The organism is Dyadobacter sp. Leaf189, from assembly GCF_001424405.1.
Classification (GTDB): domain Bacteria; phylum Bacteroidota; class Bacteroidia; order Cytophagales; family Spirosomataceae; genus Dyadobacter.
The window spans coordinates 925,243-982,913 of the sequence record NZ_LMPS01000001.1; the positions used below are offsets into that span (position 1 = coordinate 925,243).

General features: G+C 45.4%; 38 protein-coding genes and 3 tRNA genes (2 of these 41 only partly in view). 15 read left to right on the top strand and 26 right to left on the bottom strand.

What is annotated here, in order from left to right:
• On the top strand, window positions 1-96 hold the end of the coding sequence (locus ASG33_RS04000) for a helix-turn-helix domain-containing protein (RefSeq protein WP_056280613.1). Its footprint begins 282 nt before the window's first position; the window shows 96 of its 378 coding nt (coding positions 283-378); the start codon falls outside the window, past its left edge; its stop codon occupies window positions 94-96.
• Window positions 97-159: 63 nt separating this feature from the next.
• Here ASG33_RS04000 and tig read toward each other — a convergent pair whose 3' ends face one another.
• Window positions 160-1,509, bottom strand: a complete 1,350-nt coding sequence (tig, locus tag ASG33_RS04005; protein WP_056280616.1) for a trigger factor — start codon at window positions 1,507-1,509, stop codon at window positions 160-162.
• A gap of 162 nt (window positions 1,510-1,671) precedes the next feature.
• Window positions 1,672-1,753, bottom strand: a tRNA-Leu gene (locus tag ASG33_RS04010).
• Between the two features lie 184 nt (window positions 1,754-1,937).
• Between ASG33_RS04010 and ASG33_RS04015 the strand changes: the two genes are divergently transcribed.
• The 3 genes from ASG33_RS04015 to ASG33_RS04025 all read left to right on the top strand — a co-directional run bounded on the left by ASG33_RS04015 (window position 1,938) and on the right by ASG33_RS04025 (window position 6,231).
• Entirely contained in the window at window positions 1,938-4,229 is a 2,292-nt protein-coding gene (locus ASG33_RS04015; RefSeq protein ID WP_056280620.1) for a bifunctional (p)ppGpp synthetase/guanosine-3',5'-bis(diphosphate) 3'-pyrophosphohydrolase, read from the top strand.
• A 123-nt stretch (window positions 4,230-4,352) separates the two neighbouring features.
• Complete coding sequence (locus ASG33_RS04020) at window positions 4,353-4,856, top strand: Fur family transcriptional regulator (protein WP_031526345.1); 504 nt, start codon at window positions 4,353-4,355, stop codon at window positions 4,854-4,856.
• 79 nt (window positions 4,857-4,935) lie between these two features.
• Entirely contained in the window at window positions 4,936-6,231 is a 1,296-nt protein-coding gene (locus ASG33_RS04025) for an adenylosuccinate synthase (RefSeq protein WP_056280623.1), read from the top strand.
• A 148-nt stretch (window positions 6,232-6,379) separates the two neighbouring features.
• Here ASG33_RS04025 and ASG33_RS04030 read toward each other — a convergent pair whose 3' ends face one another.
• The 5 genes from ASG33_RS04030 to nirB form a co-directional block, all read right to left on the bottom strand.
• Complete coding sequence (locus ASG33_RS04030) at window positions 6,380-9,322, bottom strand: DEAD/DEAH box helicase (RefSeq protein ID WP_056280626.1); 2,943 nt, start codon at window positions 9,320-9,322, stop codon at window positions 6,380-6,382.
• Window positions 9,323-9,568: 246 nt separating this feature from the next.
• On the bottom strand, window positions 9,569-10,237 hold the full coding sequence (locus ASG33_RS04035) for a response regulator transcription factor (protein ID WP_056280629.1): 669 nt from the start codon (window positions 10,235-10,237) through the stop codon (window positions 9,569-9,571).
• Between the two features lie 24 nt (window positions 10,238-10,261).
• The gene (locus ASG33_RS04040; RefSeq protein ID WP_056280632.1) at window positions 10,262-11,689 is read right to left on the bottom strand and encodes an ATP-binding protein; all 1,428 of its coding nucleotides are present in this window, start codon (window positions 11,687-11,689) and stop codon (window positions 10,262-10,264) included.
• 4 nt (window positions 11,690-11,693) lie between these two features.
• Window positions 11,694-12,035, bottom strand: coding sequence for a nitrite reductase small subunit NirD (gene nirD, locus ASG33_RS04045; RefSeq protein WP_056280635.1), 342 nt, complete (start codon window positions 12,033-12,035; stop codon window positions 11,694-11,696).
• 150 nt (window positions 12,036-12,185) lie between these two features.
• The gene (gene nirB / locus ASG33_RS04050; RefSeq protein ID WP_056280638.1) at window positions 12,186-14,702 is read right to left on the bottom strand and encodes a nitrite reductase large subunit NirB; all 2,517 of its coding nucleotides are present in this window, start codon (window positions 14,700-14,702) and stop codon (window positions 12,186-12,188) included.
• Window positions 14,703-14,979: 277 nt separating this feature from the next.
• On the opposite strand from nirB, the gene cobA reads away from it, so the two are divergent.
• The 5 genes from cobA (at window position 14,980) to ASG33_RS04075 (ending at window position 23,674) form a co-directional block, all read left to right on the top strand.
• The gene (cobA, locus tag ASG33_RS04055; RefSeq protein ID WP_056280642.1) at window positions 14,980-15,738 is read left to right on the top strand and encodes a uroporphyrinogen-III C-methyltransferase; all 759 of its coding nucleotides are present in this window, start codon (window positions 14,980-14,982) and stop codon (window positions 15,736-15,738) included.
• 25 nt (window positions 15,739-15,763) lie between these two features.
• On the top strand, window positions 15,764-17,122 hold the full coding sequence (locus tag ASG33_RS04060; protein ID WP_056280647.1) for an alginate export family protein: 1,359 nt from the start codon (window positions 15,764-15,766) through the stop codon (window positions 17,120-17,122).
• Between the two features lie 39 nt (window positions 17,123-17,161).
• Window positions 17,162-18,475 (top strand): NarK family nitrate/nitrite MFS transporter, encoded by a 1,314-nt coding sequence (locus ASG33_RS04065; RefSeq protein WP_056280650.1) that lies wholly within the window; start codon window positions 17,162-17,164, stop codon window positions 18,473-18,475.
• A gap of 182 nt (window positions 18,476-18,657) precedes the next feature.
• Window positions 18,658-22,191 carry a nitrate reductase gene (locus ASG33_RS04070; RefSeq protein WP_056280653.1) on the top strand — a complete coding sequence of 1,178 codons (3,534 nt, stop codon included), beginning with the start codon at window positions 18,658-18,660 and terminating at the stop codon, window positions 22,189-22,191.
• 28 nt (window positions 22,192-22,219) lie between these two features.
• Complete coding sequence (locus tag ASG33_RS04075) at window positions 22,220-23,674, top strand: rubredoxin (RefSeq protein ID WP_056280658.1); 1,455 nt, start codon at window positions 22,220-22,222, stop codon at window positions 23,672-23,674.
• A gap of 46 nt (window positions 23,675-23,720) precedes the next feature.
• Here the strand turns inward: ASG33_RS04075 and ASG33_RS04080 are convergent.
• Both ASG33_RS04080 and ASG33_RS04085 read right to left on the bottom strand, forming a co-directional pair.
• A tRNA-Leu gene (locus ASG33_RS04080) sits at window positions 23,721-23,809 on the bottom strand.
• Window positions 23,810-23,875: 66 nt separating this feature from the next.
• Window positions 23,876-23,948, bottom strand: a tRNA-Gly gene (locus ASG33_RS04085).
• Between the two features lie 349 nt (window positions 23,949-24,297).
• Between ASG33_RS04085 and ASG33_RS04090 the strand changes: the two genes are divergently transcribed.
• Together ASG33_RS04090 and ASG33_RS04095 are read left to right on the top strand one after the other, a co-directional pair.
• The gene (locus ASG33_RS04090; protein WP_056280662.1) at window positions 24,298-25,377 is read left to right on the top strand and encodes a TerC/Alx family metal homeostasis membrane protein; all 1,080 of its coding nucleotides are present in this window, start codon (window positions 24,298-24,300) and stop codon (window positions 25,375-25,377) included.
• Window positions 25,378-25,400: 23 nt separating this feature from the next.
• The gene (locus tag ASG33_RS04095) at window positions 25,401-29,396 is read left to right on the top strand and encodes an AAA domain-containing protein (RefSeq protein WP_056280664.1); all 3,996 of its coding nucleotides are present in this window, start codon (window positions 25,401-25,403) and stop codon (window positions 29,394-29,396) included.
• Here the strand turns inward: ASG33_RS04095 and ASG33_RS04100 are convergent.
• A complete protein-coding gene (locus ASG33_RS04100) occupies window positions 29,391-30,101 on the bottom strand; it encodes a DUF1080 domain-containing protein (protein WP_056280667.1) in 711 nt (236 codons plus the stop codon). The genes ASG33_RS04095 and ASG33_RS04100 overlap by 6 nt on opposite strands.
• A 123-nt stretch (window positions 30,102-30,224) precedes the next feature.
• Here ASG33_RS04100 and ASG33_RS04105 point away from each other — a divergent pair, with 123 nt between their 5' ends.
• Window positions 30,225-30,614: an HIT family protein gene (locus ASG33_RS04105; protein WP_056280672.1), complete on the top strand. Its 390-nt coding sequence runs from the start codon at window positions 30,225-30,227 to the stop codon at window positions 30,612-30,614.
• Window positions 30,615-30,621: 7 nt separating this feature from the next.
• Here the strand turns inward: ASG33_RS04105 and ASG33_RS04110 are convergent, their stop codons facing one another.
• The 9 genes from ASG33_RS04110 to ASG33_RS04150 all read right to left on the bottom strand — a co-directional run bounded on the left by ASG33_RS04110 (window position 30,622) and on the right by ASG33_RS04150 (window position 43,739).
• Window positions 30,622-32,094: a capsule assembly Wzi family protein gene (locus tag ASG33_RS04110; protein ID WP_229238552.1), complete on the bottom strand. Its 1,473-nt coding sequence runs from the start codon at window positions 32,092-32,094 to the stop codon at window positions 30,622-30,624.
• Window positions 32,095-32,198: 104 nt separating this feature from the next.
• Window positions 32,199-33,641 (bottom strand): capsule assembly Wzi family protein, encoded by a 1,443-nt coding sequence (locus ASG33_RS04115; RefSeq protein WP_056280676.1) that lies wholly within the window; start codon window positions 33,639-33,641, stop codon window positions 32,199-32,201.
• Between the two features lie 51 nt (window positions 33,642-33,692).
• Window positions 33,693-34,982: a capsule assembly Wzi family protein gene (locus tag ASG33_RS04120; RefSeq protein ID WP_229238553.1), complete on the bottom strand. Its 1,290-nt coding sequence runs from the start codon at window positions 34,980-34,982 to the stop codon at window positions 33,693-33,695.
• A gap of 171 nt (window positions 34,983-35,153) precedes the next feature.
• Entirely contained in the window at window positions 35,154-36,155 is a 1,002-nt protein-coding gene (locus ASG33_RS04125) for a sugar transferase (RefSeq protein ID WP_056280684.1), read from the bottom strand.
• Between the two features lie 290 nt (window positions 36,156-36,445).
• On the bottom strand, window positions 36,446-37,465 hold the full coding sequence (locus ASG33_RS04130; RefSeq protein WP_056280687.1) for an NAD-dependent epimerase/dehydratase family protein: 1,020 nt from the start codon (window positions 37,463-37,465) through the stop codon (window positions 36,446-36,448).
• Window positions 37,462-38,583, bottom strand: coding sequence for a glycosyltransferase family 4 protein (locus ASG33_RS04135; protein ID WP_056280690.1), 1,122 nt, complete (start codon window positions 38,581-38,583; stop codon window positions 37,462-37,464). Before ASG33_RS04135 ends, ASG33_RS04130 begins: the two co-directional genes overlap by 4 nt.
• 281 nt (window positions 38,584-38,864) lie before the next feature.
• The gene (locus ASG33_RS04140; protein WP_056280692.1) at window positions 38,865-41,057 is read right to left on the bottom strand and encodes a hypothetical protein; all 2,193 of its coding nucleotides are present in this window, start codon (window positions 41,055-41,057) and stop codon (window positions 38,865-38,867) included.
• Window positions 41,058-41,417: 360 nt separating this feature from the next.
• On the bottom strand, window positions 41,418-42,491 hold the full coding sequence (locus tag ASG33_RS04145; RefSeq protein ID WP_056280696.1) for a glycosyltransferase family 4 protein: 1,074 nt from the start codon (window positions 42,489-42,491) through the stop codon (window positions 41,418-41,420).
• 39 nt (window positions 42,492-42,530) lie between these two features.
• Window positions 42,531-43,739, bottom strand: coding sequence for a hypothetical protein (locus ASG33_RS04150; protein WP_056280699.1), 1,209 nt, complete (start codon window positions 43,737-43,739; stop codon window positions 42,531-42,533).
• Between the two features lie 151 nt (window positions 43,740-43,890).
• On the opposite strand from ASG33_RS04150, the gene ASG33_RS04155 reads away from it, so the two are divergent.
• Window positions 43,891-45,024: a glycosyltransferase family 4 protein gene (locus tag ASG33_RS04155; protein WP_056280702.1), complete on the top strand. Its 1,134-nt coding sequence runs from the start codon at window positions 43,891-43,893 to the stop codon at window positions 45,022-45,024.
• Window positions 45,025-45,092: 68 nt separating this feature from the next.
• Here the strand turns inward: ASG33_RS04155 and ASG33_RS04160 are convergent, their stop codons facing one another.
• The 7 genes from ASG33_RS04160 to aspS form a co-directional block, all read right to left on the bottom strand.
• Window positions 45,093-46,241, bottom strand: coding sequence for a hypothetical protein (locus ASG33_RS04160; RefSeq protein WP_056280704.1), 1,149 nt, complete (start codon window positions 46,239-46,241; stop codon window positions 45,093-45,095).
• On the bottom strand, window positions 46,238-47,317 hold the full coding sequence (locus tag ASG33_RS04165; RefSeq protein ID WP_056280706.1) for an EpsG family protein: 1,080 nt from the start codon (window positions 47,315-47,317) through the stop codon (window positions 46,238-46,240). Before ASG33_RS04165 ends, ASG33_RS04160 begins: the two co-directional genes overlap by 4 nt.
• 43 nt (window positions 47,318-47,360) lie before the next feature.
• Window positions 47,361-48,167 carry a glycosyltransferase family 2 protein gene (locus ASG33_RS04170; RefSeq protein WP_056280708.1) on the bottom strand — a complete coding sequence of 269 codons (807 nt, stop codon included), beginning with the start codon at window positions 48,165-48,167 and terminating at the stop codon, window positions 47,361-47,363.
• Window positions 48,168-49,337 (bottom strand): glycosyltransferase family 4 protein, encoded by a 1,170-nt coding sequence (locus ASG33_RS04175; protein WP_056280709.1) that lies wholly within the window; start codon window positions 49,335-49,337, stop codon window positions 48,168-48,170.
• A 365-nt stretch (window positions 49,338-49,702) separates the two neighbouring features.
• Entirely contained in the window at window positions 49,703-50,755 is a 1,053-nt protein-coding gene (locus tag ASG33_RS04180) for a Wzz/FepE/Etk N-terminal domain-containing protein (protein WP_056280712.1), read from the bottom strand.
• Window positions 50,755-53,148, bottom strand: a complete 2,394-nt coding sequence (locus tag ASG33_RS04185; protein WP_056280715.1) for an SLBB domain-containing protein — start codon at window positions 53,146-53,148, stop codon at window positions 50,755-50,757. The genes ASG33_RS04180 and ASG33_RS04185 overlap by 1 nt, the downstream gene beginning before the upstream one ends.
• A 133-nt stretch (window positions 53,149-53,281) precedes the next feature.
• On the bottom strand, window positions 53,282-55,039 hold the full coding sequence (gene aspS, locus ASG33_RS04190) for an aspartate--tRNA ligase (RefSeq protein ID WP_056280717.1): 1,758 nt from the start codon (window positions 55,037-55,039) through the stop codon (window positions 53,282-53,284).
• A 92-nt stretch (window positions 55,040-55,131) separates the two neighbouring features.
• Here aspS and ASG33_RS04195 point away from each other — a divergent pair, with 92 nt between their 5' ends.
• Window positions 55,132-56,049 carry a hypothetical protein gene (locus ASG33_RS04195; protein WP_056280720.1) on the top strand — a complete coding sequence of 306 codons (918 nt, stop codon included), beginning with the start codon at window positions 55,132-55,134 and terminating at the stop codon, window positions 56,047-56,049.
• A gap of 11 nt (window positions 56,050-56,060) precedes the next feature.
• Window positions 56,061-57,671, top strand: the 5' portion of a protein-coding gene (locus ASG33_RS04200; RefSeq protein ID WP_056280722.1) for a CocE/NonD family hydrolase. It continues 276 nt past the right edge of the window; only the first 1,611 of its 1,887 coding nucleotides appear in the window; the start codon lies at window positions 56,061-56,063; the stop codon falls past the right edge of the window.

A 57,671-nucleotide genomic window follows, 5' to 3' on the forward strand; every position in this document is an offset into this window, starting at 1 on the left:
AATGAGCTGGACCAATGGAAGTTGAAATTCAGGCAGTGGTTTGGTGAAGGGATCGTGCGCGAGCTGGGGCAGCAGCGTGAGCGTATTGGTTTTTAGTAAAACAAAAAACACCGCCCCGGTAACCGGAGCGGTGTCTGATGTATAAAGCTAGTTAGCTGATTAAGCTGCTACTTCTTCGCCTTTCGCCATTTTCTCGAATTCGCTTACTTCAATGGTTTGTTCGTCGGTAGAAACTTGTCCGCGAATGATATCCATTACTTTGTTGTCGAAAACCTGATTGAAAATGCTCGTGTAGTTGTCACGCTCTTTGTCAGCAAGGTAACCCTGTGCAACGCGGTCGATTGTTTCCTTCATATTATCGTCATCGCCGTAGATACCGAACTGACCTTTTACCATGTTACGGGTAAATTCAAGGATCTCGGGATATTCTACTTTCACGTTTTCGCGGTCAGCGATCTTGTTTTTGATCAGGCTCAGTTTCAACGATTTTTTGAAATCTTCAAACTGCTCTTCGATCTGCTCGCGGGTAAATTTACCTTCGTTGGTACGTTCCAGCCATTCTTTCAGGAACTCTTCGGGAAGATCGATGGAAATGTTTTCCAGCAATGCATTTTCGATATCGCGACGAAGCAACGCTTCGGTTTCGCGCTCATAGTTTCCTTTGATGATTTCAAGAACTTTCTCGTTGTACTGCTCTTCGCTTTCAACCTGTCCGGCTCCCAGTACCTTATCAAAAAACTCCTGGTTCAATTCCGCAGGTGCTGAGCGGGTGATATCTTCTACGGTCAAAACGAAATCGCCTGAAAGTGAACCGATATCTTCTTTTTTCTTGCCGGTCACATGAGCGATCGCCGACTCGTCGGTGAATGTATCCTGGATATCAAATGTGATAACATCATCTTTTTTGACACCAATGAACTTTGCAAGTGCTTCTTCTTTAAGCTGCTTGGTAGGGATTGCAGTGCGTGTTGTGAATTCGGTTGACTCTTGTTTAAGCTCTCCGAAGATCATATCGCCAGCCTCACTTACTTCAGGGTGAATGCTGTCTGCAAAACGCTCGCGCAGGCTGTCATTTGTCTTACCAAGCTCCGCATCGTCTACATTGATAGTGTAACGTTTTACTGCAGGCAGTTCTGAAAAATTCACTTCAAAGTCGCTCGCCATTCCCAGGTCGTAGCTGAACTCAAATTGGCTTGGATTATCCCAGTTCACTTCGGCAGCTTTGTCACGATCAGGGATCGGGTCACCCACTACCTGTAATTTGTTTTCCCGGATGTAGTTACTCACTGCATTGCTCAGCAGGTTGTTCACCTCGTCAACCAGAATGCTTTTTCCATACATTCTCTGAATTACATGCGAAGGCACTTTTCCAGGGCGAAAACCTTTCAGGTTTACACGTTTTGAATAATCCTTTATGGTTTTATCAATTTTCGGCTGGTAATCTTCTTTGGTCAGCGTCACTTTAAGTGAAGCCATTGTAGGCGAGCTTTTTTCTAACAGAACTTCCATGTTTCGCTTATGCTAATGGTAATACCTTGGGTAAAACAGAAAAGAAAAATAAAAATGCCCTCAAAACGAAGTCCTGAGGGCATTTGACGGGTCTTACTACGGAGCAGCACATTTTTCTATATGGGATAGGAATCTGATGCCCCGTCATTCCCTTGTAATTTGTACGGGCGGAGGGAATCGAACCCCCACGCCTTGCGGCACTAGATCCTAAGTCTAGCACGTCTACCAGTTCCGCCACGCCCGCTCACTTTTTCCGTCTTCAATCGCAGTTACTATCGTCGCCTGTTCTCGAATTGGGAGTGCAAAGGTATTTCTATTTTTTAGATAGATGCAAGCTTTTTTCAAAATTTTATCTTTTGGTAATCCTTTATTGAAAAATGTCGCCGGAATTTGTTATTTTGGTGAAGCATACCAATTAGAAAACATCAGTGGAGCAACTCGTCGAGGCCCTCAATATTGACCTGGAGCAGGAGCGGAAGGATATCCTCAAAAAGTACAGGAGACTATTACGTACAGCCAAGCCATTTTTGAAGGATAATGATGCCAAATTAATCAAAAAGGCTTTTTATACTTCCGTCGACGCCCATAAAGATATGCGGCGCCGGTCGGGAGAACCTTATATTTACCACCCGCTCGCAGTAGCCCAGATCGTGGTGGAAGAGATCGGGCTCGGTACCACGGGCATTGTTGCTGCTTTGCTGCATGATGTGGTGGAAGATACCGATATGCGGATCGAGGATATTGAAAGACTTTTTGGAAAAAAAGTTGCCAAGATCATCGACGGGCTTACCAAAATATCCGGGCGCTTCGAATATGGTTCTTCACAGCAGGCTGAGAATTTTCGCAAAATGCTGCTCACGTTGTCCGACGATGTGCGTGTGATCCTCGTGAAGCTCGCCGACAGGCTGCACAATATGCGCACACTTGACAGTATGCCGCGTGATAAACAGCTTAAAATCGCTTCCGAGACTATTTTTATCTACGCGCCGCTGGCGCACCGGCTCGGACTCTATAGCATTAAATCCGAACTGGAAGAGCTTTACCTGAAATATACCGAACCTCAGGAATACCGCGCCATTGCCAGGAAACTGAGAGAGACGAAAGGGATCCGTGACCGGTTTATCGCCAAGTTCATGGAACCGATTGCACAAGATCTCGAATCGGCGGGATTGAATTTTATCCTCAAAGGCAGACCCAAATCGATCTATTCGATCTGGAATAAAATGCGGAAGCAGAACAAGCCTTTTGAGGAGATATATGACCTTTTTGCAATTCGCATTGTACTGGAATCTTCGGCTGAAAATGATCGTGAAAAAGCGATCTGCTGGCAGGCGTACTCCATTGTTACTGATCATTATAAGCCTAACCCGGATCGGCTAAAAGACTTTTTGAGCACACCGCGTGCAAATGGGTACCAGTCGCTGCACTCAACAGTAATGAGCAAGAGCGGACAGTGGGTAGAAGTCCAGATACGCACGACGCGAATGGATGAAATCGCAGAAAAAGGCTACGCAGCGCACTGGAAGTACAAAGGCAACGATACCAAAGTCCGCGGTAATATCGAGCAATGGATTACGCAGGTCCGCGAAACGCTTGAAAATGGCTTTGGGGATAAAACTGCCGCGATCGAGTTTCTTGATGAATTCAGAAGTAACCTGTTCAACGAAGAGGTTTTTGTATTTACACCAAAAGGTGAATTGAAGGTATTGCAAAGCGGCGCAACAGCGCTGGATTTCGCATTTGATATCCACTCCGAAGTGGGCGCGCATTGTATGGCTGCCAAAGTAGGGGGTATCCTGGTTCCGATCAGCTACGTGCTCAACAATGGGGATCAGATCGAAATCATAACTTCCAATAAGCAGAAACCCAATGAAGACTGGCTGCGGATCGTAGTTACCTCGAAAGCCCGGGCCAGGATCAAGGATTTTCTGAAAGAAGATAATCGCCGGTACGAAACTGACGGCCGGCAGATGGTTGAGAAAAAACTTAAAACACTTGGTATTGAACTTACTGCCGAGGTTGTCAACCAACTGAGGGCATTTTTCGAATGTAAAACAGCGCCCGACTTTTTCTACCGAATAGGAAAGGGATATATTCAGCTTGATGAGCTGAAAAGGTTCAAGAAGGATAAAGAAATAAAAGAGCGGAAAGCCGATTCCGCCCATGCAGCAAATGCGGTTCCCGGGCCGGTTGGCAGCGATGGTAAGACACTTACCAAGTTTTTAAAACAAATCCACGGCGACCGGGCAGACAGTGATACACTGTTGATCGGCGACGATATGGACAAAATCGATTACAAGCTTGCCGCCTGCTGCAATCCGATTGCTGGCGACGACGTTTTTGGTTTTGTTACGATTAACGAAGGCATTAAAATACACCGGACTACCTGTCCGAATGCGGCCGAACTGATGTCCAAACATGGTAACCGTATTATCAAGGCCAAATGGGAATCTAACAAGGATGAAGCCTTCCTCGCAGGGCTCTATTTGTCTGGAACAGACCGCGTGGGACTGGTGAATGACGTGACGCGTATCATTTCAAATGAGCTGCATATCAACATGCGCGGACTGACAATTGATACCAAAGACGGCGTGTTTAATGGGGATATCAAGCTCTATGTACAGGATACGCGGCATTTGGATATCCTGATTAATAAGCTGGAACAGGTAGAGGGAGTTTACAACGTACAGCGCTTTGACACGAACCTGAGCCACACCTGATTGGGTGAACGATTATCGTCAGGCAGTGTTATTAAATTGTGTCGACCCTGGTATTGTTAAATTACCAGATTGACTGTGATTTAGTATAAAAAAGCGTATTTTCGCGCAAGAATAGTCAGAGATATGCCACAAGCCAGCAAACCAAATTTCGAAGCCGCCAAGAAAATCCTGACGGCTTACCTGGAAAATAAAGGACTTCGCAAAACGCCTGAACGCTTTGCGATATTGGAAGAGATCTACACCAGGGAAGATCATTTTGACGTAGATGAGCTTTACATCAGCATGAAAAACAAACGGTACCGGGTTAGCCGCGCAACCGTTTACAACACGCTGGATGTTTTGGTAGATTGTGACCTTGTGACCAAACACCAGTTTGGGAAAAACCTGGCGCAATTTGAAAAGTCTTACGGTAACAAACAACACGATCACCTGATCTGCACGGATTGCCATAAAGTAATGGAGTTCTGCGATCCAAGGATCCAGTCTATACAGAATATGGTAGGCGAAATGCTGAATTTCAGCGTGATGCACCATTCACTTATCTTCTACGGTAACTGTACCAAGGAAAATTGCCAGAACCGCAACGACGTACCGAGGGAAACTTCGGCTGCATACGAAGACAGATAGTATCTGATATCCTTTAAGGCAGGGGCTTGCTCCTGCCTATCTTATTCTTACACATATAGTTTCAGTAATCAAAAATTGAATGAAAGTTGACGTACTACTTGGGCTCCAATGGGGAGACGAGGGAAAAGGTAAAATCGTGGACGTTTTGGCGCCGCGTTACCAGGTTGTAGCCCGTTTTCAGGGTGGCCCGAATGCGGGGCACACGCTTGAATTTGATGGTATCAAACACGTTTTGCACCAAATTCCTTCCGGTATCTTCCGCAGTGATATCCAGAATATTATAGGAAACGGCGTGGTTCTAGACCCGATCGTTTTCAGAAGAGAGATTGAAAATCTCGGCAAATACAACCTTGACCTTGTGAGCAACCTTGTTGTTTCCAAGAAAGCGTCTATTATCGTTCCTACACATTCATTGCTCGATGCAGCTTACGAGCGTTCGAAGGGCGATTCCAAAATCGGTTCTACACTGAGAGGAATTGGCCCCGCTTACCAGGATAAAACTGCAAGGCTCGGATTGCGCGTAGGAGATGTGCTATCCCCGAATTTTGCACAGAAATACAAGAAACTGGTTGATGCCCACAAGGTGATCCTTGATTTCTATCAATATGATTACGCAGAAGCTTTACCAAAAGCTGAGGAAAACTTCTTCGCTGCGGTGGAATTCATGAAGCAGTTCACATTGGTTAACAGCGAGTATGTTGTTAACGATGCATTGGCCAACAACAAAACGGTTCTGGCAGAAGGAGCGCAGGGATCTTTGCTGGACATTGACTTTGGTTCATACCCGTTTGTAACCAGCTCAACTACCATGGCTGCCGGTGCCTGTACCGGTCTTGGTATTGCACCAAAGCAGGTAGGAGAGGTTTTCGGAATTTTCAAAGCGTACTGCACGCGCGTAGGCAGCGGTCCATTTCCAACTGAGCTACTGGAAGAAACCGGTGAGAAAATGCGTCAGGAAGGCCGTGAATTTGGTGCTACCACGGGTCGCCCTCGCCGGTGCGGCTGGCTCGATCTGCCTGCATTGAAGTACGCGATCATGATCAATGGAGTTACCCAGCTGATTATGATGAAGGTAGATGTACTTACCGTTTTTGATTCAATCAAGGTTTGTACAAACTATAAGCTTGCAGACGGAACGCTGACAGAACAGCTTCCTTACGATCTATGTGATGAGTCTGTTGAGCCGGTCTATAAAGAATTCAAAGGCTGGCAAACTTCCCTCGACGGTATCCACGATTTTGATGCCATTCCGGAAGAGCTGGTAGCTTATGTAAAATTCCTGGAAGAGGAATTGAAGTTGCCAATTACATTCATTTCCACCGGTCCTGACCGTGAGGCATTGATCAGCCGCGAAGCGTCTGCATTGTCGGTTTAGGTAAGAAGAAGGAGTTGTTTACCTTGTCACCCTGAGCGGAGTCGAAGGGCGGGCACTATGCCCCTTCGACCGCCCGGCGGCCCGGTCCGCTCAGGGTGACAAAATTATAGGGTACAAGTGATAAAGTAAGTGCCTTAGGTACCAGCGGCTATGCCAGCAAATTCAACACATCTTCCCGGCTGAGCGATTTTATAAAACCTTCTTCGTTTGAAATCAGGTCGTCAGCGAGCTGTTTCTTTGATTTCTGCAATGCAAGAATCTTCTCCTCTACCGAGTTTTTAGTTATAAACTTATAAGTAAAAACGGTTCTGTGCTGGCCAATGCGGTGTGCGCGGTCTACTGCCTGTGCTTCAATGGCCGGGTTCCACCAGGGATCTAGAATGAAAACGTAGTCGGCGGCGGTGAGGTTAAGCCCGAGGCCGCCTGCTTTTAGCGAGATCAGAAATATCTTGATACCCGCTTGCTCCTGAAACGTTTCCACCTGCTCCTGCCGGTCCTTTGTTGAGCCGTCGAGATACGCGTATCTGATATTCCGTTCGTCGAGATAATGCCTGAAAAGGTCAAGGTGTTTGATGTACTGGCTGAAAACCAGGATTTTGTGATCCTCAGTCATAACCGTCTGCATCTTGTGCAGCACATCCTCGAATTTGCCCGAACCGTGACTATATCTCGGATCAACCATCAACGGGTGGTTTGCGAGTTGCCGGAGCTTTGTAAGGCCCTGCAATACAACCAGCTGCGACTTGGAAATGCCTTCTTTATCAATGCTTTGAAGAATCAGATTCCGATAGTAGGCTTTTGCTTCCTCGTAAGCTTTTTCCTGCTCTTCCACCATATCACAGTACTGGATACTCTCGACTTTTTCAGGAAGATCAGTCGCTACCTGCGATTTCAGCCTTCGTAAAATGAACGGTTTGATCAGGTTATAAAGTCGCTTCGATTTATCTTCATCACCTTTCTTCTCAATCGGAATCTGAAATTCGTCCCTGAAAAATGACTGACTACCCAGCAAACCCGGGTTTACAAAGGTCATTTGTGACCACAGATCAAGTGTGTTATTTTCAATCGGCGTACCCGTCAACACGAGCCGGTGGGAAGAATTAAGCTTTCGTACAGCCTTCGTGATAATGGAAGTCGGGTTTTTAATGGCCTGCGACTCATCAAGAATAATGTAATTGAACCGGTAAGCTTCGATAATATCAATATCCAGCCTCACAATCCCGTATGAGGTTAAAATCAGGTCGTACTGATCAAATTGCGCTGTATCCTTTTCCCGGTTAGTGCCGGTATAAAGGAGAACTTTCAGGTCGGGTGTAAATTTCTTCGCTTCCAGTTGCCAGTTGTACAGCAGTGAAGTAGGCATGATCAGCATGGAAGGATTAGATGCGCCATTCTCCTTCTCGGATTGCAGCAATGCCAGTGTCTGGACCGTTTTCCCTAAACCCATATCATCGGCCAGGCAACCTCCAAGCCGGTATTGTTTGAGAAATTGAAGCCAGTCGTAACCTGTTTTTTGGTAAGGCCGTAAAGTGCCTTTGAAATTCACAGGAGGATCGACAGGCTCAATTTGCTGGAAATTCCGAAGGTTTTCGAGCTTTCTGCTGATTACGGTTGTGGCGAGGTTTTCCTCCTGCAGTTCCTGTACCAATGCCAAATGGTGCATCCGGAGCCGGAGCTGATCGTCGTCTTCGGCGTGCTCGGTGAACGAAAAGAATTCAGAGTATTTGGTAAACCACCATTCGGGGATCACTGCGGTTTCTCCATTTGGTAGTAAAAATTCTTTCTTACGGTTCAGAATGTAGCTTCTCAGCTGTATAAACGGGATCTCAAACTCTCCAAACTTCACTTTTGCATTGATATCGAACCAGTCACGGCCTTCCTGAACCGAGATGTCCAGGGAAGAGTACCCCAGGAAATAACGTTTGCTGTCGCTGGTATTCTGCCTTACGCTGATGCCATTTTCAGATAACGTTATCGCATTGCCTTGCAACCAGCCAAAAGCTTGTGACTTTGGCATTTGCAGCTTTCCATTGCGCATATTCAGCCCCCATTCCTTCAAAAGTCGCACATTCTTGCTTTCCCCATCGATATCACGCCTTACCTTGTTGAAAAAGTAATCATTCCCTTTCTTCTCCATGTGTACACTCGACGGATGCGCGAAGCTGTCGTAATGAAAGGAAAAACCTGCATATTGGAACGAAAGATCAAAAGTGACGTCGCTATCTTCCTCTTCGATCACCTCCACATCTTCTGAATCCTGGAAAAGCACCGGCGTCTTTTTAGGCGCTGTTGTAAATTCGGAGATGGTCAGCACCGTTTTTGGCTGCGACGAGACATTCCTGATCTCAAATCCTTTGGCCGCCACATCGTAAGAAGCAATAAGCGGAGCAACAAAGCGCCCGTAATACTGCTCCTCCACCTGACCCGGAATGGCAATGAATTTTTTGTTCAGAAATGGCTTGATCTTCTTCCCGTCCACATTTCCTTCGAAGCTGTAAAGATGTCCGTCGACAATGAGCCAGGCAGGATCTTCGCAGATCAGAAATGCATTTTTATATTGAAAATCAAGCTTTTGGTATTTGTGGCGGATCGTTGGGAAGTAATGTGTGTTATCTTCATTCCTTACAAAATGAAAGCGTATCGTCGCTTTTTCAGGCTCGGTGACGACAGGTTTCCAGAGCGGGTTACCGTCGCTTCCCATGATGAAAATGTCCTTTCCATTCAGCTTTTCCAAGATCCGGGCTTTGCTATTTTCGAGGTAGCTTGCGATGGCTTCCTGAATTGCCTTATCGCCTTTTTGTGCGTCGTAAACTTTAAGGAAGAAGTCGACCGCATTGAGCTTTTTGGTGTTAAACTTCCGGACTACCAGATCTTGCTGAATATCGTCGATCAGTTTTACCAGCTCAAAATCCCCGGCGTCAAGCCCGCTTCTGAACTCCTTGACGTTTTTGGAAGATATATTCTGGATCTGAAACGTAAAATCGCCTTGTGCATTCAGCTGTACGGCGAAAGCTTCAAAAATATACCCCAAATATTCATGGTTCAAAATTGAATAAACAATCTTAAATGGCTCGGACGGAGATACTTTCATTATCCGGTTTCTACAAGTAATAAGTGTTGACGAAATGCTTCCCAAAGAGTAGGAGACGACCTCTTTTAAGAATTGGGAAACTTCAAATATAGGTTAAATCATACCTAAATGAAAGTCCGCACACGCAGCAGTAAGCAATATTTGTAGAAAAAATTGAGACAGGTTTCCAAACAATTCGATAGGGGTTGCTGCTATCGGAATGCGCGCAATGGTGAGCATTGCCTGGGGGATGTAACCATGCTTTTGTTAATGTTTTTTAAGCGCGAGGCTTACCAGTTCTGCCGTGTTTTTTACATTCGTTTTCTTCATAATGCTGGCACGTTGGTTGGCCACCGTATTGGAGCTGATCTCGAATTTTTCGGCTATATCCTTGCTGCTCATTCCCTCAATGAGGCATTTCAGGATCTGCTGCTCGCGCGGGGTGAGCAGGTTCCATACCGATTTTCCTTCCAGCTCTTCCTGCGCCGGGGCGGGTTCGGGTGCCACGAGCAACTGTTTCATCAGTTTTTTGATGATAATGGAAGAGGCATAAGGTGGAAAATACAGCTCACCTTTTGCAATGGCGCGGATCGCCAGAAGCATTTCGTCGCGGCTCGCGTCTTTTTGCAGGTAGCCCGATGCGCCGCTTAATGCAGATGCTACAATATAATCTGCATTGTTGTGCATGCTGAAAACCAGTATTTTAACATTCGGGAATGCGGGTACGATCTGTTTGATCACGTCCAGGCCGGGTACGCGCGGCATGGTCAGGTCAAGCAAAATCACGTCCGGATTCACTTTTTCCACCATATCCCACACTTCGTCACCGTCGGCTGCTTCGCCTGCAATCAGCAGGTCTTCTTCATCTTCGAGCAGGGTGATAATTCCCTGCCTGACAACCGAGTGGTCGTCGACAACCAAAATCCGTATACGCATTCTGCTTTAAAAAGGAGTGACAGTTCATAGTTCGACTTCCAGGACGAGCCTGGTGCCACCGTCGATTTTGGAGGAGATATTCAATCTGGCATTGAGCAGCTGGCTCCTTGTGCGGATATTTTCCATTCCATTGCCGGAAGTCGAAAACCCGCCCTCTGTTTTCAGCTGATCCATTTCAAAACCCTTCCCATCGTCGGCGATCTCCAAAATAATACGATTACTGCTCTGTTCCAATTTAATCTTAATGCGATCAGCCCCGGCGTGCTTGATCGCATTGTTAAGTGCTTCCTGTGCGATCCGGTACAGGCTCGTTTCCATAATGCCGCTTATAGCGATTCTTGAACTGGTATCTCCTTCAAAATCAACCCGCACACCGGCAATTTCGGCTGTCTGGTCACAAAGCAGTTTCAATGCGGCAGCAAGTCCGAAATCATTCAGTACCGAAGGCATCAGATTGAAAGATACCTGTCGCGTAGTCTGGATAATGTCCTGCACGAGCGCCACAAGCTTTTCGAACTGCCGCTTGTGTTTTTCATCATGAAACTGCACCGATTTGAGCTTTTCAGCATGCAATTTGAGCCCGGTCAGCATTTGCCCAATCCCGTCGTGCAGTTCCAGTGCAAACCGTTTACGTTCTTCTTCCTGTCCTTCAATCAGCGAAGCTGCTCTGATCTGGTTTTCTGCCAGTTTCATCTGGTACTTCTCTTCTTCGACGCGCAACAACTCATTTTGTGCTTCCAAGAGCTGTAAATTGGCTTGTTTCAGTTTTTGGTTAGAAAGCTGCAATGCATTCTCAGACTCGGTCAGCATTCTTACAACACGCCGGGTTGTATTTACCACCGGCCTGAAAATCAGCAATCCCTCAGCCAGCAGTACCAGAATGGTCATGATATCCAGGATCCATTCTATCCTTTCCAGGTTTTCCAGCCGCTCGAAACTTTCGCGGTCAAACTGGAAAACGATCTTGTCCATTTTGGCAAGAAAGCGGGGTTCATTCTCTAAAATGGTTTGTAATCCCTGCTCGCTGGCCTGGGTCGAGGTATCACGCTCAATGATTAGAAACTGCGTGTACATTTCGTCAAATACCGGTTCGAGCTCGGTGAACATCTGATCCAGTAGCGGACTTTTCCAGGTTACAAACCCGTCCTCGACGGCCAGTCTCCGGTTTGCAAGATTTTCGTGACTTGTTTTCCAGAGATCCAGCAGTTCCGAAAAACGGGCCGAGTCCCTGTGCGCTGTACCGCTGATTTTGAGCAATGCAAGCTTCGTCAGGCGCTGGCTTAACATCCGCTGGCGCCCCGCCACATTTACTACCCGACTGTCGTGGTTGAGGTTACTAATTGTTTTTCTGATCAGGAATAAGCCGCTGAGCGTCAGTAATGCAACTACGCATAATGCGACCACATAAAACCTTGTCAGACTACCTGCTACCCGTTTGTCGAGTCTATCCATTTGCTCATATTCCGATATATACCAGGTTTTCTTTCACCATCACCGGAAAGGTTTTGATTTGATAAGCATCGTCATTGAGGCAATGCCCGGTTTGCAATGAAAAGGTTTTTTTGTGAAAAGGACAAGCCACTTTCGGTTCACCATCCTGGCTCCCGATCATCCCGCGCGCCACGGCCATTTGCTGCCGGTGCGGACATTCATTATCTGTGGCGTACCATTCGCCTCTTCTTGCGAAATTAAATATAGCGATTTGTTTCCCGTCAATCAGCGCACAACCGCCGCCATCTTCCGGTATATCGCTCACTTGACAGGCTACATGCCAGGTTACTGTTGTTTCAGTTTCCATGAAATGAATGTTTTTGATTGTTAGAATATTTGGGGCCTAGAAGCTATTGGCTGTTAGCTGTTAGCTTTCAGGTTTTTCTGATTTAATTAAAAGGTCTCTCAATACCAGCAGGCAGTCGCCAATAGCTAACAGCTAACAGCTAAAAGCTCCCTAAACCCACTCCTTCGCTCTTTTCTGTTCCCTCATTTCTTCAAACTGAACCGATGGATCTTTTGCCGGGGTGTTTACGAAGTGGGAGAAACGTTTGCGTAGTTCGGGGCTTTCTACTACTTCTTTCCATTCGCATTGATATACGTCGATCAGTTGCTGGAGTTCGCTTTCAAGTTCAGCGGCAATGCTAAGTACGTCGTCGACTACCACTGCTTTGAGGTATGACAATCCGCCCTCCATTTTGTTTAGCCAGGTCGCAGTGCGGGTAAGTGGGTCGGCGGTTTTGATATAAAACATTAAAAAGCGATCAATCAGGCGCAGGCAGGTTTCTTTGTCTACATCGGTAGCGAGCAGCTGTGCGTGCTGCGGTTTTGATCCTCCATTGCCGCATACGTACAAATTCCAGCCTTTTTCAGTTGCTATGATCCCAAAATCTTTACTCTGCGCCTCGGCACATTCCCGGATGCAGCCCGAGACTGCCGATTTGAGTTTATGCGGCGATCGCAGCCCTTTATATCTATTTTCTACTTCAATGGCGAAACTCACAGAATCCTGAACTCCAAACCGGCACCAGGTTGAACCCACACAGCTTTTTACGGTTCGCAGCGATTTTCCGTAAGCGTGACCGCTCTCAAAACCTGCCCCGATGAGCTCTTCCCAGATCAGCGGCAGGTCGCCTAGGTGCGCGCCGAACATATCAATGCGCTGGCCGCCGGTGATTTTGGTATACATACCATATTTCTGAGCTACCTGGCCGATCACGATCAGTTTCTCCGGCGTTATCTCGCCGCCTGGAATCCGCGGTACAACCGAGTAAGTTCCTCCTTTTTGAATGTTGGCTAAAAAGCGGTCGTTTGAATCCTGGATAGGTGCGCGGTCTTTTTGAAGGATATTTTCATTCCATAAACTAGCGAGCAGGGAAGCGACCAGCGGCTTGCAGGTTTCGCAGCCGTCACCTTTTCCGAAGGTATCCAGAACTGTATTGTAGGTTTTCAGCCCATTCATCTTGACAAGATCAAGCAACTCCTGTCTTGAATAATCAAAATGCTCGCAAACTACATTCCGGATGTAAACGCCATTTAGCTTCAATGTGCCTGCGATAATATCCTTGACCATCGGAATACAGCCGCCACAGCCGGTACCCGCTTTGCAGGATTTTTTTATTGCTTCTATATTCCGGTGGCCTTTTTCATTAACCTCCTGGCAGATCATCCCTTTCGTCACAGCCTCGCAGGAGCAAATCAATGCATCGTCGGGGAAGCTCATCACGCCCGCGCCTGTTTCTTCTCCGCCTCTTGATCCTAAAATCAGATCTTCGGAATCGGGAGGTAGTATTGTTTTGTTTTTACAGGTTTGCAAAAGCATATTGTACTGCTCCGCATCACCGACGAGAATCCCTCCAAGCAGCGATTTTCCGTCTAGACTTACATTGATTCGCTTGTAAATGCCTTTTGCCTTGTTTTCATAACGCACGGTAGTACAAGCGGGCTCTTCTATAAACGGATCGCCGAAACTGGCAACGTCTGTGCCGATCAGTTTGAGCTTCGTGGACATATCGAATGGAAGAAACTCCTTTTCTCCGCCTGTAATCTGCGTCGCAACCACATCAGCCATTTCATATCCCGGCGCGATCAATCCGTAAATCATGTGATGTGCCAGCGCGCATTCGCCGATTGCAAAAATGAATGGATCGGAAGTTTGCAGTTGGTTGTTCACCACGATCCCGCCTCTCGGATGTGTTTCCAGCCCTGCTATTTTAGCCAGTTCGTCGCGCGGCCTGATTCCCGCGGAAATCACCAGCATATCAACTTCCAGAAAAGACTGATCGGCAAACTGCATTCCTTCAATGCAATCACCGCCTTTGATCTCCTGCGTGTTTTTCGATAAATGTATATGTAACCCAAGCGATTCGAGCTGGTTTTGCAACATCCGCGAGCCAGCATCGTCGATCTGCCTCGGCATAAGGCGTGACGCAAATTCCACTACATGCGCTTCCTGCAAACCCAGGTCAAGCAAAGCTTTGGCAGCTTCAAGTCCCAGTAACCCGCCTCCAATCACGGCGCCTCTTTTTGCTTTGCGCGCATAGGTCTGGATCAGTTCGAGGTCTTCAATGGTACGGTATACAAAAACGCCATCTTTCTCGACCCCCGGAATAGTGGGTACAAATGCGCCGGAGCCGGTCGCCATAACCAGGTAGTCATAATGCACTACATGTCCATGGTGTGAACGCACGAGCTTACTATCTCTGTCGATATCCACTACCGGGTCGGACAGATACAGTGTAATTCCATTGTCAGTATACCATTCTTCTTTGGCGAGGGTAAGGTCATCGGCAGACTTACCGGCAAATAATTCACTTAAATGTACGCGATCGTAGGCAACGCGAGGCTCTTCTCCGAATACTGTGAGCGCAATGTTCTGCCCTTCTTTCCGCTTCGACAATAGTTTTTCACAAAACTTAAAACCAACCATTCCGTTGCCGATTACTACAATTCTGATCTCCAATTCTTGTTTCATAGTAAATAGTAACTATCAATTTGTGAACCAATAAGTATTTTGTTGTACTATTTCAATTCCTTTGTAAAGTGTACTGGTATAAGTGCTTCCAAAATTAAATGGCTAATAGTCAATTTCCTAATTTTATATTTGCAATTATAGTCAAATACAAATATAAATTTTGGTCAAATGCTTGTTTTGTAAAATCTAGCTTCTAATTTTGATGCACCAATAACTATGATAAGTAACTACTACGCATAGTACATTTTTAATATTCACTCCTATGATACCAGCGAAAATGGAAGCAAAACTCACATTGGTAGGAGCCGGCCCGGGCGACGGAGAGCTGATCACCCTAAAAGGGGTCAGAGCACTTGAAAAGGCAGATGTAGTATTGTATGACGAGCTCGCCTGCAATACGCTGCTCGATTTTGCGCCAGCACACGCCATGAAAATTTACGTAGGCAAAAAAGTGGGAGAAACATCGTTCACCCAGGATGAGATCAACGGTTTGATCGTTCGTCTCGCCCGAAAGAAAGGTCACGTTGTTCGTTTAAAAGGTGGCGACCCATTTGTGTTCGGTCGTGGCCACGAAGAAATGCAGTATGCACGTGACTACGGAATTGCGGTCGAAGTGATCCCAGGTGTGTCCAGCAGCATTGCGGTACCTGCTTCCATGGAAATACCGGTAACCCGCCGGGGCGTGAGCGAGAGCTTCTGGGTGATTACGGGAACTACACAGGACGGGACTTTGTCCGACGACCTGCGCCTGGCAGTACAATCGAAAGCGACGGTGGTGGTTTTAATGGGATTGAACAAACTGAATGAGATCTGTGAGCTGTATAAACATTTCGGTCGTGGACACTTACCAATGGCGGTAATCCAGAATGGTACCCGGCCAGATGAAAAAAGTGTAATCGGGCAGGTTTGGGAAATGCCTGAGCTGGTGCGCGAGCACGGAATAGGCACGCCCGCGATTATGATGATGGGTGAAGTAGTCGCGCTACACCCCTCTTATGCATACGAATACCTGCAACACGCCGGGATATCCTGTTAACAACCACCTCCAACCTTTCACCGGGATGAAAAGAACTTTATTCCTATTCATTGCAGGATTATCAGCCTGCGGTTTACTGATATGCGCCAATGCGAATGCACAGTTCACATTATCGGGCCAGTTCCGTACGCGCACCGAGCTGCTGCACGGACAGGGAAGTCCATTGTCCAAAAACGACAAAGCCGCTTTCTTTACATCCCAGCGCACGCGCCTGAATGCAGGTTATACGGGGTACCGCATGCAATTTTTCACCGCAGTTCAGGATGTGCGGGTCTGGGGACAGGATGCTTCTACCAATAACCGCATTACCAATCAGGCTGCAAACGGATTAATGCTCCACGAAGCCTGGGCACAGATTAGCTTGCTGGATACCGGACAGGCAAATGCGGGTAAAATGCTGGCGATCAAGATTGGGCGGCAGGAATTGCTGTACGACGACAGCCGGCTGCTCGGTAATCTCGACTGGCTGCAGCAAGCCAGGCGCCACGATGCGGTTTTGCTCAAATATGAAAACAAGAATTGGACAGCGCACATCGGGGTTGCGTATAACCAAAACCGTGAGGTTAAAAGCGGCACTTTGTACGATGGTGTTCCGGTGGGTTATCCGGCCGGTACCAATGCAATCGGGACGATGTATAAGTCAATGCAGTTTGTATATTTTGGTAAAAAGACAAAGAATGGAAAAGCTTCATTCCTGATTTTTAAAGACGATTTTCAGAAATATTCAAAGGATTCTACCGGAAAGAAAGAGCTGAGAAACGGTACCTGGAACCGCATTACAATCGGACCGTATTTTGAGACCAAGTTGGGTAAATACTGGAATCTAACCGCAAGCGCGCATTACCAGACAGGGAAAGACAAAGATGGGCTGTCGCTCGACGCATGGCTTTATTCGGTACGCGGCTTGTACAATGCAAACAGCCGTTTTGCAGTGGGCCCGGGCTTTGATTATACCTCGGGAAGTCAGGCAGGATCAGCCAAAAACCACACATTCGACCCGCTTTACGGAACGCCGCACAAGTTTTGGGGACAAATGGACTATTTCTATGCAGCCAATGGATTTGGCCGGGGCGGACTGAAAGACTTTTACATTAATACTTTAATTAAACCTGCTCCAAAGTGGCTGATACAGGCTGACCTGCACCAGTTTTCAAGCGCCGCGCCTATTCGGAATGCAGAGAACCAGAAGCTGTCGGCCAACTTCGGGAGCGAGCTGGATGTGATTGCCACTTACAGCCTGACCAATGCGATCAGCTTTCAGGCGGGTTACTGCACTTTTTTGCCGAGCAGCAGTTTGGCGGTTGTCAAGAACATTCCCAATCCTCAGAACATGGCCAACTGGGCTTATCTGATGATCAATATCAAACCGGAGTTTATCAAATAATTCCCCAAGTCAAATCTTCACCTTTCAACTCTTATTACGATGGAAACAACTCAGAAACCGCTCGAGAAGCTGAATGTATTTAGTTTCAAGGGTGTACAAATGCGTACTTTTCACCTGACCTGGATGGCGTTTTTTCTCTGCTTTTTCGGTTGGTTCGGTCTCGCACCTTTGATGCCGATTATCAAAAAAGACCTGGGTTTAAGTAAAGAAGAAATCGGAAACATCATCATCGCATCAGTAGCCGCGACAGTAGTTGCCCGCATTCTGATCGGGAAATTGTGTGATTCGTGGGGGCCGCGAAAAACCTATGCGGCTTTGATGGGCATCTGCTCCATTCCCGTGATGACAGTCGGGCTGGTGCATTCTTATGAATCGTTTTTGCTTTTCAGGCTGGCTATCGGGGTGATCGGCGCGTCGTTTGTGATCACGCAATACCATACTTCGGTGATGTTTGACAAGAAGATAGTAGGTACTGCCAATGCGGTGGCCGGAGGCTGGGGGAATCTAGGCGGTGGTATCACCAATATGGCAATGCCGCTTGTTTTCGGTTTTTTTATAAGTCTGGGTTACCTGCCTGAATCTGCCTGGCGCGTGGCGATGATCATTCCCGGCGCGGCTCTTTTCATTTTTGCATTCGTTTACTACTTCTTTACAAAAGATACTCCTGCGGGAAATTTCGAGGATCTGAATGTAACGGATACCAAGGCTGTGAAAGTAAAAGGTACTTTGGCAAAAGCAGCGAAAGACCCGCGCACCTGGGCGCTTTTTCTTGCGTACGGTGCCTGTTTTGGAATTGAGATCACCTTCGACAATGTAGCTGCACTTTATTTCTCCGAAAACTTCGACGCGTCGCTGGCTACTGCCGGGCTGCTCGCAGGTGCTTTCGGTTTTATGAACATTTTCGCCCGCGCTATCGGCGGGATTGTGGCTGATAAGGTTGGGAACAAGTACGGAATGCTTGGAAAAGGCAGGTTACTGGCTGCATTGTTGTGTCTCGAAGGCATCGGGATTGCGCTTTTTGCCCAGAGTAACAGTCTGACCGTAGCAGTAATTACCATGCTCGGCTTCGCGATGTTTCTCAAAATGGCCAATGGAGCTACCTATGCGATTGTTCCGTTTATCAACCGGAGAGCGATGGGGGCAGTGAGCGGGATCGTGGGTGCTGGTGGTAATGTAGGGGCGGTGCTTGCAGGTTTTCTTTTCAAATCCAGTTCTATTTCCTACTCGGATGCATTCATGTACATCGGCGGCGCTATCGCCTGTGTGGCCGCAGTAGTCGCGCTGGTCAATTTTGAAAAAACAGAATCCATCATATCAGAAAGCCTATCTCCATCCCCCTCTTCCGTTGGCTGAAGCCGACGGAAATGGATTGGGGCGATTGGCCTGGCGCTCGCTGCGCTGCGTTTGCAGGATGCGTTTGCGGGATGCTTGCCGCTCGCTGCGCTGCGGGAGTTCTATTCACCCGTTCCCCGTTGGCTAATTCACTAATTCATTCATTCATCGCACCGGCGACCCGGTCATTCACTCATTAAAAATTGAAACTAACATCCTACAAATCCACCTGCTGTTACTGTGGCGTTGGCTGCGGGGTGGTGGTTACCAAAGAAGCAAATGGCCGGCTTTCGCTGGAAGGGGACAAAACGCACCCTTCCAATAAAGGTATGCTCTGCTCCAAGGGAATGAACCTGCATTATACGGTAATGGACCAGTCGGACAGGCTGCTTTACCCGCAAATGCGGATGAACCGTTCGATGCCGATGCAGCGCGTGAGCTGGGACAATGCATTGGAGCGGACTGCGGCTGTTTTCAAAACATTTATCAAGAAATTCGGTCCGGATTCAGTCGCATTTTATGTTTCGGGTCAATGCTTGACAGAAGAATATTACCTGGTCAACAAGCTGATCAAAGGCTTTATAGGCTCCAATAACATCGATACCAATTCGCGGCTTTGCATGAGTTCGGCTGTCGTAGGTTATAAAATGTCGCTCGGGGAAGATAGTGTTCCTGTTTGCTACGACGATATTGAAGCGGCGGATGTGATGTACGTCACCGGCGCAAACCCGGCCTGGTGCCACCCGATTATCTGGCGGCGCGTGGAGGCGCACAAAGCTGCGAATCCTGGTGTAAGGCTCATTTGTGTTGATCCCCGAAAAACCGATACCGCCCGCTCTTCGGACCTGCATTTGCAGATCATACCGGGTACCGACATTGTTTTAAACCACGCAATTGGAAGGTTGCTGATCGAAAATGGCTATACTGATGATGATTTTATAACAAACCATACCGATGGTTTTGAAGCTTACCGCCAGAAGGTAATGCAGCGCACGCTCGCCGAATCTGCCGAGTTATGCGGGGTAGCCACGGAAGATATTGCACTCGCAGCCAAATGGATCGGAGAGTCTCAAGGGTTTCTTTCTTTCTGGACAATGGGGCTGAACCAGTCTGTGATTGGTGTTAATAAAAATCTTTCACTGATCAACCTGCATTTGATAACAGGCCGGATTGGGAAGGCGGGTAATGGACCATTTTCACTCACTGGTCAGCCGAATGCAATGGGCGGACGGGAGACGGGCGGTTTGGCGAACATTTTGCCCGGCCACCGGGAAGTGACCAACGCAGCTCACCGGCAGGAACTGGAAGATTTCTGGCAAACTCCGGTACAAATCGGCGCCAAACCCGGGTTGACCGCGACCGAAATGTTTGAGGCACTGGAAAACGATCAGCTGAAAGCGATCTGGATCATCAATACCAATCCGCTTGTGAGTATGCCGGATATGAATGCGGTGGAGAGCGCATTGAAAAAGGCGCGGTTTGTGGTGGTTCAGGATGTATCCAATCGTGCAGATACCGTGCAGTTTGCGGATGTGGTTTTGCCCGCTTCGGCCTGGCTTGAAAAAGAAGGCACAATGACGAATGCCGAAAGGCGCATTACCCACTTACCCAAGGTGGTCGACTCGCCGGGCGAAGCTTTGCCTGATGCTGAGATTATTTGGCGCTTTGCTGAAAAAATGGGTTTTGGCAGTTCTTTCAACTATGCCAATGCAGCTGAGGTTTACGATGAATACGTGAAAATCACAGCCGGGACGCATATCGACGTGACCGGGGTAAGCCACGATTTTTTACAAAAAAACAGAAGTGTACAGTGGCCGTTTTCATTGCAAACGCAGGAAAGTAATATAACTGCGGGCCAGCAGCGGCTTTTTAGTGATCATCAATTCTATACTCCAAACAAAAGAGCTCAGATCCACGCGGTAGACGATGAAAATGCATCAGAACCCATTGATGCGGATTTTCCATTGATATTGACCACCGGCCGGATCCGCGACCAGTGGCATACATTGACTAAAACGGGGAAGGTAGCGCGGCTTAACAAGCACATTCCCCAGCCATTTTTACAAATAAACCCGGCAGACGCGACACTGAGGAATATCGCGGAGGGACAACTGGTAATCGTGAAAGGCAGGAGAGGAGAGGTGCGCGTGAAAGCGCAGCTGACCGGCGATGTGCGACCCGGACTTTGTTTTCTGCCCATGCATTGGGGGAAGATTTTAGGAAGTAATGCAGTCAGGGCCAATAACCTGACCAATGCATTGGTAGATCCAAAATCGAAAGAGCCGGATTTTAAATTCTCGGCGGTTGAGGTCTCATTATACCAAAAACCTGTTGAAAAGATTATCATTATTGGAGCAGGTTCCGCCGGGCTGGGCTTTATCAATGCGTACCGAAAGTTGAATCAGGAAGATGAAATCCATGTTTTTTCAAAGGAAATTAATCCATTTTATAACCGGGTCATGTTGCCCGACTACATCAGCGGCGCGCAGCAGTGGCAACAGCTGGTCAGGTTGCGTGAGGATGAATTTGACTGTCAGCGCATTGTTGTCCACAAAGGAACCGGCATTGTTCACATTGATCGTAAAAACAAGACGATTATTGATGATAAAGGGCAGGAACATACTTACGATAAATTGATCCTTGGAACCGGCAGTCGCGCTTTTATGCCGAAAAGTGTGCCCAAGCTGCGCGGTATTTTTAATATGCGATCGCGCCCGGACGCAGATGCTTTGCTGCCGTTTTTAACACAGCCGGAGCCGCACGCGGTGATTGTTGGCGGAGGTATTCTGGGTTTGGAACTGGCTGCTTCTTTTCGCGAAATGAATGTAAAAGTGACCGTAATCCAGCGTAGCGGCCGTTTTATGGAGCGCCAACTCGATTCACTTGCAAGTGAGCTGCTCTATCAGGAGTTGCTTGACAGGGGAGTTGAAGTGTTTTTTAATGATGAAGTAGCCACATTTTCTGGCACTGAAAAAGTAGAAGGTATCCGGCTGAAATCGGGACGAAAGCTGGACTGTCAGGTGGTGGTGATGACAATGGGAACTGTGCCCAATATCGAGCTCGCTCAGGAAGCCGGCCTGGAATGCAAGCGTGGGGTGGTCGTAACTGATTATATGCAAACTTCCGATGCGGACATTTATGCCGCCGGTGAAATTGCGGAATGGAACGGAAGAATGTGGGGGATCACATTGGCTGCCGAAGAACAGGCCGGGGTAATTGCCGGTTTCCTGGCAGGAGATATTACGCAGCCTTACAAAGGAAGTATTTCGATGAATATCCTGAAAATGGAAGGCTTGCATTTGTGCAGCATCGGGCTCACGGAAGTGCCGCCAAATGATCCCGCTTATGAGCAAATTGTATTTACGGATCAATCCAAAAGGTATTACAAGAAATGCATTGTGTACCGTGACAAGCTGGTAGGCGCGATCATGATCGGGGATAAAAATGAGTTTGCCGAATTCCGTGACCTGATTGCAAGTGGTACGGAGCTTTCGGAAAAGCGTTTGCAGTTGCTCAGGGCGAGTAAGCCGGCCGATCCGCTGGTAGGAAAAGTGGTTTGCTCCTGCAACAATGTAGGTGAAGGAAATCTTGAAAACACCATTGTAAATGGTTGTGACGATTTTCAGGATTTATGTAAAAAGACCGGTGCTGGTACTGGCTGCGGCTCGTGCCGGCCCGAAGTGCGTGCTATCCTCGAAAGGGTAATGGAGCGCTCGCTGGTTGTTGCGCAGGAATGATCATGTTTACAATGAACGCGGTGAAAAGATGAGAGATTATTATCATGTAAAGATCAACCTGCCGGGCGGGATTGCCTCTCCGGGCTTTTTAAAGGAGGTTTTGCTGGCTGCCCGAGAAGCCAATGTACATAAAGTGCGTTTTGGCGCACGGCAGCAACTGCTGATGACTGTGCATTACGAAGAAATGCGTTTTTTGGAAAAAAACCTGAAAAATGCATCTGTCCGCTACGAGATAAATACCGATCGCAATCCGAACATCGTGAGCTCCTATTGCGGGGAGGATGTTTTCCGGACCGGGCAGTGGCTGCTTGCAAATGAATACCATTCGGTACTGGATTGTTTTGATTATCAGCCTGCATTGAAAGTCAATATCTCCGATTCAAACCAGAGTTTTACGCCATTTTTTACAGGTAACCTTAACTTCATTTCTTCGCCCGAGCCGCATTTTTGGTACTTATATGTACGTCCGAAACAGAGCAATGTGGTTTTCAGGTGGCGGGAGCTGGTTTATACGAATGAGATTGGAAAGGTTGCCAATGCAGTGGAAACCTGTTTGCTGGAAGAGGAGTTTGTAGATGAAGAAACTTTGTTCGCGTCCGTCAATGCGCGCATTCAATATATATCCCAGCCAGCGACAAATGAGGTTGAGCTGCCCTCATTTTCACTTCCTTACTACGAAGGTTTTAACCGCTACAAATCGCGGACTTGGCTGGGTTTATACCGGCGCGATGAATTGTTTTCTGTCGATTTTTTACTGGATGTTTGTGCGCTTTGCATGAAAACGAAGATCGGCGAAATATGCATTACGCCATGGAAGTCGCTGATTATAAAAGGGATTGAAGACCAGTACAGGGGCGATTGGAGCAGTATACTGGGTAAACACAATATCAATGTAAGGCACGCTGCTAACGAACTGGCGTGGCAAACGGAAGACCATCACGAAGAAGGTTCTGTACTCAAAAAGGAGCTGATCCAGTATTTCGACAAACACGATACACGCACTTTCGGACTTTGTTTCGGCATTCAAACGCGACCGAAATCAGAAGTATTTGGCTCGATATTGATAAAAAAACGTCCATTGCTACGAATCGGTCAGCTGGCGGTTTTCAGTCTGTACGACATTTATTATACCGAAAACTTCAACCCGAACAGTCGCCGACTCGTGGCTTTTGAAAAAGGTTTATACAGAATGCAGCTGGCTGTGCAGCTCGAAAAGCTCTGTCGCAGGTTTAGTAATCAACGCTCAAAACTCGGAATGCATCTCGCCTTTACTGCGGACGAAGAATTGCAGCAACAACCAGAGCAGGGTAAGGTACTTCACCAATGCCCGGACTGTTTCACAGTCTACGATCCGCAGTATGGCGACGAGCAGCAAAACATTGCACCAGATACACCTTTCGAGTCCCTTCCCGAAAGCTACTGTTGTGGGGTATGCGGAAGTGGGAAGGAGGAAATGGTGGAGGTTGTTTTGGAACTCAGCTAAAAATGAGAAGCGGCTTTGAAAATTGTTCAAAGCCGCTTCTCATTTTTGGTACCGGGGACGGGAATCGAACCCGTACGAGCGTTTCGGCTCACAGGATTTTAAGTCCTGCGTGTCTACCAGTTCCACCACCCCGGCCAGTGCCATAATTTTGTGATGGTACCTAAGAGAAAAAAAGCACCGTTTCCGGTGCTTTGCTCTCTGAGCGAAAGACGGGGTTCGAACCCGCGACCTCGACCTTGGCAAGGTCGCGCTCTACCAGCTGAGCTACTTTCGCGTAACCGATTCGGTTATCGTGGTGCAAATGTATGTACACGCACTATTTGACGCAAGTTTTTACAACAAATATTTAACAAAAAATCTGAGCAGACTAATTAACAAATTGTAAATCACGTACTATAACCCGTAAACTTTTTTTACTTACCTGAAATCTCTTCCATAAAGCTGGCGCGGTTTTATCAGGAAAAACTTTCAGATCGGCTTGTGGTTTTTGCCGTCCGTCCGTTTTCGACGATCCATTTCATATTTTGATTACCTTTATCCTTCTGAGTAGGCAATGCAGGCTGTGAAGGCCATTTTCAGTCGGATGTTGTCTCTAAGTCCAAAATACATAACAGCGTTTTTTCATGTTACTTTCCAACGAAGTATTGTTTTTCGCAGGTTTTATACTGGTTATTACCATTATGCTTCTTCTTGACCTGGGTGTTTTTTTCAACAGAAAAGACCATATAGTCAAGTTCAAGGAGGCTGCTGCGTGGACGATCGTGTGGATTGCCCTGGCAATGGGCTTTTACCTGATCATAAGAACGCACGGTGATCTCATTCATGGCGTAGACAACTACGCTCAGCTGGAAAGCATCAAAGATAAATACGCGCCTCACCTGACGCTGATTCCAGGCAATTTCGAGGCTAGTGTTGAAGTATACCGTAAAAACATGTCGCTGGAATTTATTACCGGCTACTTGCTCGAATATGCATTGTCTGTTGATAATATCTTCGTCATCATCCTGATCTTCGCGTCATTTGGTGTGCGGCCGAAGTACTATAAGAAAGTACTTTTGTGGGGTGTACTCGGCGCGATAGGAATGCGGTTCGTGTTTATTTTTGTGGGTTCCGCATTGATGCAGCGCTTTGAATGGATCATCCTTGTTTTTGGTGCATTGCTCGTTTATCAGGGTGGTAAGATATTTTTTGAGGGTGGAGAAGAAGAAAAGATCGATCCGGCCAAGCACCCTGTTGTAAAGTTTGCTTCCAAATACCTGCCTGTTTTTCCAAGATACGTAAGAGAGCATTTTTTTGTGAAGAAGAAGGGCAAATGGATGCTTACGCCACTGTTCGTTGTGGTACTGATCATTGAATTTACAGATTTGATATTTGCGGTCGATTCCGTTCCGGCGGTTTTCTCCGTTACAAAAGATCCATACGTCGTTTTCTTCTCCAACATTTTCGCAATCATGGGATTGCGTTCCATGTTCTTCTTCCTCAGCAACATTATGGGCCTGTTCCGATTCCTGAAATATGGTCTGGGCGTTCTGCTTGTATTTATTGGAGGGAAAATGCTGGCTCACAGCTACCTGGAATCGGTTGGCTTCGAAACGATCTATTCACTTTACGTGATCATCGGAATCCTTGCAATCAGTATCCTGGCTTCCGTTGTATTTCCGAAAAAGGACACGAACGAAGAGAAAGTACTTTCAAATAGCTAGCGTGCAGGATCGTTGAAGTATGTATGAAGCGGATTCTGAAAGCCTATTTAAAACGACTGACAAATTTAAGTACTAGGAATAAGTCACTGCTCCTCACGCATCTGGCAGCGGAGCAGTTTATTGATCTTCATGATACGGACTTTGTTCTTGAAAAACCTTCCATTGATCTGGTCAGACAGCTTGTGCAGCAAAAGGCTCGCATTGCTGTCTGCGACGTGGCCGATCCGCGTTACGAGAAGGTAAATCAAATCAGCAAACGGCTACGGAAGATCAGCAGGACCGAGCAGTTTATAGCCGAGGAACGGGGTTCACAGGATTTGTTTGTCGGCTATCCTTTTGTAAAGGGCAAGCTGTCAGACGGTACTTCCATTCACGCTCCGCTGTTGTTCTTTCCTGTTACGCTGAAAATGGACCGGGAACAATGGTGTTTGCAGTTGCGGGAAGAAGGCAATGTAGTCTTAAATCAAAGCTTCGCACTCGCTTACGCGCATTTCAACGAGACTTCCCTACCTGACGAAATTCTTGAAAAATCGTTTGAGGACTTTCCCAAAGATTTCCTGGAATTCAGGACCCAGCTTTACGAGTGGCTGAAAACAACGCCATTCCGTATCAACTTCAATCAGGAATTATTTGACGAAAAGCTCGTTGCATTCTCGGCGGAGAAAGCGTCGGAGCTGGATAACACTTGCCGGAACGGAGAGTTAAAGCTATACCCAGAGGCTGTTTTGGGTATTTTCCCGCAAGCGGGTTCTTACCTTGTGCCTGACTACAATGCGCTGATTACCGCTTTTGACGAGCAGCCGTTTTCTGTTCCATTGATTAATGCGGAAGAGGAAGGCTACACGGAAGATCAGGAAAATAACTTGTCTCTGGCGGCACAATCAAATGTGTCAAAAGTGAGGGAGGAAGAAATTCTGACGCCATTTCCGGTTGACGAAGCGCAGGAGGATATCATTTTACAGGTAAAAACGGGCAAATCGGTCGTGGTGCAGGGACCGCCGGGAAGTGGCAAGTCTCAGCTGATATGTAACCTGATGTCGGACTTCGCTTCCAGGGGAAAGCGGGTGCTGCTGGTTTGTCAGAAACGGGCTGCACTGGATGTGGTGCACCAGCGGCTCAAAACAATTGGAATGGACAGGTTTGTCGCATTGATCCATGATTTCAAAAATGACAGGGCGGCATTATACCGGCAAATCGCGGCGCAGATCGAGGACGTAGATGCATACCGGAAGGAGAATTATAGTCTCGATGCCGTTTTTCTTGAAAGACAGTTTACGCAGGAGAGCCGGGCTATCGACAAGACTGTCGCTGACCTGAATGCGTTTCGGGAAGCTTTGTTTGATGAGACTGAATGCGGTGTAAGTATCAAGGAACTATATCTTACCAGCGACCAGCGCGCGCCGCATACCGACTTGCTTGCGCATTACAGACATTTCAGAATTGACCAATGGGACGATTTCCGGAGGCGCTTAAAAACATATTTCGACTATACCATTCACATTACTGCCGCCCACGACTGGGCTGAGCGCAGGGATTTCGCGGGATTTGGGCTTGCGGAGTTAAGGAGAATGGAACAAATGCTGGATGAAATCCCGGCTGTTTTTTTGAGACAGAAAGACAAATTTCAGCAGCTTACCAGTGCGCATTTTTCAATTGATTTTTGTCAAAACCGTACTGAGGCGCTTGGTCGGCTTCGGGATATTACTGCGTTGATCCACAATAACGAAAGCTGGTCTTTATTAAAGCAGTACCTTTCATCAGCACACAATGCACATGAGCGGCTCGCTTTCGTAAGGCAGACTGCCGATGCACTTGACGGATTTTTGCAGGAAGAGGGCATTGAATTTTCGCTGAATAAAACGGAGCTCGTTACTTTTTCTCAATCTCTGAACAAGGCATTGGAATCCAAGGGGTCGGCATTGACCGGCTTTTTCTGGGGAATATTCAGCAAAGAAAAAAAGGAAATCGAGAGGGTTGCCACTGCCAATGGACTTTCACTTGAAATTGCAGACCTGAGAAAGTTGCAGGTGCAGATTAGGAACAGACAGGAAGTGGAGGGGTGGTTGTCGCAGGCAAGTCTGCATTACAAAGAAAGCTCTGATACCCGAATGCAGCCGGATATCGCATTAACCCAATTTTTTAGAAATGCGGAGTCAGCTGCCGATGCTGTTGTGCGTTGTTCATTTCAGCCTTGGCAGGCGGTTTTGCATGCTATTATTACGAATGTAAATGACAAAAGCGAGTTCGACGCCATTCTCAAAGGATTGATCCAGTGGCTCGAAACCTGGGACAAAATGGAGCGTGAAATGCTGCCCTTTTTACTGCCCTCACAAATTGGCAAATTGATCAGTGAGCCAGCGTATGCAATTCGCCTACGTGCTTCTCTAACCAGAGACTTTGACTCGCTGGTTGATATGGACCGGCTTTTTAAGGAAATGACAAGCTCCGAGCAGTCCGTAGCCAAAAGCGTGCGTGTCGAAAGCAGCAAATCCGGATTAGCAAATACGGAAGCGATGATGGGCCTGTTTGAAAATAGCATCAAACTTGCCTGGATTGAACATATTGAGTCAAAATACCCGCAGCTGCGGGCTGTTACTTCGCTGAAAATGGCGCAATGGGAGGATCAGCTTCAAGCCAGTATTCAACGCAAACAAAAGCTGAGCGTAGCTATCAATAGTATCAAGCTGCGTGAAGGTACTTACGAAGATATTGCGAAAAACCGGCTGGGAAATACGGTTACCTATCGCGAACTGGCGCATCAGGTAACCAAAAAACGCAAGATTTGGCCTATCCGAAAGGTGTTGGAAAGTTATTCGGAGGAGGTTTTCTCGCTGGTACCTTGCTGGCTCGCCTCGCCGGAGTCTGTATCTGCCATTTTCCCGATGCAGCAGGCGCTTTTTGACCTGGTTATATTTGATGAAGCTTCACAATGCTACGCCGAATATGGTCTCCCGGCGGCATTCAGAGGGAAGCAGCTGGTTGTAACGGGTGACGATAAACAGCTGTCGCCAAGTGACTTGTATAAGGTCAGGTATGAGGATAGGGGAGAGGAAGATGATGAATATGTTGCTGCCCGAGAGATCGAATCGTTGCTGGATCTGGCAGCACAGTCGCTGGAACAGTATCAGCTTACCGGGCATTACCGCAGCCAGTCACTTGATCTGATCGACTTTTCTAACCGCCAATTTTATAAAAACAGCCTTCGGCTGCTGCCCGATTTCAGTCACATCAATGCAGGTAGAGCCGGGATCCAGTACATTAAAACCGAAGGTATCTGGAAACAGAATACGAATGCAGTTGAGGTGGAAAGAGTGGTGGAGTTGGTCAAAGAGCTGATTCCCGAAGGCAAAAGCATTGGTATCGTTACATTCAATTTCTACCAGCAAGCGGCGATCCAGGATAGTCTGGAAAAGGAAAGTATGCTGCCACCCGATCTTTTTGTAAAGAATATAGAAAACGTACAGGGCGACGAAAGGGACATTATCATTTTCTCCATGGGCTATGCGCCTGATGAAAGAGGCAGGCTCTCCATGCAATTCGGAAGCCTGAATATGCAGGGAGGCGAAAATAGGCTGAATGTGGCAGTTACCCGTGCCCGGGAGCGTATTTATTTTGTAACAAGCTTGTGGCCGGCCCAAATGCAGACGGACCATACTGCAAATGCAGGCCCCAAAATGTTAAAAGCATACCTGGAATATGCGCTGGAAGTATCACAGGGTAAATTCCAGCCCGTTCCCGTGAGTGCAAAGCAATTCAGGACAGACTGGCTGCTGAAAGAACGTTTAACGAGACTGCGGCCAGACTATAGAAAAGAACTTCCGTTCGGCGATGTGACAATAAAAGAAGAAGGGGTTTATAAGGGCTTGATCCTGACTGACGACGATCTCTATCATGAGAGCAAATCGTCAAAGGAACCGCACGCTTACTTACCCCTCCTTTTGCGGCAGAAAAACTGGCCATTCAGGCGCATTTATAGCCGAGAGTACTGGTCTGGCAATTTGCCGGCAGACATATTATAGTTCTCTGATGCGGATGTTTCTGTAAGAAACCTGATCTCCGTGATCCTGCAAAGCAATTTTTCCTTTTGAAGCAGCACCAAATCCTTCCCAGGTTTTGAATTTGCTGTTTGCAACAAGCTTTTCCCATTCAGCGCCTTGTGTCGGAAAATCAACTACTTTCTTGCCATTTAACCAGCTTTCACCGCGACCACCTTTGATCACGATTTTCGCCTTGTTCCATTGTCCCGCAGGCTTTACAGCTTTGAAGTCGTTTGCAGGAAGCATATCATAAAGTGAACCGGATTTGTGGTTGCCTTCTTTGCCCGCTTTTGCATCAGGGTGTTTTACATCATCCAATACCTGGATTTCAGGGCCGGTAGAGTAGGGGCAGCAGTACTTCTTATCTTCGATCACGTGGTAAATAATACCGCTGTTGCCGCCTTCTGCAATTTTCCATTCGAGTTCAAGTTCAAAATCGCCGTATTCCTTGTCGGTAACGAGGTCTTTTCCGCCTTTTTCCGTCAGCACGATTGCATTGTCTTGTATTTTCCATTGCGGCAGCACTTCGTCTGACTGCCAGCTGTGCCAGCCTTTCAGTGATTTACCGTCAAACAGGGTTTCCCATTTGCCTTTATTTTGCGCTTCTGCATGGTTAGTAGTAGAAGCGAAAGCGATCAATGCGATCAGGGATGCTCTGCTGAAAGCTTTCCAATTCTTGCTTGTCATGTTTTCTCTGTTAAAATTTAGATCGCAATATTAAGTACTTTTCGGTTTTTAAATACTTATTTCAAACGAAAGTTCGGCTGCCAAAGTAGGTATCCTGACCTGATTTTTTTTAAACTGATAACGATGGCTTCTATATTTTCAAGAATAGTTAACGGAGAAATCCCGGCTCACAAAATTGCGGAAAATGATGATTTTCTGGCCTTCCTTGATGCATTCCCGATTGCAAAGGGGCACACTTTGGTGATACCTAAAAAAGAAATTGATTACCTGTTTGATCTGGATGATGCTACGTATACGGGTTTGCTGCTGTTTGCAAAGAACATCGCGCCTGCATTGGAGAAAGCAGTCCCCTGTCTCCGCATTGGTGTGAGCGTAATCGGCCTTGAAGTGCCGCACGTACATATCCACCTGATTCCGCTGAACAGTATGTCAGACGCTGATTTCTCTAAAAAAATCAGCATTTCACAGGAAGAGCTGGCGAGCCTGGCTTCGCAGATCCGCGAAAAGCTTTAAAGAACGATCAGTAAAAGGAGAAGTTTTTCCGCAAGCCCAGGGTAAAACCGTGCGTTTTGCGATACAAATCCCCTATATCCGTCGCGTATGCTCCTTTGACCGTGAGCCCGCCAAGTACATCAAGCTGCGTTTGCAGTGCAATGTACCCGGAGAATTGTTTGGGGATATCCAGGAAACGCCAACCGTACGTGCCGTAATTGTGAGAGTACGAGAACTTGGTCTGCCATTCTACTTTACGGAACAATGTCCCACGCAGGCCGAGGTGATAAAGTAATACCCTGTTATTGCTTGTGAAATTATCTGCGTACTGTGGATACTTCCAGATCGTCTGGGAAGTAGGGGGAATAAAGGGGGTCCCGATTGTTCGGTCATAGTAGGACCAACCGTCGCGGACTTGCTGGTTATTGAAATAATCGTCGTGCCCCCGCTGCTTGCCGTCGCCCAGAACAAATACATCGCCTCCCTGGCTCTTGGTATAAAGCATTTCCAATACTCCCTCGGTAATTTCGAAATTAGCGCCGTAGGTGTTCTTCTTGCGCAACCTGATTCCGTATAAACCGTCATTCAGCGTAGTGAGATAGAATAGGGAGCCGTCTTCAAATACGAATTGTCGGTAGAGAAATATGCTCATTCCATAAGTCTCGATCTCCATTGCGGCATCAATGGAGCCCAGGTGGTTACCAACGCGATTGGTACTGTCAAAATGGGTGACATCATCGCCGGAGCCTCCGATCGAGCCTGTTACCGCACGAATGTAATTGGCAAATCCATCGGGGAGCTTGCCGTTTTCAGCTGTTAAATGTTTTGATCTGCCTCCCCACTGCACCTGATGATTGAATCCTCCGTACAGCTTTAAAGTAGAATGTGGTTTTCCAATCCGGAGGTAAAATGATTTTTGATGCAGCTTCAAACCGCTGGTAACCGGCCTGCCTTTCTCAAACAGACCGTCCGCATAAAATGCCTGGAAGGAGATCCACTTCTTCGTAAAAGGGATCGGGACAAAGCGCGAGGTACCCAGGATGATTTTCGGGATCGGCATTGCATTGCCTGACCATGAATAGGAGCCGGAGCCAATCGTGGTGTCAGCCAGGCCGATCCACTGCTTTTTTCGACCGACAGATAATTCCCAGTTCTTGAATTTCAGTGTAGCATGGAGTTGCGGGAGAAGTACTTTCGAATTTTCGCCTACGTTTGCTACTCCTTCTATTCCGCCGCCTACTCGCCAGACATTCCTGCCAGTGTTCTCGGAAAGCGGCCAGTATGTTTCAATTCCAAACCTGGCGGTACCTGCCGGGCCGGTCACCGGTACGGTTCCAAACTGGTTTGCATGCATCCAGAAAGGAGTATGTCCATTGTTACTTCCCATTCCCGACACTTCTAGGTAGTTGATTGTCGAGTCTGTATATATTTCAGGTTGTTTGTCGTACTGCGAAAATCCGATCGAAGGTATAAGCAGCAAAAGAAAATAGTAGTATTTCATATGTATACCCTCACACGCTCCGGAATGTGTATAATGCTTCCTTGGTCATAAAAATAAGTATAACTTTCAGGTTTTCATATTGCACTTCCGCAGGATGGCGTCTTCTAATCCAAAAAGCCGCTCTTGCGAAAGCCAATCATCAACCCGGTCGAATGCGCGTACAGGTCGCCGTAATCAGAGGCAACACTTGTAAAAACGCTGCTTCCGTTTAATACTTTCAGTCTTTTTTCAACACTTAACATGACTGATCCCTGCTGCTTAACGGATTCAAATGGGCTGATAAAAGAGCCGGAATTCCGTGAATATGTTCCTTTAAACGACCATTCCAAAGCAAGCCAGCTCGCAGTCACTCCGGTATGAAACGCCCACACGCGATTATTATTGGTAAATTCCGACCGGCTTCTCGGCAGGTCAGGCCTTGTTTGCGAGGCGGCAGGTATCAATGGAGTACCTATTCCACTACCGTAATACGACCACCCCCTGGCAAATAGATAGCTGTTATAATAGTTGCCTTTCTCGAAAATAACCAGTCCGGACAGCGGGTTCTTATTTGTCTGATTTTTAGTGCCTAACACTTCAAACAGAAAAGATCGGAACGCGAAATACTTGGCTCCTTTTGGTAAAGGTTTGAGCCGCTTCAAACTAATCCCGTTCAGACCGTCTGCGAGATTATTGACTTTGAAAAGCGAGCCGGTCTCGTAAATATTTTGTCTGTATAAAAAATAAGACCAGTCTTTACCTCTCCATTCACCCCCTATATCTACGGTGCCGAAGTGATTTCCGATTTTTCGGTAGTCAACAGTTTTTCCGATGACAGTGTAAAGGTATGCCTTGGGCGGACTGAGCTCCCGGAGCGGCATGGTCTCTGCCTCGCCGCCCCACATTGCCTGATGGTTCATGCCGAGGTATACTTTGTACTTGTCCTGCGGCTTACCTAATCTGAAATAGAGACTTTTCTGGTGAAAGTAAGATCTCGGAACGCGGTTGACGCTACCGTAATTGATTCTGCTCGATCCCAGGTAACCATCGGAGTATGCAAATTTGAGTGCGACAAAATTGTCTGTAAAGAACAGGGGCAAGTATTTTGGAATGGAAACCTGTATGCGCGGCATCGGGCGTGCATTGCCCGCCATTGCAAGCGAGCCGGAGCTCATTGTAGTGTCAATCAAACCGGACACCATTCTTTGTTGTCCGGCGAGAATTTCTACAATATTGAATTTGGCAGTGAGGTAAGCGTCGGAGAGGAACACGTTTCCGGCTTTCCCGTAGCTTGCGATCGCCTGTACACCGCCACTCCATTGGAAATTGCGTGGATTATTCGGGTTGTAAATTTTGTAAATACCTATATCAGCCAGGCCGAAGTTTCCATCCAGCGGAACACTTCCATGCTGATTGGCAAATTGCCAGAACGGAGTTTGAGCAGTGGCGCCGGCCGCCGATATGGTGCCTTTATAGTAAAGCGTGGAGTCTTGAGAATAGCCGCTTATAGCGAAGCAAAGAATACAAAGAATTAAGCAAATTCGGCGCTGACAAACTGGAACGGGCATTTAAGTATATAGAAGTTATTCCTCCGTTGATCAATTGATAATTCATCAAAGTTATCGGATAAAACCGGATTTTCTCCATCCGAGCAAAACAGCCGCACTATTCGGAAATAACTCTCCAAAATCAGCAGCGAGCATGATCGACAGACGGTTACTTTTACTAGCAAAAATCGGGCTCGAAATGTCGAGGAGCAGGGAAGTTTGCCGGATTGTTTTTGAAAATGGAATCGTGTATGTGCCGGAATTCAGCGAGTGGCTCCCTTTGAAGTTGAAAGTGACCTTGTTGAAAGAAGCGGAGATACCTGCATGATACGCCATAATCCGGTTGTTTGGAGTGAATGAAGCTGCGTTGTTTCTGAGTTCATTCTGCACCATCGATTGCGAAGGAATAAAGGGCGATCCCAGGCTCCGGCCTCGGTAAGACCAGCCCTGACTATAAACATAATGGTTGAAATAATTGTCGCGCCCGAAAGTACCGGTAGTGAAATCGAAGACCTCGCCGCCCTGGTTTTTTGTGTAAAGAAATTCAAGAAGTATCGTGTTGATGCGAAAGCCGCTTTTAGTTCCCGAAGTATTTCGTTTGAACCTGAGTCCATTCAGACCGTCTGCCAGGTTGGAGAGGTTACTCAGCGATCCGTCTTCGTAAATGCTCTGACGATAAAGAAAGAGGTTCCACTTATTGCCTTTCCAGTCAGCGGCCACGTCGATGGTCCCGAAATGATTACCTACGCGGCTGTCGGCCCAGGGCTTACCGAACACAACATAGCTATAAGCTTCCTGACGTTTGAGGCCGCCGGCAAAAATCTTGTCTTCGCCGCCCCACATGGCCTGGTGATTAAATCCTGCAAGAAGATTAAGCCGGTGCCTTTTGCCACCGAGCTTGATATAAAATGACTTCTGATGCAGGTAACTCTCTTCAATACGTCTGACATTTCCGAAGTGAACATCAGCGGGGCCAAAAATTCCGTCGGAATAAGAAAACTTGAATGAAAGGAAATCATTGTACGGGAGAATACTTACAAACCGGCGCGTGCGGAGCTCAATCTTAGGGTAGGGGCGGAAATTCGATGACATTGCTATTCCTCCCATCGTAAGCAGACTGTCGGATAGCCCCATGTATTCTTTACGCTGGCCAACACTTAGTTCAAATGGACCCGCGCTTCCGCCCATAAATAAATCTGAAAAGAACAGGTCCGGCTTCTTTCCGGCAACTGCGATCAGTTCTGCTCCGGCAGTCCATTGAAAAAGCCGCGGGTTACTGGGATTGTAGACCCTGTAAAACCCTGCATTGGCTAATCCAAAAGAACCGTCTTGAGGTACAGTGCCAAATTGATTTGCATGCATCCAAAAAGGTGTTTTGGATGTAGAGGCGGCACCTGATATTCCCAGGGAATAATAGAATGTAGAATCCTGGGAATATAATTTAGAGGAGCAGGCTGCTAACAGAAGCAGGCCTAGCAGTAAGTTCCTCATCAGAGTTGGTGTGAGAAGATGGAATAAAGTGACAGGCACTAACTACCTGCCCTTTTTTCCGAAAATCACAACTGCCGTAAGCAGGATTATTCTCAATTCGAGGAGCAACGTCCAGTTTTTAATGTAGTAAAGATCATACATCAACTTATGACGCGCATCGAAAACGCCGGCTCCATAAGAGTACATAACTTGTGCATACCCGGTAATACCTGGTTTGATGTTATGTCTCATATTATAATAAGGGATTGTTTCGTCAAATGTCTCCGTAAATACCTGACGTTCAGGCCGGGGACCGATCAATGAAAGATCCCTTCTGAAGATATTGATGATCTGGGGAAGCTCGTCGATGCGTGTTTGTCGCATAAACGAACCATAAGAGAATGTACGGGAATCATTCTTTTTAGAAAATGATGCGCCATTCTGCTCGGCATCGAGCCCCATAGACCTGAACTTGATACAGAAAAAAGACTGATTATTCATTCCAACCCGCTCCTGACGATAGAAGATAGGGCCGGGCGACTGCATTTTAATGCGGAAATAGCTTAGTATCCAAAGGGGGAATGTCAGAAGAAACAGGATGATCGAGATCGAAACATCAATGATCTTTTTAGGATATCTTACCCTTTTTCCAAATGTAGGCAGGGTAAGAAGATTCGGATTGATTTCTGATACATCATCCGGAATGTAGACCTTCTTAAGGATGCGCTCACAAAAGTCGTAAACGGTGTTAATTCGGATGGACTTATTCTTTCTTACTACCAGCTCATAAATAACCCTGTTTCGGCTGTCGTATTGGGGATTTGTAACAAGGTGTATTTTTTCAAATTTGTCTAGAAGCGGCCTGACTGTATGATTGAGCAGATAATCATCATCGGAACTGTGTGGTATCAGAATGATTTCCCTGTATTTCTTCAATAGGAGGGCTAAATCATATTTCTGGAGAAAGTAATCATAGCTGGTCACTATTAGAACTTCTTCTGAAACAGCGGTCTTACTCAGCAGGCGATGAATATACCGTTTTTCCGATATGTAAGTGTTATTCATATGTGTGTACCTGATTTATGTGATAGTGTCGTGTTCTTCAACAAGATGTGTTAGAGGTACAAGTTTAGCTATAAAAATCAAAAAACAGAAATGTACCTTGTTGTTTTTATTATATTCAGCTCTGTTGGTCAATTGCTTAGTGTCAGTTGTCAACCATTCTGCGAGAAACTAGTTTCGGTGTATTTCGCCAATTAATTTGAAGTTACTTACAAAACAATCTTCCGTTCAGCCATTTAGTGGTCAGCGTATATTCAGTACTTTACATCCTTTTTATAATGATAATTTCATATTTATCCGGCGCCATTCACAAGCTTTGCATGGTAAGCTCTGTGCCATTTTGCGAAATGTTCCACACCTGTACTGATGTCCGTTGCAGCCCGGTATCCTGTTGCCCTTTCCAGCTCTGCAGTGTCCGCCCAGGTTGACACAATGTCGCCTGGGATCATTTCTTTCAGGTTAATTTCGGCCGGTTTACCGAATGATGATTCAAGGCATTTAATAAAGTCCATCAAGTCGACTGGTTGCCCATTTCCAATATTGAAAACCTGGTATTGCTCAGTCAACTGTGTGTCCAGTACGGCGTAGATCCCGCTCACAATATCATCAATGTAGGTAAAATCACGCTTCATGTTACCATGGTTGTATACGTTAATTGCCTCGCCTTTTTCAATCGCATTTGCAAAAAGATAAGGCGCCATATCCGGCCTTCCCCACGGACCGTACACGGTAAAAAACCTTAAACCAACAGTCTGGATATTGTACAAATGGCTGTATGCATGTGCCATTAATTCGTTAGCCTTTTTCGACGCAGCATATATGTTGATCGGCGTTTCGGATTTTTGGCTTATTGCAAATGGCTGCTCGGTATTCAGGCCGTATACGCTCGAACTACTTGCATATATCAGCTTCTCTGGCTTGACCAGCCTGCTGCACTCAAGAACGTTGAAAAAACCTTCAACATTCGAAGAAAGATAGCTGCGTGGGTTCTCTAAGCTATACCGTATACCAGCCTGTGCCGCAAGGTTGATCACGTACCGGAACCTGCGCGTTTCGAACAGCTCCGACAGCTTGTCCATCTCCGTGAGGTCCATTTTGAAAAACTCATAATTAGCTATATCGCTTTTGTAGTAGTTTTCTAAAACAGGATTGTCAATGTCAATGCCGCATTCTCTTAGCCGATCGTGCTTCAATGTGACTGAGTAATAATCGTTGATATTGTCAATGCCAACCACATCATGACCTTTTTCGATCAACTTCTTTACCAGGTGAAAACCTATAAAGCCCGCGGCTCCGGTTACTAAAACGCTCATGAGTTGTATAGCTTAACAATTTGACTAAATACAGTTTCTTCTGAAAACTCGGTTACCGCCAAATTGCGGCTGGAAGCTCCCATGCTTTTCCATTCTGACTGGCGTGAGAGCATCTGTTCAACTGCATTCCTGATAGCAGCCACCGATCGTGGTTCTATCAAATATCCGTTTTCACCCTGAATTACTGTCAGGTTGCAGCCGGGAACTTTTGTTGTGATAACGGGCAGTCCGCAGGATAATGCCTCTAATATGCTTCTTGGGATACCCTCGCGATAATAGCTTGGCAAGATAAACACGTCAGAGCTATTCAGCATTTCGGCAATATTGCTCTGTTTGCCGAGGAAGCGTATTAATGTATTGTTCTGAAAACCCTGAATAAACTCTGGTGTGACTGTTCTTGGATTTTTGTTGTCAGGCTCGCCAATAATCAGCAATTGCAGGTTCGCCTTCAAATGTGTGGGTAAAGTCTCAAAAGCCTCAGTAAGCTCACTGATCCCCTTTTCCCAGATCAGCCTTGTAGTACAAAGAAATGTTATCCTGGTAGGGTCGGGAGTTTTTGATACAGGTGAAAACTTCGTTATATCTACGCCGCTTCCTTTAACAACCTTGATCCTGTTACGGAAAGATTTTTTGAAGAGAAAATCATGATAGTCGTCCGGGTTCTGGATAATCACGAGATTGGCTCTCAGGAACTGAATCAGAAAAAGGATTTGCTGAACAAGTTTGAGGAATTTATACTTCGGACCCGTATTGGCAAATGCAATCCCCAGGCCTGCAATATGCAAAACAACTTTCTGGCGTCCGAAAATGCCAGAGAACGAGTTGATCAGATTAGGAACAAATTTGAAAGAATGCACGAGCCCTATCTGATTTGCCTTGGCAAATCGTCGGACTTCAAAGATCGTTTTGATGAGGGCCAAAGGATTGGTATTGTCCCGCTGCAGACTTGAGTTCTGCACATAAAATCCCTCCTGCTGAATGCGCGCGGTGTACTCGTCATGGGGTACCATTACAGAAATACTGTACCCTCTTTCCTTCAAAAATTTCGCAAAAGGAATCCGTGCCTTATAGAAATCTTCTCCGTCATGTGCCAGGAGAAGAACGTTTTTATTGGTCATTCCTGAAAATCAAGTTAACTGAAAGAGACTGACCAGAGGGGAGAACGAAGTCCGATTTATGGAATTCCGGGTTATTTTCTATGAAACAAGGTCGGCTCAGAGAGGCTTCTGGAAACATAAAGCTGCTAGTGTGTTACTTAATGATTTTCAAAAATACCTTAAATGTTAAAAATTACCAGTTTCATCACCGAAAAAGTAGGTGCAGCAATTTCTCTGAGGCTATAAAACAAAATCAGCCGGTAAATTTTTGATTTACCGGCTGATTTTGTTTTTGAAACGGATTAAGGCTGGGCTGTCCAGGTACCTGTCTTTTCAATGACCGTCCAGGTATTGTCACTTGTTTTTCGCAGACGAATGCGACTACCTACTACGTTACTGGTAATCCATTTCCCATTGCCCGACGCAAGAGGCGTAATGTTGTCTGTTGCATTTGGTATGATCGTAATATTTTTCGCCGTTTTAACCTCGATAATGACGTCAGGCCAGCCCGCATTTACCTTACCTAAGGTAACATTACGTGTATTGGTCGATTTTTCATTGGTATAATATTGCTTATAGTAGGTATAATCAGCAATACTATTGCCTGCTCCGAGTTCATGAACCAAGGTCTTGTTTGCATCGGAAAGTGCAAGCTCGGCATTTACAATCATGTTGTTTGATGGAAAATAATCACCTGATTTAACCGGATCAACGATACTGCAATTCAAGATCTTGTTGGAACTGTTCCAATCTTTGAAGCTGAATGCGCGGGTACTAAGCTTGGTTGCACGAAGGTCTGTTATGCTGGGGTTGAGAATATGAATGTTGCCTATATGTGTATCCCCTGCATCGTTTGTTTCACGGTGAACATAGAATGCGGCGCTGGCAGTCGGTGATGTACTGGCATTGGAGTTGCAGTTTATAACACTTGGTTTCTGTATCACCACATCGCATGCACGATAGCCCCAGTTTCTGGCTACAAACCCATTCAGCTTCGCATTTTTCCAAATGGGGTTCTGGATTGTAACAAATCCGCCAAGTGTACTTTTTACGCCGATTGCAAGCATTCCGTACTGGCTGCCATCGTCTATATGATTGGTGATTGTGACTTCAACTACATTACCGGTGCCGGATAATACCCCCGGACTGATTACAATTCCCGGGCCTTTATTACCTGCAGTCACAGTATTCAGAATTCTTATTCCTTCCGCGCGTTGCCCGGAATTACTTGGTTCGATATCAATCCCGGCTTGTGGACCTTCTCCGATAGTGTTGCTGAAAGAAGAATTGATAACATCAATGTTCCGGATAGAGACGATGGAAAGTCCCTGCCTTCTGTTATTGTTTGCGGAGACATTGGTGAGTTTTACATTTTCACTGATCTTTCTGACACTGGCAGAGCCTATATAGAATCCGTCGCCGCCACTATCGTTTGCTGCCATACCTTCCAGGGAAACATTCGCTACGCCTTCCAGAGAAAAAATGTGTCTGTGCTGTCCTGATGTGTATTGCGACTTCAGATCCCTGAAAATCACCCCAGGTGCCTTGATAGTAATATTGGATACATCATACATGTACATCATTTTCTGAGATGTTCCTAGTGTTCCCATACCTTCGACAATCGTTCCTTCTTCAAACGTAAGGTTAGAATTACTCCAGATGCGTATGCTTTTGATCCGATACGGCTGGGCTCCTTTCGGGAAAAACACGTTTCGGTATTTAGCATTGTCCAGCATCTTTTGAATTGCAGCCGACTGATCATTGGTCCCGTCAGCAACAACACCAAACCATCTGACATTTACTGCGCCTTCATATACGCGCTCGTACCTTCTTGTAGCTGCTACGATAGTCATTGCGCCATCATCAACGGCAGTAGAAGTACGGTTATACTTGAACAAACCGGATCTCCCTTCGTCAGTGATAAACACCGACGAAGCGGTATCTGCTACACCGGCCCTTAATTGGGCAATGGTAAGGTAAGGTATATAGTTTACTGCTGCAGTTGCTGCGACCCTTGCACCAGACTCAACGTCTTCAGATGCAATCCCTTCATCGGGTTTGAAAGACAACTGGGATACAGCAATATAGTTGCTTTGATTATCCGCTTTCCTGTGGCTGCGTAACAGTTGGAAAACACCATCGCCAGAGTTGTGGGTGAATTTACCCTTTACTGTGTAGGATACATAAGGCTTGGTTGATGAAAGCTCTGCACCTACGAAATCAGAGAAAGTACCTCCTGTTTGTTCGAAGCCGTCTGGCAAGATCAGCTTTAATCTGAACGCATTTGATCCTTCAAAGACAAACACGGTAGTGGCAGGAAGGTACATGTAGCTCGCCTTGATTTCAATCTGAAACTCTTCATTTAAGCCAACATGCGTAGCCTGGGTGCCGATTGAAAACTTGATCGGATCGATCAGAGGCGCCGCGTTTACTATGTAGGATAAATTAGCGAACAGCAGCAAGAAAATAGCTTTTAATATTGTAGAGCTTTTCACAGGTCTAAAATTAAATAAGTTTGTATTTTAACTACAAAGCTAATTTAAAAGTTCTACAAGAAAAAAATGACATTTGTCAATTAGTTCTACAATTCATGAATTTAAATGTCTTACCATTTGGCATTATGGACTAAAATCGCCTCATGTGAAAAATCAGGGCATATTTTAGCTTAACTCTCTATTAGAAAGCATGGTGTATCTTTTTTTTAGAAACCAAAAGTTACAAATTTTGAAATCAAAAAGATAGTTGGAGCTGCACATTGAAGCTAGTATATATAGAACATATTCTACATTTCTATCGCGCTATGTAGAGTGATAGCGATCGAATTTTGCGTAGTAAAGGTGATTTGAAAGTGGGATTCAGGATGAAGTGCTCTCAATCTGCTCGATAAGGGAATCAGCATAGAGCTTTTTTGAAGCGAAGTGAGCGTGGCAGTTAGAAGAGAGTTTGGCGTATAGTGCAGGATTGCGGATTACGCTTAATACTTTGGCAAAATCCTCGTTTTTCTTTGCCGGATTATGGACGTCAATGAATATCGCAGAATCCATATCCTTTGAATAATTTACAATATCTCCAACAGGGGATACTACACCTACAATGCCATTCTGCATTGCTTCGGTAACACTCATCGCCATCCCTTCGTTGAAGCTTAATTGAAGGTAAAAGTGGTAATTTGGAAAGATCTTCCATTTCTGTGAGCCGGTTATTTCTCCTTTAAACCGGATATAAGCATTCAGATCATGTTCACTGATAATCTGCTGCAAGCTAGCCCCGGAGCCATCATCGTCCCTGCCGTAAATGTCAAAATATGCCTTTACATTATTTTCGTGCAGATATTTGATAAGCTCGACTGCGTCGGGTAAGTTTTTTACCTTATTTATCCTGCCCAGAAACATAAAGCGGACATTATCCTGTGTCTCTGGCGCAAGTGCCTTATTGTCGGTCGGTGTGGAGCGGGTGAGAAAGCTTACCACTTTGATTTTCGCTTTGGGCTTGAAGTGATCTGCAACATATTTCTTGGTCGCAGAGCTATCTACCAAAACAAAGTCGGCCATGCGAACAGCATATTTATTGAACTGCTTTGCAAATGCGTGAGGGAAGTCTGTGCTATGGATAAATGAATATAACCTGACGTTCTTGTCAACCAATTTACATAGCGTACCCACCAGCGAACTTCGCCAAAGTGAGCAGATTAGTATATCCGGACGGGTTTGTAATACGGTCCGAACAATTTTCGGCAATACGATCGGATAAAGCGGAACAGCATAGTCAAGAGGGATGAACACCTGTTTCTCCTCTTCGGATAAATGCGACATAATTGCTGGATTGATCTTCCCCAGTACTATAATTGTGAGGTCGTACTGTTTGTGAAGAGCAGGCACAGCTGATAACAAAGCAACTTCTACGCCGCCAATCGCAATACTGTGTAACACGTAAGTTAATCTTTTCCTTGAACTCAATGGAAGAAATAGCTATTTGATCAAAACCTTATTTCGCGCATTTGCCTGATCTATCAAATTCTTGATCTTTTCGTTGTTTGATCGGTTTTTCATGGTATACGTTTTCCCCTGATGGACCAGTTTCAGATTAGACAAGATGTATTTCACGCCGCCTTTCCTCGATTCGCTTGTGCCTTGGAAGAAATAGTAGTTAGGCTTGGCCGTGTTCCTTATGATAGTGGGGTTAATAATAGTAAAAGTTCCAGAAATATCCTTGGTATCATAAGGTGTCATGTCTCCGCTGGCAATGGCAAATGAAGCTCCGTATGCTTTGGGATCATCTGTGTAATCGGTCCATTTATCAATCGTAATGTCAATCTTATTAACCCCGCAAGTGTTTTTTGTAAAAATTGCGTAGAAGTTAGTTGTTGCCAGTACAGGACCAAGGTTGTTCTTTGTTTGCAGATTGTAAAACTTGCAGTTGATGTACTTGCTTGTGCAATCATTAGGCTCAAAGGACAATCCTGTTTGCGGTTTGACTATCTTGGTTTTATCTTCTTCACCGGTACCTTCTATACTTATGTCCCTAAAATCGCCATTAATAATTCCAGTGACCAACATACCTACCCGTGTTGCGTCGTTAACCACTAACTTATTAATAGTGATGTCCCGGCTCTGCTTGTTCCATTGAACGCGGACTGTTACGCCATCTCCCGAGCTCTTCGTTACTTTTGCATTGGCTATCGTAACATTGTCGGGCGCATACATGGCAATGCCGGCCCCGGCCGCGGAGGTGAGATAATCAGGGTTTGCTTTACTGCCTACGAGATTGATCCCGTCTATAAATACATCTTTGATATCCCAGGCGATGAAGCACATGTATCCGTTAGTTTTCATAGTACTGGGACAAACTAGTGAACTGCCCGCTGGAAAATACAATCTGTTGCCGGAACTTACCGAAATATGCCTTTTGTAACCCTTGAACGAGTCGTCGACACCAATAGTAAGGGGATAGGCAGGAAAGATGACGTATTTGTGCTCACTCAGGAATTTGTTGATGTAAGGAGAATAGTTGAAGTCCTTGACAATTTTACCTCCATTAATGCTTTTTAGATATGGTTCAATCGCGACACCGTATTTCATGGTACTATCGCGCAACATCTTTTCACGCTTTTGAGCATGTAAGCTGTGGTGCAGGCTAATTAAAACGACCAGTAGCAAGCTGAAAACAACTTTTTTCATAAGTTATTATTATTTATGAGCTGATAAGGCATATATATACGTACTTACAGGAGTAAGCTAAAACCCTACCATACGAAGGGTGCGTCATTTCCGAAAAAATCATTTTTTAGTAAAAGGTAGTAGATTTGCAACTCACACACATTTCCAGCCTATGAAAATTTCATACGTAACTTCCTACGATGCATCGGATATCCATAACTGGTCCGGACTTGGATATATGATTGCTGATGCATTGAGAAATCAGGATCATGAGGTTAATCTGATTGGTAGCCTGAAGTCCTCACCATCCGCCGAGATGTATCTGAAAAAGTTGTATTACAAGATCTTGGGAAAAGATTTCGACTTTGGAAGAGAACTTCACACAGCCAGGCAGTATGCTGCACAAATCAAATCCCGTGTAAGCAGTGATAGCGACGTAATTTTTTCACCAAGCACTTTGCCTGTTTCGCTGCTCGATATTTCCAAGCCGAAGGTCTTCTATACAGATGCAACCTTTGCCGGGATGATCGGTTTTTATGATTATTTGTCTAATCTTTCATCCAGTACAATTAAAAGCGGAAATGAACTGGAGAGGCAGGCATTAGAATCATGTGCTCTGGCGATTTATTCCTCAGAATGGGCAGCAAACACCGCTGTCGAACACTATAATGCCGATCCGGATAAAATTAAGGTGGTTCCATTCGGCTCGAATGTTGTGTCTGGAAAGGACCTGAATGAAATCCGGACAATCATCAACAACAAGAAACATGGAGAATGCAACCTGCTTTTCCTAGGAGTGGATTGGAAAAGGAAAGGGGGGGATATCGCGCTTGAAGTTGTAAATATTTTGAATGCAAATGGGTTAAAAGCCACCTTGCATATAGCCGGCGTAAAAAACTTCCCCTTCGAAGTTGCCCCTCCGCACGTCAGGAACTACGGGTTTATCAGTAAGTCAGATCCCGAGGGAATAATGCTGATGAACAAGCTGCTCGTTGAAAGCCACTTTCTTTTACTCCCCACCAGGGCTGATTGTACACCCGTGGTTTTCTCGGAGGCTAATTCCTTTGGGCTACCATGCATCACAACGAATGTTGGGGGTATTCCAACAATTATCCGTGAAGATGTGAATGGAAAGGCATTTCAGATCCAATCATCCGCCATGGAATATGCATCTTACATTGAATCTGTTTTCAGTAACTGGAGTTCTTATCAGCAACTGTCACTTTCCTCATTCAATGAATACGAAAGCCGCCTGAACTGGGATGTAGCTGGACGTACAATCACACAATTAATGTCCGAATTATAGAGACTTTAATTCGCTGACAAGAGATATGATTGTGGATCTGCTAAATCACATCTCCTCCTAAGTGACTGTTACACTGCTGGAATAATCGGATATTTAAGCTGATTAGAAAGGTTTTCTGTCGCCATATATCCAGTTTTAAATGCCCTAATATTAGCTATATACTGTTTGTAACGATCGCTGTTGACTATGTCAGGATCCAGGCCGTTTAGGACATAGTCATTTAACTCTTCCGGAGTTTTGAATGGTATTCCAATAGGGCCTGCAATCTCTGCATAGTAGTCGAAATAATCGTTATGGACATATAGTAGAGGAATTTCTGTGTTGATTGCATCCCAGAATGACCCACTTGAACAAAGTGAATAGTCGGAATTTTCGTAATAAAAAACGGTAAAAGATGATTCAAGTGTCAGCCTATCCAGCTCTTCGCGGGTTAATATTCCAAAATCGCGTTTGTAATTAACATGTTCATTCAGGAAGCATTGCATATTGGGATAAACCTTGCCGCAAACATTGAATTTGTATTTCAAACTTTTAGCGAAAGCCTGTTCTGCGAGCTGGAAAAAGTGGTGGGTATTCTTAGCCTTTGTTGCTACTCCTAATGTCGACAGCACAATCGGACGCGTGTCTTTGCGGAGTAGGGGAGGTTCAGAAAACGGGTAAGGATGGTCAAGGACAATGGCATTCTGTGATAAAAAAGAAGGCAGAACATCAATCAGGTTTCGGTAAATGCTTTTTCCCAGTATAATGTAAGTTACATTATGGTTTCTTTTAGCAAATGCCTGTTTTTGAAAAAATCCCCATATTTTGTTTAGGAAGTGCTTATTGAATTTTAAAGATTCAAGTTCACCGTGCATTACAATAGAAATTGGTGCCTTTCTGTCACCAAACAACTTATATAGAAAATGCGCAAAGGGATGGATTAACAGAATATATAATCTGGCATCTGCATGCTGCCTTGTCAGGCGAAGCAGTTTCCTGAGTGTTTGAAACTGATGATATGCCCTTATAAACTCTTTAAACCCGCCACGCTTGTCGTACACAGGAATTTCCTGATACTTAATGTTAGAAGTATCCTCCTTTATAACACGAAGGTGTTCTGCCTCTCCCAGAAAAACAATAGGCTCCGACGGGTATGTCTTAGTTAGAAGTTCTAAGAAAGATTTATTAAACTGCTCGTGCCTGAAAGCAACAGAGGATATATCAGATACGTAGATCATATTTGGTTTTCGGTAAAGATGGTTTTATATGGCACATTGATACCTTCATCACTTCTGATCATTGAAGTGAATTTATAAACCGAGAAAACAAAAACAATACTGACCAAGATTATTTTATAGCGGCGGGAGGCATTGTAATATGCTATTGGAATAGCCAAAATCTGAAAGATATCGTAAGGTCGGGCAATCCTGCTAAATATGGGATTTAAATGAGTAAATATTATATATAGTACAATTCCGAAAACGTATATATTGAAAATACCATTAAAATCTTTATCACCGTTTTCAGTGTAGTTTACAGCTGGTATTAACAATGCCAAAAAAAGCAATCTGCGAGATAGCCCTTTCAGGAGTGTTGTATATGGATCTTCAATTGCTTCATCACCGAGGTCCATATAAACCTCAGTCTTATGTTCTGAAACAGCTGACCCAATGGTTTCAATCATGATATCTGACAAGTAAAAGCTGATAATTATCACTACCAGAATAGCTAATACGGAAAGTACATTCCACTTTAAATTGTATAGGAAATACGCTGGAAAAAAGACGAATGAGGATTTATGGATCAGTGTGGCAATGAATACAACAATGGCAAACTTGTAAAATGATCTTTGTTGAATGAAAATGACAGAAAATAGTGTAATGCTGATAGCCAGATCCTGTCTTACTCCGAAACCACTGCCTACTAAACTATAAGATAATAGTAAAAACAGCGCGAAAGCTGGATAAGGACTTGTTTTATAAACAGTGTAATACGTAAATGATACAATGATAAGCGCACATTCGAAAAGAAATAGCGTATAGTTTTCGGAAAAAAGATTAAACGATCTAACAATAAGTTCGTAGCCAACCTCCATTCCTGTCGCACCAAATTCCACTTGCTTTATCCTACGAAAATAGGCGAGATAATTTGGCCAGTCTGTTCCTGTTTCCCAACGTATTCCCGCTGTTATAATTACCAGGCTGCCTATTAAGATCAATGGAAAAAGCAGTGACTTATTACTGGCTTTCTTTATAAACAAATCTGCCAATGCAGTTGTACTAAGCAGAAAGTAAATGATAAAGTAAATTGCCATTGCTTATTTAATTATAATCGGGTTGCACGCTGGATTTGTGTAGCTAAGATTTTTTAAGTCCTAATAACTTCTTAATAGTATCCTTCCCATTGACACCAAAAGACCTGATAATCAAATCGATAACAAGAAGCTTGCTGGCAGAAACTATCCAGGAGAAAGGAGGAATATATTTATACATCCCATTGCTTATTTGTACACGACGCGTATCTGCAAGCAATTCGATTTTACTAACAGCGAAACTCAGCCCCCCAGTCCGCATCACCGCAACTGTTACAGGGAAATAGGTTGCATCGTGATCTTTCAAATGGCTTAAAAGGAAGTCGTAATCACCAGCAATCTTGTAAGAAGTATCAAATAGCCGTTCTTGAAAAAGACTACGCGCATGAAATGTTGCCTGGTGTGCGAGATACATAGCCACGTCTCGAAAGCGTTTTTTCAAATCCGGCCATGCTACGCCGTATTGCTTGTCTGTTCCATCCGGATAGCGATATATAATATCCCCGTAGGCTATTTTATGAGGTGTTGTAGACAAATATGGAATAGAATCCGCTATTGAATTCTTGTCTGCCAGAAAATCATCTGCATTGATAAAAAGCAGCCAATCGCCAGTGGAAGCTCTTACCCCTTTGTTCATTGCATCATAAATCCCCTTATCTTTTTCGCTGATCCAGTAATGCAGCTTGTCACTGTACCTACGAATAATATCAACCGTTCCGTCAGTGGAATTTCCATCAATAATAATGTATTCTATATTGGAATATGTCTGCTCAAGAATACTGGTGATAGTAGTCTCGAGATATTGCTCACCATTTCTTACGACAGTTATTATAGTGATTTTAGGAGATTGCATTCAGTTGGATTTTAAGGCCAGATTTACCTCGTTCACAAAGTTGTCGGCATAGCTGCTAACAGTAAAATTCTTGGCAACGTGGCTCAGTGCATTTTCTGAAATGTTTTTGTATAGAACAGGATCGGACAGAAGCTTGTCTATATTTTCAGCTAGATCATCTTCTTCACCTGTGTAGAGCAAACCCGTTTTTCCATTTTCTATAATCTCACCCGAACCCGCAGATGCAAATGCGACAACAGGTACGCCATACATCATACTTTCGACGGTCACTCTACCGAAGGCTTCCATGCGCGAGCACATTAAGGTCACGTCCGAATCAGCTATCACTGTTTTTATATCTTTCACAAATCCAAGGAACTTCACGTATTCAGACAGGTTCTCCTGTTGAATATATGTATTAAGTTCACTGTAATATTCAGGATCATTGATGTCGCCTGCAATTTGCAGTGTTAGCTTCTTTCCTTGCCGTAACAATAGCCTAAGTGCCTTGATGGCAATTAGTTGGTTTTTAGCCCGATTAATAACTCCTATTATTGAAATGACGGAAGTCCTAATTGCAAGGGTCTTTGGAGTCAGCGCCATATCACTCCCTACCAGGCCATTGTAAATAATCACGCTGCGGGTGTCAACTTTGCCCTGTACCAGCCTTACCTCACGTATGCTTCGTGAGATACAGATTATTGTATCCGCTTTGCGAGCCCAAAATCTGAAAAAGGGTTTTCCAAGATTGTATTTGGAATCATAATCTTCATATACAAATTCCCGAAAATGCCACAAATGCTTTTTGGCAGCAAGTTGAGCTGTGATAGCCCCAATCAGAATTACAGATGAATTGGAATGAATGATGTCAATTTGTTCACTGTTTATCAGACTTACAATATTAGTGGCTGCCCGGAAATTGGTTACGAGCTTTAAAATGCCGCGCAGCATCGGAGTGTTACTTGTGCCATTGTAAACATCGGGTTTAAACGGAATAACGCGGTAGGCAACAGAATTGGCTTTCAATTCGTCCGTGAATTGTCCCTCTTGTCTGCATATGACCAGCCAATCCAATCTGTCGCGCGAGGCAAGAATCAACGTCAGTAGCGACCTGTTTGCACCATATAGTTGTCCATAGTGGCTAAATGACAGGATCTTTGGCTTTTTAATCTTACCGTATGCTTTGTTCATTAATATCAACAGCAATTAAACAGCCTTCTTTTTTGCGTTAGTGTAAAGGTACAAGTATCGCGATCCTTTGTTCCTTTTGAAGTTATCTTAATTACTGCACTAAGAAGGCCTATTTCTAGTAAAGTGAAGACTATTCCTACGAGGGGAAGATTGCGCCTGCACTAAATGTGATCATTGAAAGCAAACCGGGATACTGAAATTTTAAATAACAGCTACTTCACTCCATTTGCTTCCAGGTAGTATACAATAATTCATCAGAGGGAAAATCAGACTGGTGAAGGAAGTAGTTGCGTGAAGGCAAGCAACGAAGCCTTTACTAGGCAGATTAATAGGACAATGTAAATAGCTGGAACTTAGGGTTTGCGTTAAAGAAGTCGCAAGTGGTATTTTTCTTTGAAAAATACAATGTAGATCAGCGTAAGGATTGCTCCTGCAATTGCAAACACCAAGCCAATAATAAGCCTTTTAGGGCTGCTTTTGTTAATCGGAACCTTCGCAGGTTCTAAAATCTTGAATACCGGCTTTTCCTCCTTAACCTTAATTTTGGATTGTTCAAGCTTGACGACAAGGTCAGAATAGATTGATTGAGCAAGCACATATTCCGCCTGCAGACGCTGTTCTTCGATACGGGCTACGTTGAGGAATGCGTTTCTGTTTCTGTCCCGATAACTCTGCAAGGCGTACTCTGCTCTGTCTTGTCTTGCTTTAGCTTCCTTTACTCTGTCATCAAGGAATAAAGCCTGGTCACTCGTTTTTGATGTTCGGTAATCTTCGACATATTGAATAAGATACTCCTTTGCACTTTCAACGATCATTGCAGCTACAACAGGGTCAGGCATTTCACATTCAATAGTGATAATCCCGTTTTTATCATCCACATTAATGCTTACCAATCCGATTGCAGCCGAAATTTTGGCTTGTTCGTCGCTGGTAAGGGAAATAATATTGGATTTTGGCAATGGTGTTTGTGCCTTGGGCGGTCCCGGCTTTGATTTGAATAGCCCTTTGATGCTGGCTAACCAGTTCTGCGTTGTGTCACGAGCGAAATATTGACGCAGGTCAGCATACTTTTTCCCTGATTCGTCTATAACCGGTTGTTTTAATAGGTACTGACCAAATGGCGTACTTTTCAAAATGTTCGGATAAAGTTCAGGAACCAGTTTTTCAGCACCGCCTCGTTCAGCAGTTACGGCCATACTGAAAAAGGAATTCTTCCCCGACATACCGTATTCCGGAAGAAGTATAGTTTGTGCCGTAAAGAGTTTTGGCAACAAAAAACTGTAAAGTATACCGATTACTGCAAAACATATGGGTACAATTACCAACACTAAAAAATACCTTCTAATAAAATCCAGCAGATCCGCTACACTTACTTCAAGCGTTTCCCTCTTCGTCAAAGTCTTGTTCTCCACCATCATTATAAAATACGTATCAATGCAACCGCGAGGGTGGTGAATAATGAAATAAGGGCTAAGCGTTCTCCGCGGGACATTGGTTGCTCGTTCCTTGGCTCTTTCATTGGGATTGTAATCACAGAACCTGGTTCGACGCGGGGATAAGATCTGAAAAACAGGAATTTGTTTGTCCTGTGCGTCCGGCCGTTAGGATACGAAACGTACGTTCTGTTTTTACGCGCTCTCTCCGTGTAGCCGCCTGCCTGTGAGATGTATTCTTTGAAGTTGAAGTTCCGGTCAAAGTTCACGACAGAAGGATTATAAACTCCTCCCTGAATCCGGACCATTTCAGACTTCTTAGGAATGTAAAGCGTGTCTCCGTCCATCAGCAGAAGATTGGCTGGGATATTTGGCTTCTCAACAATAGCCTTCAAATCGAGGGCAACGAGCTCCCGGTTCCGGTAAAAGCGTGCTCCTTCAATGTAAGCCTCCTTTTTCATTCCGCCTACTTTTGGGAATAAGTCTGAAATACGTTCAAAGTTGTTCAGGATCGTGTAAGTACCAGGATAAGTTACTTCTCCGGCAACTGTCACGATTTTTTGGCTCTCGTACCTTGGTGATTTACGCACCAGCACGATATCATAGGGGAGGAGTTTGAATTTTTGATCTTCCTCATTCAGTACGAGGTTGTCCGCTACATTCAATGTGAAAATCCGGACATTCTGCGACTCGGGTAATCCGATCGTATCATTCTTAACCCGCCGTGAAACTTCAATGCGGTAAGGGACCCCGCCTTCGGTAAAGCCACCAGCCTGAAAGATAAGGTCAGCTATCGTAATGTCTTTGTAATAATAGTAGGCACCAGGGTTGATAATTGATCCGTCTATTGACAGGTAAGTGAATTCTTTTAGGTCTTCCACCGACTTGATCGTCAATATATCGCCCGGCAAAAGCTGAATGTCAGGAATTTCATTATTCAGCAGTTTGCGAAGATCAATGGCGACAAGACCTGTCTGCGTATCTCCACTTGCGCGTTCCAGCAATGCGCGGTTTAAAAATGCTCTCTGACCTATTCCCTGCGCAATGTTGATCAGTTCCTTCACTGTTTTGGTACGTTCGTCAAGCGGATAAAAGCCTGGGCGGGTTACCGCGCCACGGACTTCAACCTGATTGGCAATTACGTCGAGGATCTTTTTGATAGTAAAGATGTCGCCGTTCTTAGGAATGAAAGAACTGATTTGCGTCGAATCAATCGTACCGATAATGAAGTTATTGCCTGTATTACGTTGATACTGAATTAGCTGAGTAAATGCTTCCGGGGAAAAGCCGCCTGCATATCTAAGCAGATCATTCAGCGTTTCACCTGGCTTTGCTTCAAAAACACCTGTTTTCTTTAATTGCCCTGCAAGCTCCACCCGTGTATCGTAAGGACGGATAAGTATGATGTCCTGATCCCTTAATGCGATATTATCCCGAAGATCTCCGTCCATTAAAAACCGGTAAAGGTCTATTTTGCGGAGTACCTTATTGTCCCTGATAATTTCGATATTCCTGTAAGATCCGTTTCGGTTAGGTCCGCCGGAAACGTATAATGCATTGAATGCAGTAGCAAGAGAAGAAACAGTGTAGCTGCCAGGTCTGACAGCTTCTCCGATAATCATCACTTTAATGCTGCGTACGTTGCCTAACGTGATGCTCGAGTAAGTGCCGGAACCAGGCCTGTTTAGTGTAGAATATGCCTGCCTAAGCCGGTTAACAATCCTTTCATTTGCCTGTTCAATGGTAAGCCCGCTTACCTGCACTGGTGCGAGGTTCAGCATTTTTACAGTTCCTTCCGGGCTGACCTTCATCCTGAAATTGTCAACGGCATTTCCGTAAATGTCAACGATCAGCTCGTCGTCAGGTCCAAGAATATAGTTTTTCGGGGTAGCGATGCGTAGATTAGGTTCGAAAGTTGCAGCTGAGCGCCCAAAGAATGCGGATCCGAAAGTTCTGTTCAATCTTCTTTGTCTTGCTTTTCCTGCGGCCGTCGAGTCCCTCTCATTGTTCGTCTCGTCATCGAGCTCGTCCTGATCGTCCTGCTCGCGTGTCTCATCAATCTCATCGCGGTTAGGGTCATTTCTGGTGTTGTCTTTCGAATTCTGCTGCAGCCTGCGGCGAATGGTCGAAATATCATCGAGTGAATAACCTCTCTGAAGCGCAGCTCTTTCAATGTCCATGTCGGACATCCCGGCACCTTTTGCCTGATTGTAAAAGTCGACAGCCTGCTGGTTGCCTACTTGTGCGGGATCAACCGTGGGTTGCGTAGTTGGTGTCTGCGGAGCGGTGTTTTGTGCAAAAACTTGAAGATTGATTAAAATCAGAAATACAGGCAGAATACGCCTTAAGTATTTCGCTAGAACGGATTGATAATGCATGCAGTGTTGTTATTTCGGCCGGTACTGGTGCGCTCCATTGTACCGGCGTGATTTGGAAAATCCTAAGTTGTGGTAAAACTACAAAATCTTAACTAATAATGATTTAAGAGTCACTACAGTTAACCGGATAGGACTATTCAACTTTTATTGATAATTCTTTCAATTGGCTATCGGCAATAACTGACGGTGAATCGATCATTACATCGCGGCCTGAATTGTTTTTCGGGAATGCGATAAAGTCCCTGATCGAGTCGGCACCGCCAAATATGGAGCAAAGTCTGTCGAATCCGAATGCGATACCTGCGTGTGGTGGTGCTCCGAACTCGAATGCATTCATCAGGAAGCCAAATTGTTCCTGAGCTTCCTCCGGCGAAAACCCGAGTATACCGAACATTTTCTGTTGCAGTTCTTTCTCGAATATCCTCACAGATCCTCCGCCAACCTCAACGCCATTAATAACCATATCGTATGCATTTGCTCTCACAAGCCCCAGATTTTTATCCAGAAGATCAATATCCTCGGGCTTCGGACTCGTGAAAGGATGGTGCATTGCAAACCAGCGATTTTCAGTTTCACCGAATTCCAGCAACGGGAAATCCAGTACCCAAAGCACCCGGTATTCATCCGGATTTCTCAGTCCAAGGCGGCTTCCCATTTCAAGGCGCAATTCATTCAGCTGCTTCCTTGCTTTGTCTCCTTGTCCGGATACTATCAACAGTAAGTCGCCCGGTTTTGCATTGAATGCAACTATCCATTTTTTAAGGTCTTCTTCGGTGTAAAATTTGTCAACGGAAGACTTGATTGATCCATCGGTATTATATCGCACATAAATCAAACCTTTCGCACCAATTTGCGGGCGCTTGATCCAGTCTGTAAGTTCGTCCATCTGCTTGCGCGTGTACTCAGCACAGCCCGGCGCACAAATCCCTACAACTAATCCTGCATCATCAAAAACGCCGAATCCTTTTCCCGAAGTAAGGTCCTGATTCTCGCCTTTAAGCTCCGTGAATTGCATGTCAAAACGAATGTCCGGCTTGTCGGAACCATATAAACGCATTGCGTCTGCATAGGTCATTCTTGGGACTTCCGGCAGCTCGATGCCTTTTACATTCAAAAACAGGTTCCGGATCATACCCTCGAAGGTGTTCAGTACATCTTCCTGGGTTACAAACGACATTTCGCAGTCGATCTGCGTAAATTCAGGCTGACGGTCTGCACGCAAATCTTCGTCACGGAAACATTTAACGATCTGATAGTAACGGTCAAAACCGGCTACCATCAGGAGTTGTTTAAAAGTCTGAGGGGATTGGGGTAATGCATAGAACTCACCCGGGTTCATTCTGCTCGGTACTACGAAATCGCGCGCGCCTTCGGGTGTAGACTTGATCAGAACCGGGGTTTCAACTTCAATAAAATTCAGATTATCAAGATATGTTCTGGTATACCGGGCAACCTGATGACGCAGTTGCAGGTTTTTACGGACATTATTTCTTCTCAGGTCGAGATACCGGTATTTCATCCTGATATCGTCGCCACCATCCGTTTCATCTTCAATCAGGAAGGGTGGTAACTTAGCGGGATTGAGGATACTTAGTTCCGAAACGCGGATCTCAATGTCGCCTGTCGCTATCTTGTCATTTTTAGACAAACGCTCAATCACGGCTCCTTTTGCCGAAATCACAAACTCGCGACCAAGCGAGCGGGCGATTTCCAGCACATTGGCCGGTGTCTTTCCTTCTTCAAAAAGCAGCTGGGTAATGCCGTACCGATCGCGAAGATCAAGCCAAATCATTCCCCCCTTGTCGCGAACCCGCTGAACCCACCCGCACAATACAACCTCTTGATTAACATGTTCTAAGCTTAATTCCCCACAGGTATGTGAACGTAACATATAACTATTTTGATACTGATATAAAGAAAGTCCCTGATAATAAATGCCGCAAAACTACGTATTTTTAGCAAATCTAACATGCAACGTTTTTCATGAATGTATTCACCCGGCCGGGTAACCAGCTCTCAATTGTATTTGCATCACTAGCTCTCGGGCTGGCTTTTTCCTGTAATCCTGAGCCAGAGCCTCCATTAGGCACTTCCGATCAGTTTGAAACAAAAGCTGAAAAATTTCCGATCGAACCGGGTATAATTGACGAGGGTTCCGGACTGGCGCCCAGTCTGAACATGCCAGGGTACTTGTGGACAAACCAGGATTCCGGCGCGCCCAATTCACTTTATCTGATCAGCAAAGACGGGAAATCGATTAAAGAATATAATGTACCAGGCACCACTAACCGTGATTGGGAAGACATCGCTTCCGGTCCTGGCCCCAATGCAGGAGTTAATTACCTGTATATCGGTGATATTGGCAATAATAATACACCTGCTGCGCCGGTCAGCGTCATTTACCGTATCCCGGAAATTGCAGATCTGAATGGTGCATTCAATCAGTCTTCGGTTGAAAAGATTTCTTTTAGTTACCCCGGTGGTCCACGCAATTCGGAATCGATGATTGTAGACCCGGTGACCAGGGATATTTTCATTATCTCGAAAGACATGGAAAATACCGGTATTTACAGACTGCCTTATCCGCAATCTACCAGTGATGTGATCATTGCTGAAAATGTGGGTACTATTCCTGGCATTTCTACCGCCACAGGCGCGAGCATTTCCAAAGACGGAAGTGAAATTCTGGTTCGCACTTACCTGGCGGTTCATTACTGGAAGCGAATGGAAGGCGAGGGTGTAGGACAGGTTCTTAAACAGGCGGCTGCGAAACAATTAAGAATTGAGCTGGAACCGCAGGGAGAAGGCGTTTGCTTTGAAGCAACGCGTGCAGGATTTTATACGATTTCTGAAAAATCAACTGCAACTTCCGTATCCCTTAACTTTTATAAAAGACTATAATCAGGGCCAATATGTTCAGAGCGCTACTAACCGCGGTTTTTCTTTTCGTTTTTGTTGCTGCTCACGCGCAGCCTTCGTCAAATGAAACATGGATCAGGGAGAATTACACCAAAACGGAATATGACATTCCGGTTCGTGACGGGATAAAGCTGCATACCATCGTTTATACACCGAAGGATGCATCTCCGGATAAGAAATATCCCTTTTTGATGCAGCGGACCTGTTACAGCGTAGCTCCGTATGGTGCCGACAAGTTTCCTGCAAAACTGGGTCCAAGTCCGGCTTTAATGCGTGACAAGTTTATTTTCGTGTATCAGGATGTGCGGGGAAGATATATGAGTCAGGGAGAATGGACCAATATGACGCCCCATATCGAGCAAAAAAAGAAGAAATCGGACGTAGATGAATCCTCGGACACTTACGATACCATCGACTGGTTGCTCAAAAACATTCCGAACAACAATGGAAGGGTAGGGCAATGGGGTATTTCCTATCCCGGGTTTTACACTACCGCCAGCGCGTTGTCCGGGCACCCTGCTTTGAAAGCATCGTCGCCGCAAGCTCCGATTGCGGATTTTTTCTTTGACGATTTCCATCACAATGGCGTGTTTACGCAGGGTTATTACCTCACGTTCCCTGTGTTTGGCATAAAGCCGCCAAAGCCTACTACCGCTTCCTGGTTTGCAAGTGAAATGATCAGCCCTGAGCCCGACGGTTATATTTTCAACCTGAAAATGGGGTCGCTGAAAAATTTTGATAAGTATTATTCCAAAAACTGGTACTGGCAGGAAACAATGGATCATCCCAACTATGATGAATTCTGGCAGAAAAGGGACATACTCCCGCATTTGAAGGGGTTGAAACACGCATTTATGACCGTAGGCGGCTGGTTTGATGCGGAGGATCTGTATGGACCGCTGAATACCTACAAAACCATTGAGAAGAACAATCCTTCGGCTTACAATACCTTGGTGGTGGGTCCATTCGGGCATGGGCGGTGGAGTGCAGAAGCTGGCCACACGATGCATAATGATATCTACTTCGGGGATAGTATCGCCACTTTTTACCAAAATAACATTGAGGCCAAATTCTTTAAACACTTTCTGAAAGAAGCAGGTGATGGCAAAACAGGTTTACCGGAAGCATATCTTTTTGATACAGGAAAGAAAGAATGGAAAACCTACGATAAATGGCCGGTTGCCAATGCTGAAAAACGGAAGCTGTATTTTCAGGCAAAAGGTAAACTCAGCTTTAATGCACCTGACGAAAGTAAGTCAGAGACAGCCTATGTAAGCGATCCTTTGAAGCCGGTCCCATATACTTCAAATTATAAGCAAATGTCAGGCTTTACGCCGTTTGAGTATATGTCCGAAGACCAGCGTTTCGCAGCAGCCCGGCCTGATGTGCTTGTTTTTGAAACCGATGTGCTGGATCAGGACATTACTTTGGGAGGAGAGATTACTGCATTGTTAAAAATCAGTTCCAGCGGCACCGATGCTGATTTCTTCGTGAAGCTGATTGACGTTTATCCGGGGAATGAGCAAAATCATGAATACCTGAAAGATAATAAAACGGTATTGGCAGGCTACCAGCAAATGGTAAGGAGCGAAATCATGCGGGCA

Bases quoted from the DNA above. Each gene is read 5' to 3' on its own strand.
- tig (WP_056280616.1), bottom strand. From the start codon at position 1,509: ATGGAAGTTCTGTTAGAAAAAAGCTCGCCTACAATGGCTTCACTTAAA.
- ASG33_RS04020 (WP_031526345.1), top strand. From the start codon at position 4,353: ATGCCACAAGCCAGCAAACCAAATTTCGAAGCCGCCAAGAAAATCCTG.
- ASG33_RS04025 (WP_056280623.1), top strand. From the start codon at position 4,936: ATGAAAGTTGACGTACTACTTGGGCTCCAATGGGGAGACGAGGGAAAA.
- ASG33_RS04030 (WP_056280626.1), bottom strand. From the start codon at position 9,322: ATGAAAGTATCTCCGTCCGAGCCATTTAAGATTGTTTATTCAATTTTG.
- ASG33_RS04035 (WP_056280629.1), bottom strand. From the start codon at position 10,237: ATGCGTATACGGATTTTGGTTGTCGACGACCACTCGGTTGTCAGGCAG.
- ASG33_RS04040 (WP_056280632.1), bottom strand. From the start codon at position 11,689: ATGGATAGACTCGACAAACGGGTAGCAGGTAGTCTGACAAGGTTTTAT.
- nirD (WP_056280635.1), bottom strand. From the start codon at position 12,035: ATGGAAACTGAAACAACAGTAACCTGGCATGTAGCCTGTCAAGTGAGC.
- nirB (WP_056280638.1), bottom strand. From the start codon at position 14,702: ATGAAACAAGAATTGGAGATCAGAATTGTAGTAATCGGCAACGGAATG.
- cobA (WP_056280642.1), top strand. From the start codon at position 14,980: ATGGAAGCAAAACTCACATTGGTAGGAGCCGGCCCGGGCGACGGAGAG.
- ASG33_RS04060 (WP_056280647.1), top strand. From the start codon at position 15,764: ATGAAAAGAACTTTATTCCTATTCATTGCAGGATTATCAGCCTGCGGT.
- ASG33_RS04065 (WP_056280650.1), top strand. From the start codon at position 17,162: ATGGAAACAACTCAGAAACCGCTCGAGAAGCTGAATGTATTTAGTTTC.
- ASG33_RS04075 (WP_056280658.1), top strand. From the start codon at position 22,220: ATGAGAGATTATTATCATGTAAAGATCAACCTGCCGGGCGGGATTGCC.
- ASG33_RS04090 (WP_056280662.1), top strand. From the start codon at position 24,298: ATGTTACTTTCCAACGAAGTATTGTTTTTCGCAGGTTTTATACTGGTT.
- ASG33_RS04095 (WP_056280664.1), top strand. From the start codon at position 25,401: ATGAAGCGGATTCTGAAAGCCTATTTAAAACGACTGACAAATTTAAGT.
- ASG33_RS04100 (WP_056280667.1), bottom strand. From the start codon at position 30,101: ATGACAAGCAAGAATTGGAAAGCTTTCAGCAGAGCATCCCTGATCGCA.
- ASG33_RS04105 (WP_056280672.1), top strand. From the start codon at position 30,225: ATGGCTTCTATATTTTCAAGAATAGTTAACGGAGAAATCCCGGCTCAC.
- ASG33_RS04110 (WP_229238552.1), bottom strand. From the start codon at position 32,094: ATGAAATACTACTATTTTCTTTTGCTGCTTATACCTTCGATCGGATTT.
- ASG33_RS04115 (WP_056280676.1), bottom strand. From the start codon at position 33,641: ATGCCCGTTCCAGTTTGTCAGCGCCGAATTTGCTTAATTCTTTGTATT.
- ASG33_RS04120 (WP_229238553.1), bottom strand. From the start codon at position 34,982: ATGCATGCAAATCAATTTGGCACTGTACCTCAAGACGGTTCTTTTGGA.
- ASG33_RS04125 (WP_056280684.1), bottom strand. From the start codon at position 36,155: ATGAATAACACTTACATATCGGAAAAACGGTATATTCATCGCCTGCTG.
- ASG33_RS04130 (WP_056280687.1), bottom strand. From the start codon at position 37,465: ATGAGCGTTTTAGTAACCGGAGCCGCGGGCTTTATAGGTTTTCACCTG.
- ASG33_RS04135 (WP_056280690.1), bottom strand. From the start codon at position 38,583: ATGACCAATAAAAACGTTCTTCTCCTGGCACATGACGGAGAAGATTTC.
- ASG33_RS04150 (WP_056280699.1), bottom strand. From the start codon at position 43,739: ATGAAAAAAGTTGTTTTCAGCTTGCTACTGGTCGTTTTAATTAGCCTG.
- ASG33_RS04155 (WP_056280702.1), top strand. From the start codon at position 43,891: ATGAAAATTTCATACGTAACTTCCTACGATGCATCGGATATCCATAAC.
- ASG33_RS04160 (WP_056280704.1), bottom strand. From the start codon at position 46,241: ATGATCTACGTATCTGATATATCCTCTGTTGCTTTCAGGCACGAGCAG.
- ASG33_RS04165 (WP_056280706.1), bottom strand. From the start codon at position 47,317: ATGGCAATTTACTTTATCATTTACTTTCTGCTTAGTACAACTGCATTG.
- ASG33_RS04170 (WP_056280708.1), bottom strand. From the start codon at position 48,167: ATGCAATCTCCTAAAATCACTATAATAACTGTCGTAAGAAATGGTGAG.
- ASG33_RS04175 (WP_056280709.1), bottom strand. From the start codon at position 49,337: ATGAACAAAGCATACGGTAAGATTAAAAAGCCAAAGATCCTGTCATTT.
- ASG33_RS04180 (WP_056280712.1), bottom strand. From the start codon at position 50,755: ATGATGGTGGAGAACAAGACTTTGACGAAGAGGGAAACGCTTGAAGTA.
- ASG33_RS04185 (WP_056280715.1), bottom strand. From the start codon at position 53,148: ATGCATTATCAATCCGTTCTAGCGAAATACTTAAGGCGTATTCTGCCT.
- aspS (WP_056280717.1), bottom strand. From the start codon at position 55,039: ATGTTACGTTCACATACCTGTGGGGAATTAAGCTTAGAACATGTTAAT.
- ASG33_RS04195 (WP_056280720.1), top strand. From the start codon at position 55,132: ATGAATGTATTCACCCGGCCGGGTAACCAGCTCTCAATTGTATTTGCA.